Origin of the sequence: Pannonibacter indicus (assembly GCF_001418225.1) — a bacterium.
GTDB lineage: Bacteria > Pseudomonadota > Alphaproteobacteria > Rhizobiales > Stappiaceae > Pannonibacter > Pannonibacter indicus.
This window is the reverse complement of record NZ_LIPT01000003.1, coordinates 337,734-394,296: the sequence shown is the minus strand read 5'-3', so window position 1 is coordinate 394,296 and position 56,563 is coordinate 337,734. Positions and strand designations below refer to the sequence as shown.

Here is a 56,563-nt window from a genome sequence, read left to right as displayed (position 1 = left end):
TCCGCCGAAATTGAGGCCATTGCCGATGGACTGGCCTTCGCCGACGACGATATCAGCGCCCTGCGTACCAGCCGGCTCGATAAGCCCCAGCGACACCACTTCGGTGAAGACGGCGATCAGCAGCGCGCCATGGGCGTGAGCCTTCTCGGCAATCGGCTTCAGGTCGATGATCTGGCCGTAGAAGGACGGCGACTGCACAACGACGCAGGACGTCTCGCCGTCGATGGCCGCCAGAATGTCCTCGGTGCCCATCGGATCGGCGGGAAGTACTTCAACCTTGTCGCCGGAGAGGTTCGACAGGCCCTCAACCACGGCGCGGTACTGCGGATGCAGCCCGCCGGAGAGAACCGCTTTGTTGCGTCGGGTGACGCGGTGGGCCATCAGCACGGCTTCGCCGGTACCGGTGGAGCCGTCATACATGGAGGCGTTGGCCACTTCCATGCCGGTGAGGCGGGCGACCTGCGTCTGGAACTCGAACAGATACTGCAGGGTGCCTTGCGTGATTTCCGGCTGATACGGCGTGTAGGAGGTGAGGAATTCGGAGCGCTGGATCAGGTGATCCACCGTTGCCGGAACGTGATGGCGGTAGGCGCCTGCCCCCACAAAGAAGGGCACGGAACCGGCAGCGACATTCTTGCCGGCCATTCGGTTCAGGTGGCGCTCCACCTCGATCTCGGACTTGCGCCTGGGCAGGTCGACGAGGCCCTTGAGGCGGGCGGCTTCCGGGATATCGGCGAACAGCTCATCGATGGATGACACGCCGACGCGCGCCAGCATGTCGGCGCGGTCAGTGTCGGAAAGCGGCAGATAACGCATCGGGTTTACGTCCCTTCATGCGGTTGCGGAGCAACGAGGCGCACCGGGCCGGGCGCCACGACGATTTCACATTTCACCGAGTTGGCGATGAAGCACATCTCATGCGCCTTCTCGTGCAGTTCGGCGAGCCGGGCCGGGTCTGGCTGGCTGTCCGCGATGATGGCCATCACGGGGCGCAGGGTGACACGGGTGATGCCCATGCGCCCCGGCGCAGTGCGGCTCATTTCCGCCTCTGCCCTGTCCTCGTAGGCCTCGATCAGCAGCCCGTCACGGCGGGCCAGATCAAGGAAGGTCATCATGTGGCAGGAGGAGATGGCGGCCGCGAAGGCCTCTTCCGGATCCACGGCTTCGGGCACCGAATGGGGCAGCGGCACGACGGTGGGCGAGGCAGAGGCTGGCACCTCCACACCGCCGTCAAAGCGCCAGGTATGGCCGCGGGAGTAGCGTCCAGTGCGGAACTCACCCTCGCGGCGCCAGATCACTTCGGCGGTGTAAAGATGGCCGGGCATGGATCAGAGCGTTTCCACGTAGGCCTTGTAGGCCGCCTCGTCCATCAGCTCTGCCAGCTCGCCCTCGTTGGAGATACGCAGCTTCATGAACCAGGCCGCCCCTTCCGGATCTTCGTTCACCAAGGCCGGGCTGTCCGTGAGGGCATTGTTGACCTCGGTTACCTCACCGCTGACCGGGGCATAGACCTCGCTGGCGGCCTTCACCGATTCCACCACGGCGGCGTCATCGCCCTGCGAGACGGTGCGGCCAACATCCGGCAGTTCCACATAGACCACATCGCCAAGCTGGCTCTGGGCATAGGTGGTGATGCCGACGGTGGCGATGCCACCGGACACGGCAACCCATTCATGATCCTTGGAGTAATAGGTCGTCATTCTCTGGTCTCCAGACTGGATGATCTTCTGTTTCTGAACGGTTCACACCTTGGCGGCGCGCACGTAACGGTGCTCCACGAAAGGCATCGTGGTGACGGTGGCTTCCAGCTCCTTGCCGCGCACGATGAGTGCGAGCTTCGTGCCTGGGGCGGAATGGGCAGCGGCAACATAGCCCATGGCGATGGGCTGGCCGAGGGTCGGGGCAAAGCCGCCGGAGGTGACGGTGCCGATGGCCTCGCTGCCGCCGGGCACGCGGATTTCCGCGCCCTCACGTGCTGGCGCACGGCCTTCCAGCTTCAGGCCGACGCGCTTGCGGGCCGGACCTGCGGCGAGTTCGCCCTGAACACGGGCGGCGCCGGGGAAGCCGCCTTCGTCGCGGCGGCGCTTCTGCAGGATGAAGGTGATGCCGGCCTCAACCGGCGAGGTGGTCTCATCAAGATCATGGCCATAAAGGCACAGCCCGGCTTCAAGGCGCAGGCTGTCGCGCGCGCCAAGACCAATCGGCTTCACCCGCTCATCCGCCAGCAGCGCCTTGACGATGGCTTCCGCAGCGTCTGCGGGGACGGACATTTCCACCCCGTCCTCGCCGGTATAACCGGAGCGCGACACGTGGCAGCGAATACCGTCGAAGTCCATCCAGGCCGCACTCATGAAGCCGAGGTCCGCCGCCTCCGGCGCATGCTGGGCAACAGCGGCAACAGCTTCCGGCCCCTGCACGGCGATCAGCGCGCGGTCCTCGATGATTTCAAGGCGGACACCTTCGGGAAGCGCGGCATCGATCAGCGGATAGTCCACATCCTTGCGCGAGGCATTGACCACCAGGAACAGGCGGCCATCGTCTTCTTCAGCCACCGGGCGGGTGACCATCAGGTCATCAACAATGCCGCCTTCTGCGTTGAGCAGAACCGTGTAGCGCTGCTTGCCGCGGCCCAGTTCCACCATGTTGGAGGGCACAAGAGCCTCCAGCGCACGGGCGGTGGTGGCGTGGTCCGGGCCGATGAGCCAGGCCTGGCCCATATGGGACACGTCGAACAGTCCGGCAGCGGCGCGGGTGTGGAGATGTTCGGCCAGGATACCGGCAGGATATTGCACGGGCATCTCATAGCCCGCGAAAGGCACCATGCGGGCGCCAAGCGCCACATGCAGGTCATGAAGGGGGGTACGCTTCAGGTCCGCCTCAGGGGCGGCCGCAGAATCAGTCGTGGCCATCAAGGGTCCTCGTCGTCAGTGGCGCAAGGACAGACCTGTGACGGCCCATCCGCACCCCCTCTGTCCGAGTACCTGAGAGATTTCCCGCCCGGCGCACGGAGGCAGCCGGAAGGTTACTCCTTCGGTGAGGCCTCACGCATCAGCATGCGAGGCCTGCTTTCCAGAGCGTCAAAGCGAAGCGGTCCTTTTGCCTGAGAGTTTCCGGGGCGGTTGCTCCTTCGGCGCTGTCTCAGATCCCTGCATTGCTGCAGGGCACCTCTCCAGCCTCTCCCGCTGTCGCCTTTTTGAACCGGCGGCACCTGCCAGATGAAATGCCGGCACCACCGTTCCGCCCACCTGTCACGACCCAGATGAGCAGTGTGATTGTCTATTCCCGCCCTGCCCTTGTCAATATCCGCCATCCTGAGACGGATAGGTATTCCCATCCCGTTTGATGGCAAGGGTTAAGAACGTCTGCAATGCCTCAGCGGCGCTTCGTCCGCTGCGGTGCGCCTTCGTCAAAGCCGAAGACGATCTTGAGCGAGGCATCGCGCGGCACCACGAAGGAGTCTTCGACCAGCGACCAGGTTATGGCCGGAGCCCCTGCCGCCGCCGTCACGGACACGGACAGAAGCTGAGAAACCACCGGGGCGGCGTCCGAAACGCCCTGCGGGATAATGGCAACGCGCACCGGCAGCTTGATTTCACCGCCCGGCCAGGCGGGCCCCGGCGTCACGCGCCCGGCAAGGCCGACCTTGATGCGGGTCTGGTCGCCTTCGCGGCGGCATTCGCGGGCCCAGTCTTCAAGATTGGCCTGATAGAGCAGCGCCCGTGCGTCATGCTCCTTGCCGCGCTCATATTTGGTGATGAGGAACGTGTCCGACTGCAACTCGATCGGCGGGCAGTAGGGCTGCTTTTCGAAGGCCTGCGGGTCCACCTGGATCGGCCCCTGCCCGCCGCTGACGATCTTCTGCGTCAGGCTGGGGCCTGCCGGCGCACCGCCCGTATCAGCGGAATCACCGCCGCCGAATGACATGCAGCCGGAAAGGAGTCCCGCCAGCGCGGCAAAGGTGGCCACGCGGCCTGCGGCAGAACGGGCGGAAATGCGTTCGACTTGCAGCATTCAGAAGTTCCACTTCACTCGAAACCTGTTCGCCGGTCTATAACAGGCCATATCCGTTTTGGCGAGACGCAGCCTGCCTCTATGGATTCACGGCGCAGAATGCAGGGCTTGCCCGGCAGCAATGCGCATGCTTCCCCTTGACATGCCATGGGGTGATCACTCTATTGCCCCCATGAGCCACGCTCAAGGACCTGACATGACCGGCAATCATGGCGCTCTTCCGGCGCTGGACGTGAAATTGTGTGCACCGCGCGGCTTCTGCGCAGGGGTGGACCGTGCCATCCAGATCGTCGAACTGGCGCTGGAGAAGTTCGGACGTCCGGTCTATGTGCGCCACGAGATCGTGCATAACCGGTTTGTGGTTGACGGGCTGAAGGCCAAGGGCGCCGTTTTCGTCGAGGAGCTTGACGAGATCCCGGCAGACCAGCGCGGCCGCCCGGTGATCTTCTCCGCCCATGGCGTGCCGAAATCCGTGCCGGAAGATGCGCGCGGGCGGAACATGTTCTTCCTCGACGCCACCTGCCCGCTCGTGTCCAAGGTGCACAAGGAAGCCGAGATCCACGACCGGCGCGACCGCGAGATCCTGCTGATCGGCCACGCCGGCCACCCGGAAGTGATCGGCACCATGGGACAGCTGCCGGAGGGCACGGTGTTCCTGATCGAGACGGAAGAGGATGCGCGCAACTATCAGCCGCGCACCGGCCGTCAGCTTGCCTTCATCACCCAGACAACCCTTTCGGTGGATGACACCAAGGGCATTGTCGAGGTGCTGAAGCAGCGCTTTCCCGATATCGTCGCCCCGCACAAGGAAGACATCTGCTACGCCACGACCAACCGTCAGGATGCGGTGAAGGTAGTGGCGCCGCAGGTGGATGCAATGATCGTGGTGGGCGCGCCCAACTCGTCCAACTCGCAGCGCCTGCGCGAAGTGGCAGAGCGTGCCGGATGCCGCAAGGCCGTTCTGGTGCAGCGGGCCTCGGACATCGACTGGACCGATTTCGAGAGCATTTCCAGCCTCGGCCTGACGGCAGGCGCCTCTGCCCCCGAAACGCTGGTCGAGGAAATCATCGCCGCCTTTGCAGAGCGCTTCACCGTAACGGTGAACGAGGTGCGCACGGCGGAAGAAACCATCGCCTTCAACCTGCCGCGCGAGCTTCGCACCATGGCAGACGTTCCCAGCGCAGCCGAGTAGCCCCCAATGGCCGTTTATACCGAAGTTGCCGACGAAGACCTTGCCGCCTTTGTCGCCCGATACGGCATTGGCCGTCTCCTGTCCTACAAGGGCATCGCCGAGGGCGTGGAGAACTCCAACTTTCTGGTGCGCACGGATCAGGCCAATTTCATCCTCACCCTCTATGAAAAGCGGGTGAACCCGGACGATCTGCCCTTCTTCCTCAACCTGATGCAGCATCTGGCGAAGAAGGGCATCAACTGCCCGCAGCCGCTGGTGGCAGAAGACGGCACCATGCTGGGCACTCTGTCGGGCCGCCCCGCTGCCATGGTTACCTTCCTGGAAGGCATGTGGGTGCGCCGCCCGCGCCTTGAGCATTGCGCCGCCCTTGGCGAGGCGCTTGCCCGGCTGCATCTGGCCGGCGCCGATTTCCCGATGAAGCGGCACAATGCGCTGGATGTCAGCGGCTGGCGCCCCCTCTTCAACCGCTCGGGGGAGCGCGCCGATACAGTGGTGCCAGGCCTTGCCGAAGAGCTTGCCGGCGAACTCGACTATCTGGAAGCCAACTGGCCCAAAGACCTGCCGGGCGGAGTGATCCATGCGGATCTCTTCCCCGACAACGTGTTCTTCCTTGGCAGCGAGTTGTCCGGCCTCATCGACTTCTACTTCGCCTGCACCGACAGCTTTGCCTATGACGCGGTCATCTGCATCAACGCCTGGTGCTTCGAGGCCGACGGCGCCTTCAATGTCACCAAGGCGCGTGCCTTCCTTAATGGCTACCGAAAGATCCGCCCCTTCACGCGGCAAGAATTCGCGGCCCTGCCCCTGCTGGCGCGCGGCGCATCCATCCGCTTCCTGCTGACGCGGCTTTACGACTGGCTCAACGTGCCTCCCGGCGCGCTGGTGACGCCGAAGGACCCCACCGAATATCTGCGCAAGCTGCGCTTCCACCGGGGCGCCATCTCCGCTCATGATTACGGGCTGGACGCATGAGCGAGGACGCAAAGGTCGTCATCTACACGGACGGTGCCTGCTCGGGAAATCCGGGACCGGGCGGCTGGGGCGCGATCCTGCGTTTCGGCCCGCACGAGAAAGAGCTCAACGGCGGCGAAGCGGAAACCACCAACAACCGCATGGAGCTGACGGCGGCCATCGAGGCTTTGAGGGCCCTCAAGCGCCCCTGCTCCGTCGATCTGTACACCGACAGCGTTTATGTGCGTGATGGCATCACCAAATGGCTGTTCAACTGGAAGCGCAATGACTGGCGCACGGCAGACAAGAAGCCGGTGAAGAATGCCGACCTCTGGCAGGCTCTCGACGCCGCGCAGCGCCAGCATCAGATTTCCTGGCACTGGGTGAAAGGTCACGCCGGACACCCGGAGAATGAACGGGCCGACGAACTGGCCCGGCTCGGCATGAAGCCCTTTCAGAAAGGCCGCAATGCAGCTGGAGGCAGCAACGGATGAAGCCCCTGCGCAAGGCAGATTTCATGGCGGGAGATGACAGCTCCGGGCCGGAAGAGACTCGGGCCGCCGCTCATTCACAGGAAGGCGGATCCGGCGCGCATGACAGCGCCGCCGCCCTTGCCCGCAGCGTGTTGATCCTCGCCAATCCCGTTTCCGGCGGCTACCGCCCGCGCCTTTTGCAGGACATTGCCGCAAGGCTTGAATCACAGGGCTGCACGGTGACCATCCGCCTGACACGCCGGGCCGGAGAAATTGGTGAGATCTGCGCCGATCCGGCCCTGCGGACCGGCATTCTGGCGGTGGCCGGCGGCGATGGATCGGTCAATGAGGCAATCCGCGGCTTTCAGCAGAACACGGCAGCGGCCGCTCCCGAACTGGCGGTCATTCCCTGCGGTACCGCCAATGTTCTGGCCGCCGAATTGAAGCTTCCGCGCAGCGCCGAAGGCATCGCCCGCATGATGCTGCAACGGCGCAGTGTGCCGCTGCATTACGGCCTCGCCAATGGCCGTCCATTCGTGCTGATGGCCTCTGCCGGGTTTGATGCGGAAGTCGTTCACGCGGTGCCGCTGGCGCTGAAGCGCCGCCTCGGCAAGCTCGCCTATGTGCTCACGGCGCTCGACATCGCCTTCTCGCGCCATGGGGAAGACCTCTTCGTGCGGATCGGCGATGAGCCGGAGAACGGCGACCATGCGGGCCGGACGCTGACCTGCCGCCTCGCCGTCGTCACCAAGGCCCGCCACTATGGCGGTCCTTTCGTCATCTGCCCGGATGGCGGCGTGACAAGGCCCGGCCTGCATCTTCTGGCGCTGGAAAAGGACACGCCGCTGGCCGCCTTGCGCTTCGGCCTTGCACTGCTGACAGGCCGCCTGCACAAGACGAAGGGTGCCACGCTGGTGCCGGTGAACAGCCTCACCCTCACCAGCCGCCGCGCCGTGCCCGCCCAGATCGACGGCGATCCCTTCGGCGTCACGCCGCTGACCCTGACGGACGGCAACCGTCCGCTGGCCCTGCTGGTGGGGTGACGCTTACTGGAAAAGCGTTCCGAGCCTGGCCAGCCAGTTCAGCACAAACTCCAGGTTAAACCTCTCCGTCGTCGTCCCGGACGCAGCGAAGCGGAGATCCGGGACCGGTGAGTCTCGGCTTATGCTTTGGATTTCATGTGATTAAGCTGCACCCCGGCTCTCCGGTCCCGGATCGCGCGGGGCGCGTCCGGATGACGATGGAGAGATCGGAGCGTCGCCTGCACCCGGGCGCGAAAAACCGCCGTTTCTGCTGCCTCAAGCCTCGTGCTGCTCACGCAGATACACGGTGGCCTCTTCTGCGGTCATGGCTTCGCCGAAGAAATAGCCCTGCGCATATTCGCAGCCGAGCTGGAACAGTTCGAGCGCATCGGACTCGCTTTCCGCCCCTTCCGCGACGATGGACATGCCCAGATCATGGCCGAGGGCGATGATGGAACGCAGGATGACAGGGCGGGCCGACTGGCCGTTGTGCCGCACGAAGGACTGGTCGATCTTGATCGTGTCGAAGGGGAAGCGCTGCAGATAGGCCAGCGAGGAATAGCCCGTGCCGAAATCATCCAGCGACAGCCCTGCCCCTAGACCGCGCAGGCGCTCCAGCACCTTGGCGGCATATTCCGGGTTGGACATGACCATGGATTCGGTCAGCTCCAGCTTCAGCGTGCCCGGAACAATGCGCGAGCGCGACAGGATGGCCTTCACTTCGTTGATGAGGTCATGACGCAGCAGCTGGCGGGAGGAGATGTTGACCGAGAGGAACAGCGGCACCGGCGTGCGGATCTTGTCCTGCCATTCGGCCAGCTGGCGCGCGCCCTTGTCGAGCACATAGACGCCCAGTTCGTTGATCAGACCGGACTGTTCGGCAATCGGAATGAACTCGCTCGGAGCAATCGGCCCGCGCTTGGCATGTTTCCAGCGGGACAGAACCTCGAACCCGGCGACGGACTGATCCGAAAGGCGCACGATGGGCTGGAAATGGACGGCGAGTTCGCCTTCCTTGATCGCCTTGCGCAGGTCGCCTTCCAGATCGATGACATTGCGGCCCAGCGGGCGCAGGATCGGGCGGAAGACCTCCTGACGGTCGCCGCCGAGGCGCTTGGCGTGGTTCAGCGCGATTTCCGCATCCGTCACCAGCTCTTCCGCCGTCTGGCGCCCGCCTTCGAACAGGGCAAAACCGATGGAGCAGGTGAGGAAGACTTCGCGGTCGCCATAGGTCACGGGCGCGCGCACGGCCTTGCGGAAGGCGTCGGCCACCTGAGCAATGCGTCCGGCCTCCTGCTCCGACAGCAGGATCATGCCATACTGGTCGCCGTTGAGCCGGGCGAGGGAATCCTGCGGCTGCAGCATGCGGTCGAGGCGGCGGGCGATGGTCAGCAGGATCGAATCCCCTGCCGACAGGCCGATGCCGTCATTCACCTGCTTGAACCGGTCGAGATTAAGCAGAAGCACCGTCGGCTTGGCGATGCTGCTGTCCGCCTTGCAGCGGGCAAGAGCTGCCTCCAGCCGGTCCATGAACAGTTCGCGGTTGGCAAGGCCCGTCAGGTTGTCATGCACAGCATCATGCAGCAGCCGCTCTTCGGCGGTCTTCTGCTCGGTGATGTCCAGCAGCGTGCCGACGCAGCGGATGACTTCGGCATCCGAGCCCAGAATGGGGCGGGCACGCAGGCGGAACCAGCGGAAATGGCCATCCTCGGAGCGCAGGCGGAAATCCTGCTGCACCTTGCCGCGCCGCTGATCCACCACTGCATCCAGCGTGGCGCGGAAGCGGTCTCGGTCCTGCGGGTGCAGCACGTCCAGCCAGTCACGTGCCGGGCCATCCAGCGTGCCATGGCGAAGGTTCAGCAAATCCTCGACTTCGTGGCCGGTGTAGATGCGGTCACGGTCGATATCCCAGTCCCAGATGATGTCCCCTGCCCCGGTGAGGGCCAGAGCGCGCCGCTCCACATCCGAAATCAGGCCCTGAACGATGGCGCCGCCTGCAAAGGCGTGCTGCATCACCGTGAAGCCGATCAGCAGAACGATCAGGACCAGTCCGCCGCCCAGCGCCGGCTGGACGATGTCGTTGTTGAGCACCCCCAGGACGGTCATCGCCGAGCCAATGAGCCAGACGATCAGCAGAAACCAGGTGGGGATCAGCATGATCGCCCGGTCATAGCCCTGAAGCGCCAGAACCAGAACCGTGGCAAAACCGGCAAAGCCGATAAAGCCGAGCGACAGACGCGCGATGCCGGCCGCAATCGAGGGGTCCCATACCGCGACGCCCAGGAGCCCCAGCAGCAGGCTGAGCGTGCCCAGCGCGAGGTGACTGTAGCGGATGTGCCAGCGGTTCAGGTTGAGATAGGCATAGAGAAAGATGATCAGGCTGGCCGCCAGCATCACTTCGGCGCTCGCCCGGTAGAGCTGGTCTTCGCCCTGTGTGAGGTTGAACACCCGGCTCCAGAAGCCGAAGTCAATGCACAGATAGGCCAGAACCGCCCAGGCCAGCGAGGCCGTTGCCGGGAACATCACCGTGCCCTTGACCACGAACAGAATGGTCAGGAACAGCGCCAGCAAACCGGAAATGCCGAGAATGATACCGCGGTACAGCGTGTAAGCGTTGACCGTTTCCTTGTAGGCATCGGGCTCCCACAGGCGGATCTGCGGCAGCTCGGGCGTGCGCAGTTCGGCCACATAGGTGACGATGGCGCCCGGATCGAGCGTGATCAGGAAGACATCGGCCTCAAGGCTTTTCTGCCGCTCCGGGGCAATGCCCTGGCTGGGCGTGATCGAAGCCACACGGGAAGTGCCCAGATCCGGCCAGATCATGCGTGAACCGGCGAGCTGATAGAACGGCGCGACGATGAGCCGGTCGACCTGCTCATCGGAGGTGTTGGTCAGCGAGAAAACCGCCCAGTTGGTGTTCTGCCCGTCACGCGAGGCCACTTCGATGCGCCGGACGATGCCATCGGCACCGGGCGCGGTGGAGACCTGCAGGCGTGGTCCGGCATCGCGGTAAAGATCGATTGCGCCGGTGAGTTCCAGCGCCTCCACATCCAGCGGCACCGGGATCGGCTCAAGCGCAAGGGCGCGGCCTGCGAACAGGGTCGCAGTCAGCAACAGCAATACGGCAGCCAGGAACCGGAGAAATGTCACCGGCAGTTGAAGCGGAGTGGCGAGCATGGCTCGAACAGTTAAAGGGTTGTCGGCCATGTCACAAGATTTCTTTCGAGGCGCCACTGGTCCATTGTGGAGAGGCGGCCGCAGCGGCCGGCACCGGATCATCGGCAAGGCGCGCGAAGAGGATATGGTCCTGCCACTGACCGTTGATATTGAGGTAGCGGCGCGCATAACCTTCGCGTATGAACCCGTTCTTGCGTAGAAGCTGGATCGACGGCCCGTTGCTGGGAAGGCAGGCCGCCTCGATCCGGTGCAGGCGCAACACATCGAAACAGAATGGCGCGATCAAGGCGACCGCGCTGGACATGTAACCTTTTCCAGCGTGCCGTGCGCCCATCCAGTAGCCGAGCGAGCAGCATTGGGCGACACCGCGCCGGATATTGGACAAGGTCGCCCCGCCCAGAAGCGTTCCATCCTGTGAAAAGAGGAAGAAGGGATAGCTGCGCCCCTCCTTGCGGTCATTGGCATAACGGCGAAGGCGGCGGCGGAAGGCGGGCTTGGTCAGATCATCCACCGGCCACAGCGGCTCCCAAGGGGTCAGAAAGCTGCGGCTTTCTTCCCGCAGCACAGACCACTGCGGGAAATCCGCCATCAGGGGCGGGCGCAGATAGAAGCCCTGCCCCCGCAATGTGGGCTCTGTCTCCGACGCTCCGAAGGACAGAAGCAAGGCCACCTGACGCCCCCTTATCCCGGCCCGGTTCAGGCGAAGGCACGCCGCGGCATGGGGCCGCTGAGGCGCAGCTGCACCTCGTCCAGTGTCATCATCTTGCCGATGGGGCCAAGGCCCGTCAGCGTCGGCCGGCTGGAGGTGAAGATGTCCGATGCCACACGGCGCACACTCTCGGCGGTCACCGCATTGATGCGCTGCGACACTTCCTCAAGGCTCAGCGTACGGCCATGGATCAGCATTTGCCGGGCGATCTGGCCGGCGCGGGCGGCCGGGCTTTCCAGTGCCATCATCAGTCCGGCGCGGATCTGCGCACGGGCACGGGCCACCTCATCCTCGGAAATGTCGCTGCCTGCGCGCTCCAGTTCGCCCAGGATCACCGGCATCAGCTCTTCGAGGTTTTCCTCGCCCGTCGCGGCATGCAGGCCGAAAAGGCCCGTGTCGTTGAAGGCCCAGTGGAAGGCATAGATCGCGTAGCACAGGCCGCGCGTTTCCCGCACTTCCTGAAAGAGGCGCGAGGACATGCCACCGCCCAGCACCGAGGCCAGGATCTGCGACGCATAATAATCCGGCGAGGCATAGGACTGGCCCTTGAAGCCCAGCAGGATCTGCGCCTCCATCAGCTCCTTTTCCAGACGGCCCTCACCACCGGCATAGGTGGCTTCGCCCACAGGCGCCGCCGGTTCGGCGCTGAAGCTGGAGAACTGATCCTCCGCAATACGCACCAGCTCGTCGTGATCCACGGCCCCTGCCGCCGAAAGAACCATGTCCGGCGCCCGGTAGCGGTTGGCCAGATACTGGGTCAGCGAATCCCGGTCGAAGCTCATCAGGGTTTCGGGCGTGCCAAGGATCGGCCGGCCCAGCGGCTGCCCCGGCCAGGCGGTGGACTGGAACAGGTCAAAGGCCTGATCGTCCGGGCTGTCGAGCGAGGCACCGATTTCCTGCAGGATCACATGCTGCTCGCGCGCCAGCTCTTCCGCATCGAAGACCGAGTTCTTGAGGATATCGGCCAGAAGATTAGCCGCCAGCGGCACATCCTCGGCCAGCACGCGGGCATAGTAATTGGTGTGTTCGACGCTGGTGGAGGCATTCAGCTCGCCGCCGACAGCCTCGATTTCTTCAGCAATCTGGCGGGCGCTGCGGGTGGCGGTGCCCTTGAAGGCCATGTGCTCCAGCAGATGGGTGATGCCATTCTGCTCTGGTGCCTCCGCCCGTGACCCGGTCCTCACCCACACCCCGAGCGCCGCAGTCCTGAGGCTCGGCATCCGGTCCGTGATGACGGTCAGCCCATTGGCCAACCGGGTCGTCCTTACTTCCATGCGGTCCTCCCGGCCTCACAGGGGAGCGGGCGGCGTGTCACGCCTGCCCTCGTTTCAGCCCTCCTGCCCTCAGGCATTCCGGCGCTCCGGCTGCGGCACTACTGTTTCACGGCTTGCGGGCCTTTGCCAGCCCTTGTCATTGTTGTGACACATAGCCTAGGGCACGGCCAGATGGCAGCTCAAGCAGAAAGGGGCGCAAGCATTCTGCCCCCCTCCCCGCGTCAGTTTCAGGCCGCACCCTTCACGGCGCGGGCATTTGCCTCGACATGGCGCTCGATGGCGCCAAGATCCGCCGGCAGCACGCTCTGGCGCTCCGGTGCGGTCATCATCGGCTCCAGCTGTTCGGGGAGCGCCGGATAGACACCGCTGGCGGCCTTGACGGCGGCGGGGAACTTGGCCGGATGGGCCGTGCCCAGCACAACCATCGGCGCTTCGCCCGCCCCCAGCTCTTCCGCCACATGCACGCCGATGGCGGTATGCGGGTCGAGCAGGTAGCCGGTTTCCGCATGGGTGCGGGCGATGGTGGCAGCCGTCTGATCCTCGCCGCAGCGCCCGGCTGCGAAGAGCTTGCGCATCTCTGCGAGCGGGCCATCAGAGATGGTGAAGCTGCCAGACTGGGAAAGGCTGCCCATCATGGCCTTCACGGCGGCGCCATCGCGGCCATGCATTTCCGCCAGAAGCCGCTCGAAGTTCGACGAGATCTGAATGTCCATGGACGGGGAGATGGTCGCCGAGACGCCGCGCATCTCGTAGCGGCCCGTTTCCAGCGTGCGCACCAGAATGTCGTTGCGGTTGGTGGCGATCACCAGCCTGTCCACCGGCAGGCCCATGCGCATGGCTGCATAGCCTGCAAAGATATCGCCGAAATTGCCGGTCGGCACAGTGAAAGACACCGGGCGGTGCGGTGCGCCAACGGCAACGCCTGCCACGAAGTAGTAGACGATCTGCGCCAGAATGCGCGCCCAGTTGATGGAGTTCACACCCGACAGGCCCACCCTGTCGCGGAACTCGAAATGGTTGAACATGCCCTTCACGATGGCCTGGCAATCATCGAAATTGCCTTCCACCGCCAGTGCATGAACATTGGCTTCCGTGGGCGTCGTCATCTGGCGGCGCTGCACGCCGGACACGCGGCCTTCGGGAAAGAGGATGAACACATCCGTGCGCTCACGGCCGCGGAAGGCCTCGATGGCCGCACCGCCCGTGTCGCCGGACGTGGCGCCAACGATGGTGGCGCGCTGGTTGCGCTCGCTCAGCACATGGTCCATCAGCCGGCCCAGCAGCTGCATGGCCACATCCTTGAAGGCCAGCGTCGGGCCGTGGAACAGCTCCAGCACGAAGCGGTTCGGCGCGATCTGCACCAGCGGCGTCACCGCCGGATGGCGGAACGTAGCATAGGCCTCGTCGATCATGCGCTTGAGATCGGCGTCATTGATGGTGCCGCCGGTGAAGGGGCGGATCACCTCGAAGGCGGCGTCCTGATAGGACTTGCCGGCAAAGCCTGCGATGGTTTTGGCGTCAAACTGCGGCCAGGTCTCGGGCAGGTAAAGCCCGCCGTCACGGGCAAGACCCTGAAGAAGAACATCTGCGAAATCGAGAACAGGTGCGTCACCACGCGTACTGACATATCTCACCGCGCCGGATCCCTTTATGTCTGGCTACAGTCCTGCGCCCTGGCCAATTTGCGGCGGGCGCAGTCAACAGGCGTTTGATCTTCGGCGGGACGGGCGTCCCGGGACCATGACCCATAAGACAGTTTGCCAAGGCGCGCAAACTGCATTTGAGAACACCTGCCCGCCCGGTTCAGCATGGCTTGCAGGTGCCCCGCCCCGCATCAGGCATGGCCTGAGTCGCTGGAGAGCATGGAAGGATCAACACCGATCTGCCACAAGGCTCTCTGCCACTTGGTGCCGATTTCGGCGTCAAACAGGATCGACGGATCGGCCGGGCCGGTCAGCCAGCCGTTGGACTGGATCTCCTGCTCCAGCTGGCCGGGCGCCCAGCCGGCATAGCCAAGCGCCAGCATGGCCTGCGACGGTCCGCGCCCCTCGGCCAGAGCCTTCAGAATGTCCATCGTTGCCGTCAGGCAGATGCCATCCTGAATGGGCAAGGTGGAGCTTTCCAGCTGGAAGTCATCGGAATGAAGCACAAAGCCGCGTTCGGTTTCCACCGGGCCGCCGCGATAGACACTCATTCCACGCAGCGCGTTAGGCAGGCGGATCGACTGGCCTTCCGGCACGATGTTGAGCTGCACCAGAAGATCAGCCACGGACAAGCTGTTGGATGGCTGATTGATGATCAGCCCCATCGCCCCATCAGAAGAGTGAGCACAGAGATAGATGACAGTGTGGGCAAACCGGCTGTCAGGCATGTTCGGCATGGCAATCAGAAACTGCCCGTCGAGCCAGCCTGTGTCCGAACCTTGTGTCATGCAGCCTCCCTTTTGCATCGCACCCCCGCAGAGATTACCTGCTGCCAGGCGATTTGTTAACTTGCTTCACGCTGGGGCGGGTTGCAATTTTTGCTGCGTTCACAGAGTTATGAGCATTCCCCGGCCACAGAAGGGGAGGACGCCGCGCAGGCTTTGCGCTATCACCTATCGCATGTCTTCACGTCAGCCCCACGATCAGACGGCAACGCCCCTTCGCTCTGCAGCACAGCGCCTTGCAGCGGCCTGCTCCGCCCTGCTGCTGGCCGGAACATCGCCCGCCGATGCCGTCATTACCGAGTGGCAGGTTGTTGAGGGCGGTGCCGTGCGGCTGGTGGTGGCCGGCAAGGCGCCCGATGGCAGCTACGAGGCCGGCCTTGAAATCGCCCTGGACCCGGAGTGGCACACTTACTGGCGCTATCCGGGCGAAACCGGCATTCCGCCAGAACTCAGCTTCGAGGGAAGCACGAATCTGGCGGATGGAAGCCTCTCCTTTCCGGCGCCGGAGCGCTATGACGATGGCTTCAGCCAGTCCATTGTCTATACGGACAGCGTTCTGCTGCCCCTCCGCCTGACGCCCGAAGCGGCAGACACGCCGCTCAAGCTGCAGGCCAATGCCTTCTTCGGCGTCTGCAACAAGATCTGTGTGCCCGCTGAAGCGCGTTTCACGCTGGATCTGGCCGCTGACCCGCAGCCGGACCGCATTGCCGCACGGCTCATCAGCACGGCCCGGGCTGCCCTGCCTGTTGCCATGCAGGAGACCGAAGGCCCGCGCCTTGTCGGCTTCAGTTTCCGGGAAGGCAAAAGCGCGCTGAAACTCGACATCACCGCAGATGTGGGAGACGCCACTTCGGCCGATCTCTTTGCCGAAGGCGCAGCAGAAGCCACCACCGGCCTGCCCAAACCGGGCGCGCGGGACGGCAGCAAAGTCCGCTGGAGCCTGTCGCTCAAGGGCTTGAGCGGGCCGGAAGAGGCCCTGCCCCTGCACCTCGTGCTGGTGACGGACGGACGGGCGGTGGAGGCTACCTACGAGATCGACAGCAGGACCCGCAGCATCCGGCGGACGGACGGCCCGGCGCAGTAGCATCCGGCCCGGCGGCACGCCTCCTTCCGCTGAATAGGGCTCGACGGCGCCGCCATATGACCCTATGTCGAAGGGCGGACCGCCCTTGCGTGCAACGCCTGCGGCAGTCCTGGAGCGTTTTTCTTTGGACGTGGAGAGATCCGGATGAGCATCAAGATTGGCGACCGTCTGCCGGACGGCGTTTTCAAGGTCATCGGCGGCGACGGCCCGGTGGAGATGAAGGCCAGCGACATCTTCAACGGCAAGACCGTTGTCCTGTTCGGTGTGCCGGGCGCCTTCACCCCGACCTGCCACATGAATCACCTGCCGGGCTTCGTCGAGCATTTCGATGCCTTCAAGGCCAAGGGCGTGGACACCATCGCCGTGGTTTCCGTGAATGACATGTTCGTCATGGATGCCTGGAAGAAGGCCACCAGCGCCGGCGACAAGATCCTTTTCCTCGCCGATGGCAGCGCGTCCTACGTGAAGGAACTGGGCCTTGAGCTGGACGCCTCAGGTTTCGGCATGGGCATCCGCTCCAAGCGCTTCGCCCTCATCGCCAAGGACGGCGTTGTCACCGCCCTCAACGTGGAAGACGCCCCCGGCCAGGCCACCGTTTCCGGTGCCGCCGCGATGCTGGAAGCGCTCTGATCCAGTTGGGGAAACCGGAACGGGAACACATAAGGCCGGAGGCGCATGTCTCCGGCTTTTTCTTTGTGGGTGAGTCATTTTCCCCTGAGCGCACACCGGTCTCCGGGGCGGCGCAGAATGTGCGGCTTTATCCGGAATTGCGGCACAAACGGCATGACCGTTCCGCCAAAGGGCGGCTATCTATTTGGTTTTGCGGAAGAAAACTGGATGGTCGGAGTGGAGTGATTCGAACACTCGACCCCCTCGTCCCGAACGAGGTGCGCTACCAGGCTGCGCTACACTCCGATCCAGTCGAGCACCGGGAGACCCGGGCCGGGAACCGCCGGGGCGCTGCCCCGTCGATGTGGCGGGTATTAGCACCGCTTTTTTGACCCCGCAAGCCCCCTCTCGCACATCGGCAAAGAAAGTTTGCCAGTGCTCCACAATCGGCCCTCCGGCAGTGGATAAGTCCCTGCACCGCCTCTCCTGTTTCACGAAATGCGGCCCTGCGCATCATGTGGATGTGTAGAAGGTGTTTGACTGGAAGGCTTGCGCCCGCGCCGGGCTTGAGGCATACAGCGCGCCTGAGGCGCGGTCACACACCGCTTGTTCCTCATTCTGGGGCGTCGCCAAGTGGTAAGGCATCGGTTTTTGGTACCGACATTCGGAGGTTCGAATCCTCCCGCCCCAGCCATCCCTCTTCGCTAATTTTGCCGAAGCCCGCCGGAAGACGGCGTCTACAAGCACCTGAAAATCATCGCAAATCCTGGTCACACTGTTCCGGCCAGACTCAAATCCCTGCCCCGCTCCGCCCCACCGCCTGCCTGATTGCACTGCGCTGCCTGCCAGCGTCACGCTGCCGGCGGCTTATCCCCGCCTCCCGCGGCAGCCCTATTCTGTCCTCCTCGCAGGCGCGGCCTGCTGCAAGGAGACAGATACGATGACGGACCGCTTCGACAGCCATGGCGCCGGCCTGACAGCCCCCGCCAGTCACGGTTTTTCCATTACCCCCAGCGACAGCGCCGCCTTGAGCGAAGTGGTGCGCGCAATCTATGTGGGCACGGGCGGCTCGCTCGCCCTGACCCTGCGCAGCGGCGCGGCAATCACCCTCACCAACGTGCCCGATGGCAGCCTGCTGCCGCTGCGCACCACGGCGGTGAAAGCCACCGGCACCACCGCCTCCGGCCTGGTTGGCCTGCTGTGAGCGCCGCCGTTCCCTCGCTCGCGGCGCCCAGCCTCTGTCTGGGGCCGGTGCTGGGTCTTGGCCTTGCGGCCCCGATGCAGGGCGGCGGCTGGTGGCCGCGCGGGGCGCATTATGCCGCCGACTTCCGCAAGCACCGCTATATGACAGGCGGGCGCAGCATCACACCGGCCGCCGCCTTCAGCCTGACGCGCGCCGGCGAAGCCCTCGCCCCTGACAGTACCGGCAGCTATCAGGGTTTTGCCGCCCATGTGCCTGCCCGCACGGACCTTGGCCTGTTTCTCTCTCCGGTGGTCAGCAATGCCATCGCGGACAGCACCGGAACCGGGGCAAGCCTTTCCACCACCGATACATTGAACGGACTGCCCGGCAGCTGGGGGCAATCCCGGGTGGATGGCTCCACCATCCGGGCCCGGATTACCGCCAAAGGCAGCTTTGGCGGCCTGCCTTACGTGGATGTCCGCTTCTGGGGCAATTCCACTGCCACGGACCTGCAGCTTTACTTTTCCAATGCCGAAGACCAGCACCTCGGCATCACAGCGGGGAGCAGCGCGGCAGTTCTCAGCAACCTGAACCTGGTGCTTGCGGCCGGCAGCCTCGGCAACGTCACCTGCCGCTTGCGCCTGACAGAACTGGCCGCAGGCAACATCTATCTCACAAAGCAACTCGAAACCGTCGTCCCGTCCGCCGCCGCCCTGGAGCTTGCGCACTTCAGCAAGAGCTGGACGGTCCAGAACAGCGGGACGTCGCGCCTCAGATTCGGGCTGGAACTGACCCTTTCCGGCGCTTTCGACCTGACCTTGCGGATCGCCGGTGCGCATCTGGAGCTTTCGCCCGCTGCGAACCTGTCCGCGCGGGGGCTGGCCGCCCCGGTGCCGACGCGCGGGAGCCCTGTCCTGCGGCCGGCGGATACGCTCACCCTGCATCTGCCGCAAGGCACCAGCAATGTGACGCTGGCTGCCGCATCCGGTGCAACGCTGTCATTGGACACAAGCGCCGCCACAGCCGCAGGCCCGGCCGGCCTGTCCGTGCCGGAAAGCCCGTTTGGCGCAGCACCTCTGGTGACGGCTGTGGGCTGGCGGTGACCCGGCCTGTGGCGGCAGCGGCCCGTTTATACCACCTCCCGGTGAGCCCGGCTCACCGGGAGGTGCTCAAGCCCCTGCGGCGCATGAGCCATTTCAAGCGTGATGCCTCAGCATCGAAAGCCTTGGCATAATGCGCCAGCACCGGAAGCCTGATGCGGTCCCGCCGCCTCCCGTCACCCCTCTTGTACCGAATTGACCCGGCGAGCCTTCAGCGTCTCCTCCCAGGCGAAAGCATGGCGGACGATCAGCTCGAGATCATTGTATTTCGGCTGCCAGCCCAGTTCCTGCCGGGCGCGGGCGCTGTCCGCCACCACCTTTGGCGAATCGCCCGCCCGGCGCGGGGCTTCCTCCACCTTGAAATCTATGCCCGAAACGGCTTTCACCGTTTCAATGACCTGGCGCACGGAATAGCCCTCGCCATAGCCGCAGTTCATCACCGCGCTGGCCCCGCCTTCGCGCAGGCGCAAAAGCGCCAGCCGGTGCGCCTCCACAAGATCGCTCACATGGATATAGTCGCGCACCGCCGTGCCATCCACGGTGTCATAATCGCTGCCGAACAGGCTCATCTGCGGCCGCTGGCCAAGTGCCGTCTCGCAGGCCACCTTGATGAGATGGGTTGCTTGCGGCGTGCTCTGCCCCGTCGCGCCCTCCGGATCAGCCCCGGCCACATTGAAATAGCGCAGCGCCGTGTATCGGAAGTCATGCGCGGCGCTGACATCCTTCAGCATCAGCTCCGTCATCAGCTTGGACATGCCATAGGGCGACAGCGGCACCAGCGGCGCATCCTCCGGCACCGGCACGCTGAGCGGATCGCCATAGACGGCGGCCGTGGAGGAAAAGATGAACTTGTCCACCCCGGCCGTGACGCAGGCCTCGATGAGGCTGCGCGAGGCGGAGGTGTTGTTGCGGTAATATTTCAGCGGATCGGAGACCGACTCCGGCACGATGACGGATCCGGCGAAATGGATCACCGCCTCGATGCCATGATCCGCCAGCAGGCGGCCCACCAGCGCGGCATCGGCCACATCGCCCACCACCAGCTGTGCCTCAGCAGGCAGCGCCCAGCCGAAGCCGGTGGTGAGATTGTCGAGCACAACAACCTTCTCCCCCGCCCGCACCAGGCAATGGGCCATGTGGCTGCCGATATAGCCGGCGCCGCCGGTGATGAGTGTCGTCATGGCAAATGTCTTTCCTTCGAAACGAAGCCTGCACCGGCGGCAGCCCGCCACCGCAAACATGGCAGCTTTGCCCCATGCGGCAGCAGACTGCAAGCGCGGCTTCAGCAGATCCATCCAGCCCGCCGGCCAGCACACAGACCAGCTCACAGGCCAGTCCGCCGGCCGATTTCGTTTCCGGCAAGCGCATGTTTTTCTTCGGGAAAGCAGCTCCGCAGACATCAGGTTGCGGCAATTGCATTGCTCGCCCGTATTCGCGTGACCGGTTTCAACGCCCTCCGGGCGGCGGAGGCCGCAGCCAGCGGACAGTCCCCCGTCTGACGATGCCCCGTCTTCTGGAAATCCGCTCCTGGCCTGCAGGGTCATGGGCCCGTGGCATCCGGTCAGGACGGGTATGACGCCGTTCAATATCAAGGCGCCGCAATGCTGCCGCATGACGCCCCGAAAATACGCGGATGCCGCTCAGGCTGTACCGGATCCCGATGCGTCAAGCTTATCGGGAGCTGGCATCACCTGCCCGCCCCGGCAACAAACCGTAAGACTTGCTGTTTTATTTATCACCCGGCACGAACATTGACGCGGTAAAAAATCCCAACAAATAAAGCGCGAACACTATATTCGGGAAACGCACAGAAATACATAAACAGCCGTCAAATCAAATGACAAAGGTTGACATGTCTGTTTAAAATTTTAATGATCACGATCATTTTCATACATGATTTTCGCCTGCATTCCGGAGGCAATTTGCCATGCCAATACAATACCTGAACCTTGATCTAAATCTTGACCTAAAGAGTGGAAAGACCAGTTCTTTTTGGCGCTGCGCCGCTCTGCCCCGTTTCGGCAGGATGGCCGCTGCCTATCTTTTGCTCTCGTCAGCAATAGTCCTGCCGGGAGTCTCTGACAGTTACGCACAGACCGCGCCGGAGACGCCGAGCATACAGGACCTGCGCGAGATCGTGCGGCAGGGCACGGACGAAGCCGCTCTACAGACCGCAGTACAGCACCTGGAAGACGCGGCCTCGGCGGACGACAAGGATGCCCTCCACGCCCTTGGTGATCTCTATTCGCGCGGCGGCCTGGTGCCGGTGGATGGCGCCAGGGCCGTTGACTATCTGACCCGCGCCGCCGAAGCCGGAAATGCCTCCAGCTATGTCCGCCTGGGCGAAATTTACCGGGACGGCATTGGCGTGGACAAGGATCAGGCCAGGGCAGCCGCCTTCTTCAAATCGGCCGCAGACAATGGCAATGCCGCCGGCAGGCGCGCCTATGCCCGTGCCCTCATCAGTGGCGAGGGCGTTGCAGCCAATCCGGAAGAGGGCCTTGCCCTGCTGACAGAAGTCGCAGAGACCGGTGACCGCGGGGCGCTTCACAATCTGGGTGACCTTTATTCGCGCGGCGGCCCCATTCCGGTGGATGGGGCCAGGGCCGTTGACTATCTGACCCGTGCCGCAGAAGCCGGAAATGCCGCCAGTTCTCTCCGTCTGGGGGAAATTTACCGGGACGGCATTGGCGTGGACAAGGATCGGGCCAGGGCAGCCGCCTTTTTCAAGTCCGCCGCAGACAACGGCAATACCGGTGGCAAGCGTGCTTATGCTCTAGCTCTCATCAACGGCGAGGGCGTTGAAGCCAGCCCGGAAGAGGGCCTTGCCCTGCTGAGCGAAGTGGCGGAGACCGGCGACCGCTGGGCGCTTCACACCCTGGGCGATCTTTATTCGCGCGGCGGCCCCATTCCGGTGGATGGCGCCAGGGCCGTTGACTACCTGACCCAGGCCGCCGAAGCCGGAAACGCCGCCAGCTCTCTCCGCCTTGGGGAAATCTACCGCGACGGCATCGGCGTGCCGGCCGATGCGGCGAAGGCGCTGGCCGCCTTCGAGGCGGCCCAGTCGGCCGGTGCATCAAACGCAGCACTCCGGCTGGCCGAGGCCGCGCTTTGGGGCCAGGGCGAGCCGCAGGACACGGAGAAGGGCATCAGCCTGCTGCGGGAGCAGGCCGAGGCCGGAAATGCCTCCGCGATGCTGGCCCTCGCGGATGTGCTGCTGCGCGGCGAACTCGTTGCGGCAGACAGAGGCGAAGGAATCCGGCTGCTTGAAGAGGCCGCAGCACAGGGCAATGCCACGGCCCTGCTGCGCCTTGGCAATGCCTACCGGACCGGCCAGTTGGCCGGGCAGAACCCGGGCAAGGCCCTCTCCCACCTGGAGCGCGCAGCAGCGGAAGGCAATAGCACCGCGCTGCTTGATCTTGCCCGGGGGCATATGGACGGCCAGTTCGGCCGCCAGTCGAGCCAGGCAAAGGCCGCGGCCTATCTGAAGGAAGCGGAGGCGCGGAACATTCCGGCCGCCGCCGTGCTGGCCGCCGAGTGGATGCTGCGCGGCAAGGGCACCAGGGCCAATCCTGCCGGTGCGCTGGCCAGGCTGGAAAAAGCGGCAGCTTCCGGCAACGCGGATGCGGCGCGGCGGCTCGTCAGCCTCCACCGCAGCGGAACCGGCAAACTGCTGAAGCCGAATCCGGCCAAGGCGCGGGCCGCACTGGCCGCCCATGCCGCCCTCTTGGGGCCGAATTTTGTGGCGCGCGAGGAACTGATGATCCGCGGCGTTGCGGCCAGTTCCCGCGCCGATTTTACGGCGCTGGCCGAGGCTTTCAGGCAGGCCCCGCAGCAGACGCGCCTCAACCTGCTCATCACTTTGCGCTGGTCCAATGCCAATGCCTTTGTCTATCTCGTGCAGGACGAGATGCAGGCACGCGGGCTGTACAAGGGGCCGCTCAACGGCCTGCTCACCCGGGACACCATCCGCGCCATCAGCGCGCTGTGTGATGCAGGCCCTTCCGGCGAGCGCTGCCGCCAGGGGCCGCTGACCGGTGACGCCGCCCGGCTCATCGCCGTCCGCCTCGCCGCCGGCGCCTGATACCAACTCCCGATGCGCCTCACCGCATCGGGAGCAGTTCAACCCGTGTACCGCTTCAGCAAGTTCAAGGCGTGATGCTTCGGCACCTCAGCGCTGGGGTCGGAGCCTTGATATGAGACAAGACCCCGGTGAGCCCGTCTCACCGGGGTCTTGTGTTCCCGCGCACAGCGCCTGAGCCTCGCGGGGCTGATGCCTCCCCGATCCAGAACCCCGGGACGGGCGCAAATGAGGCAAGCGCAGATAAGGCAAGGGCACGTGAGACTGAGGCAAGTGGCCACCACTGAAAGGTGCATACCAGCACTTACCAACGCCCTTACCAATTGAGCCCACCGTAACCCGCTGAATTCAGGAACAAAAAAATAACCCTTGAAAACTTATCCTCACTCCCCGGACCTGTAGGAATATCTTCCTGTTGTTGCTGAGTGGTTGCAAGCAGCGGCGCCCTGCCAGGCAATGGCGGGACGCCAGCGGCCAAGACATCGACCCGATGAGTTTCGACCATCGGCAGCAAGGCAACCGGATGCGGCGCGGGGCTTCTTCAGGGCGGGCGGCGCCTCCATCACAAGGAACACAGAAGAGGAAGGCGCAGACATGGAAGACCGGATCGAAAGCAGCATGGACAGCATGCAATCGGCAGATCTTTACGGTGCAAACTTCAAGGAGGGCAGCTTTCTGGCGCCCCGTGCCGGGCTTGAATACAAGGCCTATGGCATCGAGCCGCGGCAGCATCAGGAAACGGCTGTAACCGCTGCGCTGGAGCAGCAGTTCGAGGAACACCTGCGCGTGTTTGAGGATTTCAAGGCGGTGAATGACGAGCGCCTGCGCGAGATCACCACGCAGAAGGGGGCGGACCCGCTGACCGAGCAAAAGCTCATGCGGATCGAGAACCGCCTTGACGAGATGACCCGCAACCTGCTGCGGGCACAGCGGCCCCATCTTGGGCAGGATCTGCCTCAGGGGCCGAACGAGCAGAAGTCAGCCTTTGACACCTATATCCGCAAGGGCAAGACGGACGGCTTCGACAGCCTGGAAATCAAGGGGCTTTCGGTGGGGTCGGAAGCCGATGGCGGCTTCATCGTGCATCCGGAAATGGACGAACAGTTGCACACGTCGCTGAAGGCCGAGTCCCCTATCCGCTCGATTGCCTCGGTGATGACCATTTCCACGGCGGTTTACAAGCGCCCCTTTTCCATCTCCGGGCCGGGCACCGGCTGGGTGGCGGAAACAGCAGAGCGCCCGGCCACCAGCACACCGCAGATTGCAGAACTCTCCTTCCCGGCCATGGAGCTTTATGCCATGCCGGTGACGACCAAGCAGTTGCTGGATGATGCCATCATCGATGTGGAAAGCTGGCTGGTGCAGGAACTGGCCGATGCCTTCAGCGCACAGGAGACGGAGGCCTTCATCTCCGGCAGCGGCAGCGCCAGCCCGCGCGGCATTCTCTCCTATCCGCAGCAGGTGAGCAGCACGCCTGCCTTCGGCAGCGTCGGCACCAGCCTGACCGGGACCGCCGGAGGCTTCGATGCGAAGAACGGGGCCGATAGCTTGATCGAGCTAGTCCACGCCCTGCCCGCCCGCTACCGCAAGAACGGTGGTTTCCTGATGAACCGGATGACCTTGAGCGCAGTGCGGCGATTGAAGACCGGGGATGGCAGCTACCTGTTCCAGACCAGCATTGCAGACGGGTTCCGCATGTCGCTGATGGGCTTTCCCATCACCGAATGCGACGAGATGCCCGTGATCAGCGCCGGCAGCAGCTCCATTGCCTTTGGCGACTTTCGGCGAGCCTACCTGATCGTGGACCGCCAAGGCGTGCAGATCCTGCGTGACCCCTATTCCGCCAAGCCCTATATCCTGTTCTATGCAACCAAGCGCGTCGGCGGCGGCATCTCCGACTTCAATGCCCTTCGCCTGCTGAAATTTGCGGCAAGCTGACGAAGCGCATCAACCCAAGCGCCGATCCAGCCTGCTTACCGTTAGGCTGGATCGGATTGGTCGGCGTTAATCTTAATCAAACGTTAAGCGGCTAGCAGCTGTCACCGTCTCTGCTCCGAATTGAAACTGACATTAAAATCAGTTAGTAATGCGCGAAGTGACGTACTTGTAGATCTGAAAACTAGATCTTGGGACACTTTGGATATTTGAGAAGGCACAGTCGGCTATTTACGGTCTGCTTTTTGGGCCGCACGGAGCCGACATAGGTCATTGGCATGATAATTGCTTGAGCTTCAACTCAATTCGCTTGTTCAGGAATTTGACATGAATATTGCTTTAACCGGCATTGGTTACGACGCCTCACACCTTCCGACTGACGCGCTCATTCGCACTGAGAACGCTCGCAACCAAGAGGGCCAGCAGCGCCTGATTGAGGCAACGAACGGCCCAAGCAAACATTGCAAGCAATCCATGAGCGGCGAACTGCGCAGCACTTTCATAGCGCTGAAGGTTCGCACCGGCACGGGCTTGTATATTCCGGTGTGAGACGGGGCTGAACCCCACTCTCATTCAGCAGAACAAGATTCTGATGTTGAGATCCAAAGCTTCAGTGAGCGAAATAGGATCAAGACCACTATCATTACTAGGGGTTGCGCTTATGGAAATACACGAGATCGAGTCAACTACGGCACGCCACTCCAGATCTCAAACGAGTTCGATTTGGGTAGCGCTTGAGACTGTCGAGATTGGAGGGCATCGGATCGTGCGTGCATCACGTCAACAATTAACAGATGCAATGTTGACGGATTGCAAAGCCGCTAAATCGACCATGCAAGGAAATCGAGCTCGTCTCGTTTTCGATGCAAATGGACATGGCATTGCCCTGGCATCCAGCGACAAAAATTATAAAGAATGCATAGAGTCAGCAGATATTATTCATGCAGATGGGGGTTTTATTGTAACACTTTCAAGATTTATTTGCAAAAAACGCATCTTAGAACGAAGCGCTACTACCGATTTATTTCATGATTTTGCAAAGGCATGTGAGGAAAATGGGCTTTCATTTTATCTGCTCGGCGGAACTGAGGATGTAAACAGGCTATGCAGTGAAACGCTGGCGCGGATGTACCCGAGTTTACGCATAGTCGGTCGCAGAAATGGCTATTTCTCGGAAGAGGAAGAGCCCCAGGTCGTCGACGATATAAACTCAACTTCTCCAGATGTTCTATGGATCGGATTAGGAAAGCCGAAAGAGCAAGCATTTGCCTTACGTTGGCGAAATTCTCTGAATGCGCGATGGGCAGTGACGTGCGGCGGATGCTACAACTACATAACGGGCCACTATCCTCGCGCGCCTAAATGGATGCAGAGAATGAACATAGAGTGGCTGCACCGCGCCGCCAGCAATCCGAAGCACTTGCTTTGGCGCTATCTCACAACATCACCATACGCGTTGTGGATAATAGCATACTACGCGGTCAGGAAAAATCGTACTTAGTTCGCATTTACTCCCTCGATTTATTTCATTCGAAAGAGACGCTCGTGCACCGGCCTGCCCAAAATGGAACACCTGAGAAACGGATATTTAGCGCTATCGCGCTAAATGGGAGTTCACGCCTTATCAGAATAATCACACAGATCGGCATGATAACAGCAATGGGGATGCTATTGCCAACCCAAGACCTTGCCGTTTCTCTTTTCTTTCTTCTTATAATTGAAATTGGAACAACGCTAACTACAAAAACATTTACTCAGTCACTGATGAACAAATGCGATAAATTCGATCAATATGAGTCTTCTGCATTTTATCTCAATTTCTCCCTATCAGTAATCGCATCAATTGTAACATTTTTGCTTTCTTACTTTTATTTAAATAATTCCACAGAAATCGATCATATTTTTGGGTCATTATTCTCAGTCATGGCCATCTCAATTGGCCCTATTATTTCTTCTATGACTATTATTCCTCAAGCACGTTTTTCGGCAAGCGTTAATTTTGGTCCAATCGCATTGTCAGAGAGTATATCTGTATTTACAAGTTCTATTTTTGCTATTATCTTTGCTTTCTTTTTCCATTCTTATGAGGCTATAATAGTCTACTTAATTTTTCAGAGGATTTTTGAGTTTTGTATTCTATCTTTTTTCTGTTATCCGCTCCCTAGATCCTTACCGGATCGCGTCACAGCAGTTGAACATTTGCGGTTCTCTGCGCCACTTATAGCCACATTCCTAATCACTTCGGCTGTAGTGACAGCAGATCAGTTCTTCGTGAGTTTATTTTTTGGTGCAGATGTATTTGCGCTTTACGCATTTGCGCGACGTTTGACAGATCAACCTGTTAGAATACTAATGCATGCACTTGAACGCTCGATGATTCCTACTCTCGTTTCGATAAAATCAAATATTGATCAATATAAAAAATTCTGTTTGCATGCTTTTTTTCTGTGCTCTCTTATATCTGGCTCGTTCTTTCTGCCATTTATTGCCGGCTCTAAGCCCTTTGTCGATTTTCTTTTTCCAGAAAATCTGCATGATAGCTATAAGTTCATCTCAATATTTTCCGCTCAGTCTGCATTTATTCCGATAGGGTCGCTTTTGTTTTCGATCCTGGTATCGTTCGGAAGGACAAAGTGGATCTTTTTCTTTACCTTTACTCGTCTTTTTGTTGCATTTTCTATTATTCTCATTTTAGCCCTCTCCCTATCATTAAATTCAGTTCAATTTGCGATCACCGTTGCTTTTATGAATGTCGCAATGCTGATTCCAAATTTTGCACTTGCGAATCGTGATCTAAATATTCCAACCACCAAGGTGCTGAAGGCAATCTTACGTGGCCATGTTCCCGGGCTTATTGGACTTTCAGTATGTTTAGCAACTCCATTATTCGTACACGGGAGTAGCTATTTTCTCTTTTTAGTACAGATAGTTCTCACTATCTCTTCCGTGATAATCTCGACTTTGTTAATCGCAAAAGACGAAATTTCTTCAATTAAGATTTCTCGATGGAGGAAGAAATGAAAAAGAAAATTTTGGTGTATCGGTCACGTTTGCTGCCTATTTCAGAGACGTTTGTTTACGATCATATACAGTCTTTGAAAAATTTTGATGTAATTGTAGCCGGCATTAGGAGGGTAGAGGGTATCGACCTCTCTAAAACAAATTTACATACGCAGTTCAAAGACCGTCCCTCAATTGGAGATCTCGTTAAACATTTGATGTTTCCCTCAAAATCTACGTTAATCAAGAATCTTATTGAGCAAAAGCCTGATCTTATACATGCTCACTTCGCCGTTGATGCGATTGAAATTATGCCCCTAGCGATGATGGCCAATATACCCTTAATTGTAACCCTCCATGGTTACGATGCAACGACTAAGCTAAGTTCTCATTTAATGTCACGAAATCCATATCAATTGAACTATGCCCTTCGCAGATACAAACTGTTTGAGAGGGCAAGTCGATTTTTAGCTGTGTCCGAACACATACGTGATGCCGCTTTGAATAATGGATTCCCAGAAGATAAAGTCGGTATTCATTACCTTGGAATAGACCTAGAGCGCTTCGCAGCACCAGCCACAGCACCCGCATGTGACCAGGTCGATATCCTCTTTGTTGGGCGACTCGTCGAAAAGAAAGGCGTGCGCTATCTGATCGAGGCAGCCTCACTCCTTGCGAAGGATGGATTCTCGCCGACGATTAAAATCATTGGCGATGGCCCCCTTAGAAAGACCCTACAGAATCAACCGAGGCACCCTCAGGCGAAGATCGAATTTTTGGGTGCTCAGCCAAGAGACGTTGTAAAGAGCCATCTAGATAGGGCAAAAGTTCTGTGCATGCCCTCAGTTCAAGCTCAAAACGGCGACACTGAAGGTTTGCCCATAGTTGCGTTGGAAGCACAATGTGCGAAAGTGCCCGTTGTCGCTTTCAACCAAAGCCCAATAAATGAAGCTATTCTTGACCGAGTAACCGGCTGGCTTGCTGAACCAAATAGCTCAGCTAGTTTAGCCTCGGCTTTAAAGACAGTACTATTGAATGATGACTTGGCCAGAAGTCTAGGTGAAGCAGGAAGAGATTTTGTCACGCAACGGTTTGATATAAAATTAAGATCAAATATTTTATCTGATATTTACTTAAGAGAAATAGATAAAAACAAAAAGAAAGCCTAGAATATGAGCCAACACTCAATAGAACAGAACATATATGTCGATTATCATCATGATAAGTCAAGAAATAGCATCTTGATAAGTATATCATTTTTGTTTTGTCTCATGAAGTTTGTTAATTTAGGCCTATGGGGGCACCATTATCTATATAATTACGAGGACGTTTTTCAGACAGAGCAGATGCTGAATCCGTTTTCGGGAATATATACGGCGATTTGGCTACTCCTTTCTGCAGCTTCTTTTTCTTTAAACTGGGGTTTAATTTATAGATCTTTGTTAAAAAAGCCTTTAATTTTCTCATTTTTTATATATATAATTTTTCACTCTGCAATTTTCTCAAGCAATAAATTCTCATCAATTCAATTATCCATGTACTATATTATTATATACTTTAATGTATATCTTTATATATATAAATTTAATGCTGAAGATCTTATTGGAAAGATAACTCTATTTTGTTTATTTTTCTCTTTGTTTAATTTTATTTCTTTCTTCGCTCCAGAGTATTCAATAATGCGAGGGTCGCATCAAGGACTATTTCGGGGTTTCTCCGCTCACAAAAATGATCTTGGCTACTTCGCATTCTTCTTCATGACATCTGCATTATTCAGCTCAAAATCATCTCGATCTCTCAGGTTATTTGTTATTTTTTCCTCATCTATACTCGTTTTTCTGAGCTTTTCAGGCCAGGCGATTATTCTTTCCATCTCATCTTTTACTTTTTTTATGTACTCAAAATTTTCTAGACTATTTCATCGAGAGCAAAAGCAAGCTCTTACTTTTTCACTTATTCTTATTTCCTTATCAATAATTGTATATATTACTTCATCAAATATAGCGTTTGACGCCCTTGGAAAGGATGTTACTTTAACTGGCCGTGATAAAATTTGGGAATTCTTCGTTCTAGATATATTAAACAACAATTTTCTTGGCTATGGTGCACAGTCATTTAACGATGTCTTGGATTTGCGCACGCAGATGTACTCCTTTGGAATTTGGTGGCCTATAGCCACCGCGCACTCTTCATATATTGAGGCATATGTGAGATATGGCTACGTTGGCGGAACCTTGTTCCTAATTATTGTCAGTGGGGCGATCATCCGCTCGTTGATCTCGTTAAATTCAAATAAAAGCTCGAATTTATTTGCAAGTATTCTGTTGATTCTCAGTGCAATTGGCGGTATTACCGCATCCGAAAAATTATTTCTTCCAGATTTTGGTTGGCTTACATTTGTTATTGGAATGATGATCATTAACAAAGATCGAAGCAGTCATGTTCATATGTTTGGAGGTAAAAATGGTGAGCTTCACCGTCGTAATCCCTGTTTTTAACCGCTCCTCTACTGTTTGGCCAACTCTAAGATCGGTCCAGGAACAAACTTTCGAGGACTTCGAATGCCTCGTGGTCGACGACGGCTCTGAAGACTGCGATGAATTGAAGATGATAGTCTCGAAATTAGACGACCATCGCTTCAGGTATATTTATCAATCGAATGGGGGGGGGGGTGCAGCACGAAATACAGGAATTCTAGCTGCGAAAGGCGAATGGATCTCGCTTCTCGATTCCGATGATCGATTTCACACTTCAAAGTTGGCGGTTATAGCGTCGAGCGCACATAAAGATCCATCTGTACAGATATGGTCTCATAGGGCTCTTGTTGATAGAGGGGATGGTGTAAGCTTTATCCGTCCAACTAAACTTCCAAAAGATTCCGATTCAATCGCTGATTTGATGTTTTGTTATCGTGAGTTCCTACAGACATCGACGCTTTCTGTCCGTACCGATTGGGCTCGCCGTATTCTCTTTGACGCAAGCCTTCGAAAGGCGCAGGATGTTGACTTTATGATACGGTTAGAGAGGGCTGGTGCGAAATATAGATGTCTACCTGACGTTCTTTCGCTGTGGAACGACCGACCTGCAGAAAACAGAGTTGGCGCTCCCCGTCGGCCCAGCGATGTTAAACGCTGGTATGCTCAACAGCGTCCTTTTCTTTCTCCAAAGCTACGTCGTGCCTTTGAAGCGACATATCTCTCTTATGAGGTGGCAAAGGAGACGCCTTTTCGTGCCTTTTTTATGATACTGCGTTCGCTTGCTTTTGGTTCTATCGGAGCAAGGATGGCAATCTTATCACTTCTGAGGGCTTTTCTTAACCAAAGAATCTACCGCCATATTCTGAATTATTTGGTGAAAGGAAGATCTGCCAAGATGCCCACTTTCGACGTGCAAGAGTTTGAGTATTCTACGTCGCCTGAAATCTCGAAGAGTAAGTAATATTTTTATAATTAATTGAATTAGGAATATATCTTAAACTTAGCACAGTGGAGATTCTCGAGATGACTACACTAATTACAGGCGGTGCCGGCTATATCGGTAGCCATATGGTCTATTGTCTCTTAGAGGCTGGGGAACACGTAGTGGTGCTTGATAGTCTCGTGACGGGATTTGGCTGGCTGCTGCCCACTGGTGTTAAGCTGATTATCGGAGATGTGTCCGACAAAATACTCATTCGACGGATCATCGAAGAACACAAAGTAGAGGCAGTAGTTCACTTTGCCGGATCGATCGTCGTTCCTGAATCCGTTTCAGATCCTCTCAAGTACTATCGTAACAACACTGCCGCATCACGCGATCTGATCGAAGCATGTATCGAAGGTGGTATTAGAAAGTTCATTTTTTCATCAACGGCTGCCGTTTATGGTGATCCTGCGAGTGTCCCAGTGGAAGAGGATGCGCAACTTTCTCCGCTGTCGCCCTATGGAATGTCGAAGTTAATGACCGAGCAAATGCTGTGCGATGTAAGCGCGGCCCATGACTTCCGGTATACAGCCTTGCGGTATTTCAATGTGGCTGGTGCGGACCCTAAGGGTATGACGGGACAATCGACACCAGAAGCAACACATCTTATCAAGGTGGCCTGCCAGACGGCACTTGGCCAGCGCCCTCAGATGAGCCTTTTCGGCAGTGATTATGACACTACGGATGGCACGGCCGTACGTGACTACATCCATGTCAGTGATCTAGTCGAGGCCCACAGATTGGCACTGTTACGGTTGCATGCGGGAGGGACAAGCTCCGTAATGAACTGCGGTTATGGCGAAGGCTTTTCTGTTCGACAGGTCATCGAAACCGTAAAACGCGTATCCGGCGTTGATTTCAAAGTGGTTGAGGCTGATCGACGCCCCGGAGACTCACCAAAAGTGGTTGCTAGCAACGAACGGATCCGCAAAGAGCTCGGTTGGACACCAAAATATAACGATCTAGAATTGATTGTTCGGCACGCGTTTGAATGGGAACAGAAGCTAATCGCGCGGCGCGCGAATGGTGTTGTATAACGCCCTTCCCCTCGACCACACCTATCAAAGCGACTAAGACTTCTCCTGGGGCTTGGACGGATCTGCTGCGACCAAGTGCAGATGTCGGGTATTGAGGCTTTCATGATCACTCCCCTTCTCCTCGTCGGCGGTTCGGGCACCCGGCTCTGGCCTTTGTCGCGCAAGAGCTATCCGAAGCAGTTTGCGCCGCTGATCGGCGGGGAAAGCCTGTTCCAGGGCTCGGCGAGGCGGCTTTCGGCGGAGGGCTTCGCCGCGCCTGTCGTCATTACGGGGTCGGATTACCGCTTTATCGTCACCGAACAGCTCGCCTCCGCGGGCATTGATCCGGGCGCGATCCTGATCGAGCCGGAGGCACGCAACACGGCCCCGGCCGTGCTCGCCGCCGCGCTCTATGTTGCCCGGTCAGATCCGGACGGCTTGATGCTGGTCGCCCCTTCCGACCATGTGGTGCCCAACCCGGCTGCCTTCCGCGCCGCCGTGGCCGCCGGTGTGCCTGCCGCAGAGGCCGGGCAGATCGTCACCTTCGGCATCCGGCCCACCCATGCGGAGACCGGCTATGGCTGGCTGGAGCTTTCCGCCGCCGCCGCAGAGGGTGAGCCGGTGGCACTGAAGCGTTTTGTCGAAAAGCCGGACCGCGAGAAGGCCGAAGCGATGCTCGCCGCCGGGTCCTACTTGTGGAACGCCGGCATCTTCCTGTTCAAGGTCTCCACCATTCTTGAAGCCTTCAATGCACTGGCGCCCGATCTGATGGAGCCCGTCACCCGCGCGGTTGACGATGCAAAGTCCGATCTCGGCTTCCTGCGCCTCGACCCGGCGGCCTTTGCCCGCGCTCCGTCGATTTCCATCGACTATGCGGTGATGGAACGCGCCTCCAATCTCACGGCCGTGCCCTTTGGCGCCGGCTGGTCGGATCTCGGCGGCTGGGACATGGTGGCCAAGGAAATGGGCCCGGACAGCCGCGGCAACAGCCTCGGCGGCGAGGCCATCGCCATCGACTGCGACGGCACGCTGCTGCGCTCCGACAGCGACGGGCTGCAAATCGTCGGAATCGGCCTCAAGGATGTGATCGCCGTGGCCATGAATGACGCGGTGCTGGTGGCCGCCAAGTCCCGCGCCCAGGACGTGAAGCTCGCCGTCGAGGCGCTGAAGACAAAAGGCGCGCGCCAGGCCGAGACCTTCCCGCGCGATCACCGGCCGTGGGGCTGGTTCGAAACGCTGGCGCTTGCCGACCGGTTCCAGGTCAAGCGCATCGTCGTGCACCCGGGTGCAGCCCTGTCGCTGCAGAGCCACGTGCACCGCTCCGAACACTGGATCGTGGTGTCGGGCACCGCACGGGTGACGGTGAATGAGGAGGTGCAGCTGCTCACCGAGAACCAGTCCGTCTATATCCCGCTCGGCGCCATCCACCGGCTGGAAAACCCCGGCAAGGTGCCGATGGTGCTGATCGAGGTGCAGACCGGAGCCTATCTTGGCGAAGACGACATCACGCGCTACGACGACATCTACTCCCGCGGGCAAGGCGCCAAGGGCTAGGTCACTCCCCTTGACGCGTGATGGCGCTGTCCAGGTGCGCGCGCCGGGGCTCCCATTGCACCGGCGCCGTCACGGGAGATCCCGTTCCAGCTCCTCCGCAAGCCAGCCGAGCAAACTCCGCACGGCTTTGCGGGCAGCGGTCCTGTCCGTTATCCTGGCGTGGAACCCGCCTGGAACCGCCACAAAGCCCAGTGGCGCCACAAGCCTGCCCGTCGCAAGATCACGCTCGACCAGCCGGCGCTCCGAAAGGGCCACCCCCAGCCCGGCGGCCGCGGCCTCAATTGCCAGCATATGGTGGGGATGCTCCAGGTCTTGCGCTGCCTTGAACGTGACGCCGGCGCGGCGCGCCCATTCCTGCCAGCTTCCGGCCGCCTCCATATGCGTCAGGCTCACCGGTGCGGTCCATATGCCGTCCTGCACGCCGAAGGGATAGTCCGGTGAACAGACCGGCCCGTAGGAGGTGTCCCCGATCGGCGTGACACCGGGCTCCACAGCGGGCGTGCGAAGGCGGTCATAGCTCAGCATCAGATCAAATTCGTGATCGGGCACCCGGCTGGGCCCGGCCATCAGCAGGCGGATCTCGATTTCCGGATGGGTCCGGTAGAGACGCGGCAATCTGGGGGTCAGCCAGCGGGTGGCCAGGGTGGCGCTGAGCAGCAGGGTGATATGGTTCCCGTCCACCTCGCCCCTGAGGCCGCGCGACACCCCGTCCAGCTGGTCCAGAACGGCCGTGACCGCCACCCGCAGCCGTTCGCCGCGCGGTGTCAGCTTCAGCCCCGTGCCGGCCTTCTCGAACAGGCTGCCGCCAAGGTCTTCCGACAAATGGGCGATCTGCTTGCTTATGGCGCTGTGGGTGCGCCCAAGCTCCCCTGCGGCGGCCGTGACGGAGCCGAGCCGTGCCGCCGCCTCAAAGGCCGGCAGGGCTGTCAGCGGAGGGAGACGGCGCATCTTTGTTCCTTCCGGTTACATTACCCCGAAAAATATTCAATTTTTTGGGGCATGTCACCTCGGCTACATCAAGAAAAAAGAACAGAAAGCAAGATCATGCCCAGCGTCATCTACCTTTTCCCGAACCCATCCCTCCATGTGCAGGACCGCGCCCGCGCCGGAGACCACGGCTTGCACCGCATTGCAGGCGTGTGGACCCGCATCTGGCTGGAGCGGATCAGCTACCGGCGCATGCTGCGCAAGGAGCTGCTGCCGCAGCCCGACAGCGTTCTGGCCGACGCCGGCCTCGAGCGGTCCGCCGTTCTTCTCGAAGTGTCCAAGCCCTTCTGGCGGGCCTGAAACGGAAGAGGGTCAGGCATCAACACTTCTGCCCCTTGAGCTGCCACCTTCACGCATCGTGCGGAAAGACAGCCGCGGCTTAGGGCAAGCCTGCGGTCCGGCCACCCCGGCACGGCCTTTCAGCCCCCTCCCCCTCAAGGGCTGCCGGATTCACACATCAGGTTCGGACATCACCCGCAGTAAGGCGTTTGCTTTTCGGGAGGACGCCTGCCGCCCCCCTCCCCCTGGTGGGGCAGTGTTTACATTGGACGCACGGAAGAAGAATGCACCGGCATGATGGCAGGGCCCCTCCGCCCCCCTCCCCCTCGTGGGGAGGGGGGCTGAAACGCCGCGCCAGAGTAACCAGACTGCAGCCTTTCCCCAATCTTTCTCCGGCTTCAGGCACGATGTGTGCATGCGGTGGGTACCAGGGGGAAAGGGACGCTGCGGCAGAAGGAGAGTGCATTCCTTTGCCTTGTGCCTGCTGTAAACATGCCCCACGAGGGGGCTGAGAAGCCGTGCCGGAACGGGCTCCCAACTGCGGCCATCTTCCCTGTGCAGAACTCCCCCCGGAAACCGGCGTTTCCTTCAAATTGCAACCTCAATGTTTAACAGTTGTTAACGATTGACGGGCCTACTCAGGTGGCATACGGCTAGTCAGGAGTTTAGAGTTGATGCGACCGGCAGCAGGCGAAACCCGCAAGTCATCCGGCACACCGGAGCACAGGCCCTCCGGCCCATCCGCGCCTGCCGATGCGGCCTGGGCGGAGGATCTGCAGGATGAGGCCTGGGAAGACGCAGGGCGATCGGCCCGCGCAGAGGGAGATGGCATGACCACCTCTTTCCTCCTGTTCAAGAATATGTTGTTCTGGGGCTCGATGGCCCTGGTTCTGACAGCGGCCGGTATTGCGGCCTCCATTCTTTTCTGACTTTTTTCACGCGGTTTTTTAAGTGGTGATCTGGACTTTTGCCGCATTGCGATTGCATGCTGCGTGGGGGTGGCAAGCAAACATAAGGAGCGGGATATGTCCGCGCTTGGCTTTGTTGGCGGCCTTGCCGGTGCCGTGGCTATTGGCATCTACGGCCTGATTGCTTTTGTTTTTCTGACTGCCGCCATGCTGGAACTGGCGGAACGCGGGCGCACAAGCCGCCTGGAGCTTTTCCTCGCTCTGGCGGGCGCCCTTCTGTGGCCAGTCTCTCTTGTGGTTGCTTCGGCTGCCGCGGTCCATGCTGTCCGGCGTGCCCGGCGGCGGCGGCAGGCCAATACGGCACGCATGCCCTCCGGCGGCCGCGAAGAGCCGGAAAGGCCCGTCTCAGGCAAGCCCGCGATTGCGCTGGTCGAACGGGACACGGCCAGCCGCGGGGCACACAGCGAAGCGCCGCCTCACCCGAAGCACTCCGCCCAAGCCGGTGGGCGGGATGCAGAGCCTGGCCCTGCCGCTTCCGTTTCCACCTCTGCCAGTTCCACACCTTCCGTCCAGCCATCTGCCATAGGCGGTCCCGTGGTGCGTACGCTTGCGCCCCTGCAGATGCAGCCGCAGCCGCCCTTCGGCATGCCGGGGCCCGACAGCCGCAGCCGCATCATCCTGTCCCCGCGGCAGCTTCTGGGGGCTGTCCGGCTGGGCGAGCCCAGGAGCAGCGCAAGCCGTCTCCGTCTGCGGCAGACCAGCCTCAGCAAGCCGCCGAAAGGCAAGCCAGGCTGAAGATGGGGCTGGGCGGCTGCCGTCTGTCCGGGCGCACAGAAGCCCATACCTGTAGAAGCCCATACCTGCAGGCTCACATATCTACAGAGGCCGGAGGCATTGCGCCTTGAGCCGTTCAGGCTTTCCGGCGGAATATCTGCACCGCATAGGCAATGAAAACCCCGGCGAGCGTGGCGGCAAGGCCGAACCACGTCAGGGCATAGCCGAGGTGATCGTTCTTGAACTTCACCACCGTTTCACCCGCCCTGGGTAATCCGTCCGTCCCGGTGAAGGCGGCATCGAGATCGATGCTGTAGGGCGCGAGGCTGCCGGTGGCGCCCAGAACCTCCGCCATATGGTCCGTGTCACGGGCAAACCAGATGCGCTTTCCGGTGTCCACGGCGGGGGTTGTCCAGTTCGGCTCCTCCCGGCGGCGCAAAAGGCCCGTCAGCTGCTGCCCGCCCAGCGGCGGGGTTTCCAGTGCCGCCATCAGATCCGCTGCCAGCCCTTGCGGCACGAAGCCCCGGTTGATCATCACCAGCCAGCCTTCCTCCGTGACGAGCGGGCTGTAGATCATGTAGCCGGGGCCGGACGGTGCGCCCGGCCTTGACGGCAGGGATGTGTAGTAATAGGCCGCGCCCGGCAGATAGCGGCCGCTGACGGCCACATGGCGGTAGTCCGTCAAGGGATCGGCGGTCACCTGCGGCCAGTCCTGCGGCCCGGGCGCGGGAACAGCCGGCCGTGCCACATCTGCGCTCACCCGTTCGATCAAGGCTTCTTTCCAGGCCAGCCGCTGCATCTGCCACAGGCCAAGATTGAGGAGAATGGCAAGGCCGATGGCTGCCGCCACTCCCGGAACAAGCAGGCAGCGGACAGCAGATTGGCCGGAGGAACGGGAGGGATGGTTTGGGGCGGACACGTGTTTCGATCCTGTTCGGCTTGCGGATTGGCTGAGACCATTGCTCAATGAGCTTGACTCATCGAGCGCCGGATCAGCCCCTGCGGCGCTTGAGCATTTTCAAGGCGTGATGCGTCAGCATCGAAAGCCTTGGCATGAGACGGCCGGTTCAGGCTTCGTCCTGTCCATCCGCGTCAAGCCTGCCTTCGGCGGCATCATTGCGGTATTGCATGGCGATCATCAGCCCCTTCAACGGGCGCAGCACGCCAAGGCCGAGGATGACGGTCAGCGGCAGCCAGAGCAGCAGATGCAGCCATATGGGCGGCGCATAGGCCAGTTCCACCGCCAGCACCAGCCCCACCACGATGAAGCCGACGATCATGATGACGAAAACGGCCGGGCCATCGCCGCTTTCCGCGGCAAAGGCAAGGTCGAGGCCGCAGGCCGTGCAGGCCGGGCGCGGCGTCAGGAAGCCGCGGAACAACCGCCCTTCCCCGCAGCGCGGGCAGCGGCATTTCAGACCGGCGGACACCGGATTCTGCGGCGGATAAAGCGCCCTGTCCTGGAAGCTGTCCTGCAAGCTGTTCTGCATCGAAACCTCTCTGGCCCCGCCTGAAAGCGAAAGGCCCGGCCAGATGGCATGCATGCCACCCGTCCGGGCCCATTCTGTTTACACCGGTTTCGGCGCCGCGTCAGTGCGTCGGCACGCCCCATGCGCCCCAGATGTAGATGGTGGCGAAGAGGAACAGCCAAACCACGTCGACGAAGTGCCAGTACCAGGCCGCCGCCTCGAAGCCGAAATGCTTCTGCGGGGTGAACTGGCCGGCCGAAGCACGGATGAGGCAGACCGCCAGGAAAATGGTGCCGACGATCACGTGGAAGCCGTGGAAGCCGGTGGCCATGTAGAAGGTGGCGCCATAGATGTTGCCCGAGAAGGCAAAGCTTGCATGGGCATATTCATAGGCCTGGCAGATCGAGAAGATCACGCCCAGGATCACGGTGAGGGTCAGACCCCACTTCAGGCCCTGACGGTCGTTCTCGAGCAGCGCATGATGTGCCCAGGTCACGGTGGTGCCGGAGGTGAGCAGGATCAGCGTGTTCAGCAGCGGCAGGTGCCAGGGATCAAACGGGGTGATGCCCTCCGGCGGCCAGACGCCGCCGGTTGCCTCGACGCGGGCATACTGGATGGCTTCGCTGGTGAAGAGCGAGGCATCGAAGAAGGCCCAGAACCAGGCGACGAAGAACATCACTTCCGAGGCGATGAACAGGATCATGCCGTAGCGCAGATGCAGGCTGACCACGCGGGTGTGATGGCCTTCCAGCGATTCGCGCACGGTGTCGCGCCACCAGGCGTACATGACGTAGAGCACGATCACGAGGCCAACGGCGAAGAGGCCCCAGCCGGTGAGATCGGCACCGAAGATGGTGAAGTCGGCACCCTTGGCAGAGCGCATCAGGCCGATCCCGCCCAGGGCGAGAATGAAGGCGCCCATCGAGGCCAGGAACGGCCAGGGGCTTGGGTCCACAAGGTGGTAATCGTGGTTCTTGGTATGTGCCTCAGCCATGGGCATGCTCCCCGAAGTTCCAAATGCGTTCCGGACGGACCGGCCGTTCAGCGGCCTGACCCATCACAAATTGCTCTCCGCTGCCGGATCCGCAGGTCTGGCAGCGACTGGTTTGACCGGATGTTGCACCGGGTAGAAAGTATAAGACAGGGTGATTTCCTTGACGTGCTTCAGGTCAGGATCTTCATCCATCGCCGGGTCGACAAAGAACACCACCGGCATTTCAACGCCCTCACCGGCGGCCAGCGCCTGTTCGGTGAAGCAGAAGCACTGCATCTTGTTGAAATAGGCCCCTGCCTCAAACGGCGTGACGTTGAACACGGACGTGCCCGTGGTCACGTCAGAGCTGGTGTTATGGGCCTCATAGGCCACCTGCATGGTCTCGCCCATGCGCAGGGTCACGCTGCGCTGCTGCGGCTTGAAACTCCAGGGCAGCGCGCCATTGATGTTGCCATCAAAGCGGACGGTGATCTTCCGGTCGATGACGCTGCCGCTCTCGCTTTCGGCACGCTGTGTCGTGCCGGCGAAACCGGTGACCTGGCAGAACAGCTCATACAGCGGCACGGCAGCGTAGGAGGCGCCCACCATCGCAAAGAAGATGGACGCACAGACAAAGGCCACCTTTCGGTTGCTTGCGTCGCGGCGGTGCGTGTCAGTTCCGTTCGGGTCGCTGATCATGGGACCTCACAAAGGCCGCTGCAGGACGGCAGCGCCCAGCTTCAACCAGGTAACGAGGTAGAACAGAACCACGAGACCGGCCAGGGACAGGCCGATCGCGAGCGAGCGGGCCTTGCGCCGCTTCAGCTGTTCATCGGTGAGCTTGATACCGTCTTCCGTCATGGCTCAAAGCATCCGCCCGGCAAGGCTCTCACCCAGCATCAGGGCATAGAGCAGGAAAAGATAGAGGATGGAGAAGCTGAAGAGCCGCACGGCCGCCTTGCGGGCCGCTTCACCCTCGCGCTTGCGGTAGACGGCGACCGCCAGTCCCAGGAACACGGCGCCCAGCACGGTGGCGGCCACACCATAGACCACACCGGCGAAGCCGAGCGCATAGGGGGCCACCGCCAGCGGTGCCAGAATGATGGAATAGATCAGGATCTGGCGGCGTGTTGCCGTTTCACCGGCGACGACCGGCAGCATCGGGATACCGGCGGCACGGTAATCGCCGCTCTTGAACAGGGCCAGGGCCCAGAAATGTGGCGGCGTCCACATGAAGATGATCAGGAACAGCACGACGCTTTCGAGGCTGATGCTGCCCGTGACGGAGGCCCAGCCGATCATCGGAGGAAAAGCACCGGCCGCGCCACCGATAACGATATTCTGCGGCGTCGAGCGCTTCAGCCACATGGTGTAGACAACCGCGTAGAAGAAGATCGTGAAGGCGAGGAAGGCCCCGGCGAACCAGTTGACCAGAAGCCCGAGCACGAGCACCGAGCCGATCGAAAGCACCATGCCGAAGGCCAGGGCCTCGTCCGGCGTGATCTTGCCAGCCGGGATCGGCCGCTTTGCGGTGCGGCTCATCACGGCGTCGATGTCCGCGTCATACCACATGTTCAGGGCACCGGAGGCGCCAGCGCCGACGGCAATGCACAGAAGGGCCACCCCGGCGAAAAGCGGATGGATCGAACCGGGCGCCAGCATCATGCCGACAAAGGCGGTGAAGATCACGAGCGACATGACCCGCGGCTTCAGCAGGGCGATGTAGTCGCCAACCGAACCCATGCCACCGTTCCAGACGGCGGGGCCGGCAGTCATCCTGTCATTGCTCTCTGCGAGAGACATCGGCTCTTCCTCATACCTGTGCGTCCTGGGCTCCGCGGCGGGCGCGGAGATGAGGGCTTTGCATCCGCGGCCCTGCGGCCAGGCGCTGCCCTTTCTCTTCGGTTGCCCTGCCGCAGCAAGGCGCAGACAGCTGACCTGCCTGCTGGATCCGCCAAGAATACGGCTTTTCCCGTATGAAGGATCCGGGCGAAATGCCGCGCCCATGCGGCGCGGCATTTCTGTTTCCTGCAGGAGCGCTGCTTACTTGATGCGCGGCAGCGTCTCGAACTGGTGGAACGGCGGCGGCGAGGACAGGGTCCACTCCAGCGTGGTCGCGCCTTCACCCCAGGGGTTGTTGCCGGCAACGCGCTTCTTCATGAAGGCTTCCAGAATGCCGGACAGGAAGACGAACACTGCAAAGGCCGAGATGTAAGACCCGATGGAGGACACAAAGTTCCAGCCGGCCAGCGCATCCGGGTAATCGGCATAGCGGCGCGGCATGCCGTTGAGGCCGAGGAAGTGCTGCGGGAAGAACACCAGGTTCACGCCGATGAAGGTGATCCAGAAATGTGCCTTGCCGATTGTCTCATTGTACATGTAGCCGGAGATCTTCGGGAACCAGTAGTACCAGGCTGCGAAGATGCCGAACACGGCGCCGAGTGACAGCACGTAGTGGAAGTGGGCAACCACGTAATAGGTGTCATGCAGCGCGCGGTCGAGGCCGGCGTTGGCCAGCTGCACACCCGTCACACCGCCAACGGTGAACAGGAAGATGAAGCCGATGGCCCAGACCATCGGAGTGCGGAACTCGATGGAGCCGCCCCACATGGTGGCGATCCAGGAGAAGATCTTCACACCCGTCGGCACCGCAATCACCATGGTGGCGGCGACGAAGTATGCCTGCGTCTCGACCGACATGCCGACGGTGTACATGTGGTGCGCCCACACGATGAAGCCGACGACGCCGATGGCGACCATGGCATAGGCCATGCCGAGGTAGCCGAAGATCGGCTTGCGGGAGAAGGTGGAGACGATGTGGCTGATGATGCCGAAGGCCGGCAGGATCAGGATGTACACTTCCGGGTGGCCGAAGAACCAGAACAGGTGCTGGAACAGGATCGGATCACCGCCGCCGGCCGGGTTGAAGAAGGCCGTGTCGAAGTTGCGGTCCGTCAGCAGCATGGTGATGGCGCCGGCAAGAACCGGCAGCGACAGCAGCAGCAGGAAGGCCGTGATCAGCACCGACCAGGCGAACAGCGGCATCTTGTGCAGGGTCATGCCCGGCGCGCGCATGTTGAAGATGGTCGTGATGAAGTTGATCGCACCCAGGATCGACGAGGCGCCGGAAATGTGCAGCGCCAGAATCGCCAGATCCACCGCCGGGCCGGGCTGGCCGGAGGAGGAGTAAGGCGGATACATGGTCCAGCCGCCGCTCACACCGGTCGCGCCCGGAGCCCCTTCCACGAACAGCGACAGCAGCAGCAGCGCGAAGGACGGCGGCAGCAGCCAGAAGGAAATGTTGTTCATGCGCGGGAAGGCCATGTCCGGCGCACCGATCATGATCGGCACGAAGTAGTTGGCATAGCCGCCGATCAGCGCCGGCATGACCATGAAGAAGATCATGATCAGGCCATGGGCCGTCGTGAAGACGTTGAACATGTCCGGGTTGGAGAAGATCTGCATCCCCGGCTCCTGCAGCTCCATGCGGATGCCGACCGAGAGCGCGCCGCCAATGATGCCGGCGATGATTGCGAAGATGAGATAGAGAATGCCGATGTCCTTGTGGTTGGTCGAATAGACCCACCGGCGGAAACCAGTCGGATGGTCATGAGCGCCATGCGCAGCAGCCGCAGCCATGATCGAGCTCCCTCTTGAATTTCACGACAGGGCGGGCGGCTCCTCTGCCCTCCGCGCCCCTCTGGATTGAGCGGAAGCGGCGAGAACCCCGCCGCACCCGTTTCAGCTTGAGCAGGTGCGGTGGCCGTGCCGCCGCCCCGGATTTTTCCGCCTCAGCGAGCGGCGACAGCCGTGTTGCGCTCAGCTGCGATGGCCGCCATCAGCTGCTTGTGTGCGCCGTCGATGTCGGTCTTGGCAGTCTCGGCCCAGGCATCGAACTGCTCCTGCGTGACCACCCGGATGGCGATCGGCATGAAGGCATGATCCTTGCCGCAAAGCTCGGAGCACTGGCCGTAATAGACGCCGGTCTCACGGGCGTTGAACCAGGTCTCGTTCAGGCGGCCCGGGATCGCGTCGATCTTGATGCCGAAGGCCGGCATGGCGAAGGCATGGATCACGTCACCCGCCGTTACCTGAACACGGACGGTCTTGTTGACCGGCACGACCACTTCATAGTCGGTGGCCAGGAGGCGCGGCACGTCGCTCAGGGGAACGCCGCGTTCCTGCGCCGCCTGCTGGCGCTCGCCGTCCTTGAGCATGATCGCTTCGAAAGCGATGCCTTCCAGCGCCTCATCCGTATATTCGTAGCCCCAGTACCACTGAAAACCGGTGGCCTTGATGGTCATGTCATAGGCCGGGATCTCGACCTGCTTGTACAGCAGGCGGAAAGACGGCACGGCGATGACGACCAGAATGAGGATCGGCACAACCGTCCAGACCACCTCAATCATCGTGTTGTGTGAGGTGCGCGAGGGCGACGGGTTGGCCTTGCGGCGGAACCGCACCATCACGTAGATCAGCAGCGCCAGCACGAACAGCGTGATGATGGTGATGATGCCAAGCGTGAAGTTCTTGAACCAGTGAATGTCGTCCATCACCTCGGTGACCGAGTTCTGCAGGCCAAGCTGCCAGCTGGACATACCGCCTGAGACTTCGGCCATTGCCGCACCGGCGGTTCCCGCCAGCAAGACAGCCGCTGCACCTGCCGCAATGAGACGCTTGAAGTTTGCCTTCACGTCCGCGCTCCCTTCCCTTGCCCGCCCCCCGGGCGGATCATGCTCAATTCGCCCGCCTTGCGGCGGTTTTCCTTGTGTCCGCCCCGGTGCGGCCTGCGCGGCCTGCCCTTGCGGCGGAGCTGCCCCATCCCCACCTTGCGGGTTGGGACGGCTTCCGGTTCTGCCTGCAGCACACCCCGTACGGAGACAATCCGGTCATCGGCCGGTTTCCGGCGGGTGCCCTGCTGCCTCGTCGTCAAGGCAGAACCTTCAAATTCTTGCGGGACAGCCAAACCTCCCGCCCGAGGCCGGCGCCCTTTTGGCGCCCTGCATCAGACCGGAGTGTCTCGCGTCCATTTCGCGTATGATAATACGCATATAACCGCATGCTGCACGATGCGGCCAAGGGAGGAGCGACGTTCTGCCGCAGCCTTTTCACTTCTCCCTCTTCGGGCACAAAAACCACAAGAGAACGGCCTTAGCAATGGGTTTGTCGTGATTTCGCCAGAGCTTGCCCATTTCCCTGCCTTGATCCTTGTCAATATTTTACAGCTTGGCTGAAACCTCCGGCCAGCGGCCAGTTCCATGCACAGGTTGATCAGGATCAACGCAGCCAGCGGCAGGCTGGCATTTTTCCCGCCTCTTGCAGCGTTTCCGCCTTGCTTCTGCCATGGAGCCTATTGAAATGTGGATCACGCTGCCCGCTTGCGGCATTGTGCGTTGAGTTTTAAGAACCTGATTCGCCCTTGCGGCGTTGAATGACCCAGTCGGAGAAAAGTCCTTGCTGACCCGTATCCCGCGCCTTGCCGCTTTTGCCGCCCCGGTTTTTGGCCTCCTGTTGGGCCTGGGAGCACAGGCCATCACCAGCCCCGCCCTTGCCCAGGGCGAGGTGAAGGCTGTTCACGGTGACTGGCAGATGCGCTGTGACACCCCTCCGGGTGCCGAAAGCGAGCAGTGCGCCCTTATCCAGAACGTGACGGCGGAAGACCGGGACAATGTGGGCCTTTCGGTCATCGTGCTGAAGACCGCCGACAAGCAGGCGCGCATCCTGCGCGTTCTGGCGCCGCTCGGCGTGTTGCTGCCCTCCGGCCTTGGCCTGCGTGTTGATGACGCCGACATCGGCCGCGCCGCCTTCGTCCGCTGCCTGCCGAATGGCTGCATTGCCGAAGTGATCCTGCAGGATGATGTGGTGGGCAAGCTGCGCGGCGGCAAGCAGGCCACTTTCATCATCTTCCAGACCCCGGAAGAAGGCATCGGCATTCCGATCTCGCTCACCGGCTTCTCCGCCGGTTTTGACGCGCTGCCGTAACGCGCCCGCAAGACTCTGCGCCTTCAGGACCCGCCTGCTGCAACAGCCGGCGGGTCTTTTCATGCCGTTTTCACACCTCGAAGCCGAAGCCGCGCAGGGCAGCGCGCAAGCCCTCCGGCGTCTCATAGAGATGCCCCTTGAGGCCCGCAGCCTCCGCGCCCTCGATATTCTCCGGCAGGTCGTCCACCATCAGCGTTGCCGCCGGATCATGGCCGTAACGCTCGCACAGGCGCAGGTAGACCGCCGGGTCAGGCTTGCGGGCGCCGAATTCTGCCGAGACATGCGCCTGCTCGCCGAAGATATCGATCACCTCCGGCGCGCAGTGGCCCAGCACCTTGCCGAGCAGCATGCCATTGTTGGTCAGAAGCGCCGTATCGGCCTGCTCGCTCACCGCATTGGCCAGCGCCAGAACGGACGGGCGCGGGCGCATGACGGACTTGCGGATACGCGCCCAGTCGGCTTCGGAAATGGGATGGCCCAGCCCTTGCGAGAAGCCGGCAAGGTAGCCCTCTGCCGTTGCCGGATCGCCCGCTTCTGCACGTGCCTCCCAGCCCGAGCCCCAGATGGCGGGCTCAAACAGGCTGCGCGGGCGGCCGGTCAGCCGCTCCAGCGCGTCGCGCCGGGCTTCCCGGTCAAAATCATAGAGCACATCGTCCATGTCGAAGATGACGAAGCTGATGGTCATGGAAAGTCCCGCAATACGAGCAAAGGCAAAGAATCAGACCGCCGTGCCGCCGACAGTCAGCCCGTCGAGCCGCAGGGATGGCTGGCCGACGCCCACCGGCACCCCCTGCCCCTGCTTGCCGCAGGTGCCCATGCCCGGGTCCAGCGCCATGTCATTGCCGATCATGCTGACGCGGGTCAGCGCATCCGGGCCGTTGCCGATCAGCATCGCCCCCTTCAGCGGCGCGCCGGCCTTGCCGTTCTCGATGCGGTAGGCTTCCGTGCAGGAGAAGACGAACTTGCCGCTGGTGATATCCACCTGCCCGCCGCCGAAGGACACGGCATAGATGCCGTTCTTCACCGAGGCGAGGATTTCCTGCGGGTCCTTGTCGCCGCCCATCATGATGGTGTTGGTCATGCGCGGCATGGGAATATGCGCAAAGGACTGGCGGCGGCCATTGCCGGTGGGCTTCATGCCCATCAGCCGGGCATTCTGCCGGTCCTGCATGTAGCCCACCAGAATGCCGTCCTCGATCAGCGGCGTTGAGGCCGAGGGTGTGCCTTCGTCATCCACGGTGATGGAGCCGCGCCGGCCGGCAATCGTGCCGTCATCGACGATAGTAACACCGGGGGCCGCCACGCGCTGGCCCATCAGCCCGGCGAAGGCGGACGTCTTCTTGCGGTTGAAATCCCCTTCCAGCCCGTGGCCCACTGCCTCATGCAGCAGGATGCCCGGCCAGCCGGGGCCCATCACCACGTCAAACGTACCGGCAGGCGCAGGCACCGCCTCAAGATTGACCAGCGCCCGGCGCAGCGCCTCATCCACACCTGCCTGCCAGGCCTCCGGCGTGATGAAACGGTCAAAGCCCTCGCGCCCGCCGCAGCCGAAGGAGCCGGTTTCCATGCGCTCGCCCGAAGCCGCCACCACGGAGATGGACAGGCTCACCATCGGCCGCACATCGCGCACCCGGTGCCCATCGGCGCGCAGAATGTCCACCACCTGCCAGGAGCCGCCGATGGAAGCCGTGACCTGCCGCACGCGCGGATCACGCGCACGCGCAAAGGCGTCAATCTCCTGCAGCAGCTTCACTTTTTCCTCAAAGCTTGGCCCCGCCAGAGGGTTGAGGTCCGGATAAAGCTGCACATTGGTGCGGGCGGGCGCACCGGCATAGCTGCCCGCGTGGCCGGAGCGCACAGCAGACACGGCATCCGCCGCCCGCTTCAGCGCCGCTTCCGAAATCTCGCCCGAATGGGCATAACCAGCCGCCTCGCCGCAGACAGCCCGCAGGCCAAAGCCCTGCGACGTATCGTAGTTGGCGCCCTTCAGACGGCCATTGTCGAACACCAGCCCTTCCGACTGCCGGTATTCCACAAACAGCTCCCCGTCATCCGCCCCCGCCAGCGCCTCCCCCACAATCCGCCGCGCCGCCTCCATCCCGAGCCCCGAGGCTTCGATCAGATCCGGAATTGCGGCGGCAGAAGGGGACTGGCTCATCGGTGTCTTTCAGCTGACTTGCGGAACAGGGAACCGGCGCACAGGCGGCACCGGTTTTGAGGTAACATAGCGGGTCGGGTGGGGGAATTCATCCCCTGTGGGGGAGCTTGCACGATTTGACTTCCATCAGACTAAACATCCCCCAGCATTGACCATCCCCTGGCTTCCGGCCATAACCGGCGCAAGAGTTGGGGCTTGCCTCAGGGGTGGGCCGGATGCAGGAGAGAGATGTGATGAACCGCATGGAAACCCCGCGCATGCCGGGTGAGGCGCGTTTGCGCTATCTGGATGGTGATTTCCAGATCGAGTCTCCCGGCACCTTCGTGCGCTGTGCCGTGACCGGGCAGGCCATTCCGCTGGATGAGCTGAAATACTGGTGCGTGGAGCGTCAGGAGGCCTATGTGGACCCCGCCGCCGCCCACACCCGCTTCGTGCAGTTCGAGGGCAAGGACCTCTGAGGTTTTTGCTGTCCGGGGCGGATTTGCCGGGAAGCGGCGCCGGCACTGCACCTTTCCCGCTTGAGGGGGAGATGTCTGCGCCAGCAGACAGAGGGGGGTAGCAGCGCTTCAACACAGCACCACCCCTCATATGAGCGGACAGTCCGTTACCCCCCCCCTCTGCCCCCTGCCGGGGGCATCTCCCCCTCAAGGGGGGGAGAGGAGTTGGAGCCTGCCTGGCAGGCCAAACAGCACAGTGCCGCCCTTACGCCCGCCCATTGACACCCCGGTTCACCGGTCCCGGATCCCCGCCGCTTCTCTCCAGGAACGCCTCCCCTCACCGGCTGCGGAAGGGGCGGTGGCGGAGGGTTTCGGCGATGAGGTCCATAAGGCGGGATTGCGGCTCGATGCGCATGTCCACCTCCAGCACGGCGGAGCGCTTGGCAAGCCAGCGGTAGATCCCGCCCTCGGCGCTTTCGATGCGGGCCATGTCCTTGGCGGTGGTCACCAGTTGCAGGTTGTCCGTTTCGGCGCGGGTGAGAAGGCTCTGGGCTTCGGCTTCCGAATAGGGGTGATGATCGCCGAAGGCGCGGGTCTCCACCACTTCGGCCCCCGTGGCGGCAAGGCTTGCGAAGAATTTCTGCGGCCGTCCGATGCCCGCATAGGCCAGCACCTTCTGCCCCTCGAATTCCGCGCCATTGGTGGGGGTGATCTTCGCCTCGATGATCGGCAGGCCGCGCCGGGCGGCCAGGTGCACGGCCTTGGCGGCGCGGCTGCCTTCGCCCACCACCACCAGCGCATCGGCCTTGCGGATCTGGGCGGAAAGCGGCGCGCGCAAGGGACCGGCGGGCAGGCACAACCCGTTGCCGGTGCCGACTTCAGCATCCACCAGGGCCAGCGTCAGATCTTTGGCCAGCGCCGGGTTCTGGAAGCCGTCGTCCATGAGAATGAGGCTTGCCTCCAGCGTGGCGGCGAAGGCCGCACCCTCCGGCCTGTTGGCGGCGACGATCGTGGGCGCAGCGGCGGCCAGCAGAAAGGCCTCGTCGCCCACATCGGCGCCGCTGTGCTTTTCCGGATCCACCAGCATCGGGCCCTTCAGCCGCCCGCCATAGCCGCGCAGCAGGAACACCGGCTTGTGCCCCTCGGCCTGCAGCAGGGCGCAGAGCTTCAGGGCAAAGGGCGTCTTGCCCGCCCCGCCGACGACGAAATTGCCGATGCAGATGACCGGCAGGCTGGCATGGGCGGAAGGCGCCTGATGCATGCGGCGGCCGGAGACCGCGCCGTAAATGAAGGAGAGAGGCGAAAGCAGCGCGGCCTTCAGGCTGATCCTGTCATGCCACCAGAAGGCTGGAGCCGTTCTCATTCCCCGGAAATCCCGTCCCTTGCACCGCTGTCAGCGTAGAGCAAAGGCCGCAGATGTTCCAGCGTGCGATCCAGCGCGCCTGCACCCGCCTCCGCCACCGCGAAGGCACGCGCGGCCATGGCCTTGCGCCCCGGCTCATCGGCCAGAAGCCGGGCGATGGCGGGGCCAAGTTCTGCCGGATCATCGACGCGCACGGCCGCCTGCGCATCCCACAGGTCGCGGTAGACGGCCCGCGCATTGGCAACGAGCGGCCCGGTGACCAGCGGCACGTTCAACTGTGCCGGTTCCACCGGATTATGTCCACCCACGGGTGCAAAGGACCCGCCGAGGAAGACAGCCGGCGCCAACCGCAAAAACAGTCCCATCTCGCCCAGCGTGTCGGCGATATAGACATCAAGATCCGCCGCCGGAAACGCCCCGCAGGAGCGCTGCGCCGCCTTGAGGCCCGCGCCTGAAGCCAGCGCTGCGATATCGCTGCCGCGCACCGGATGGCGCGGCATCAGCAGCGTCAGCAGGCCGGGAAACCGCTCCGCCAGGTGCTTGTGGGCGGCGAGGACGATCTCATCCTCGCCCGGATGGGTGGAGGCAGCCAGCCACAGCGGGCGGCCTGCCATCTGCGCCGAAAGGGCGGCAACGGCGGCAGGATCGGCCAGCGGCGCTGCGGCGTCGAATTTCAGGTTGCCGGGGGAGCGCACATCGGCAACGCCCAGCTTGCGGTAGCGCGCGGCATCCGCCTCGCTCTGGGCCAGGCACAGGCTGACGCAGCCGAAGACGGCCCGGCCAAAGGCGCGGCTTTTCTCCCACTTGGCGCCGGAGCGGGCAGACATGCGCCCGTTGATGATGGCAAGCGGAATGCCCGTCCGCGCCAGCCGGGCGAAGGTGCCGGGCCAGATCTCCGATTCCACCACCAGCGCCAGATCCGGCTGCCAGTGCGTGAGAAACCGGCGGACAAGCTGCGGCGCGTCAAAGGGAGCATATTGATGGAAGGCCCCATGCGGCAGGCGCTGCGCGGCAATTTCCGCAGAGGTGCGCGTCACCGTGGTCAGGAGCAAGTTGACACCCTCACCCGTCAGCCGTTCGATCAGTGGCAGTACCGAGTTGGTTTCGCCAACACTGGCGGCATGCAGCCAGACCAGCCGGCCTTGAGGGCGCGGGCGGGAGGCCATGCCGAAACGCTCGCCGCGACGCGCCGGATCTTCCTTGCCCGCCCGCACGCGGGAGGCATGCAGCAGCTTCAGGACCGGCAGGGCCAGCCCTGCCACGGCTCCATAAGCGCGCAAGGGAAAGGAAGCGGCGGCAGCGGCGCGCGCGTCAGCCATGGCGCTTCCCGGTCAGGGCATAGGCGCGGGCCGTCACCTCGTTGAGGCCGGCTTCGACGGCAAGGCGGGCCACCTCCAGCGCCTCGTCATCGGCGTCATTCGCCACATAGATGGGCTCGCCGATGGCGATGGCAGCGCGGCCGAACGGCAGGTTCAGACACGCCTTGTCCCAGCTGTTGAAGGTCAGAAAGCGGCTGGTGGCGATGGCAAAGGGCACAATGGGGCGGCCGGAGTGGCGGGCCATCTGCACGATGCCCTGCCCGGCAACACGGGCTGGCCCCTTCGGCACATCCGCCGTCAAGGCCATGATGCCGCCCTCCTTCAGCGCGCGCAGGCCCTCGATGAAGCCGCGCATGCCGCCGCGCTTGGTGATCTGGTAGGACTTCTGGCTGCCCGAAGCGCGGATCAGCTTCAGGCCCAGCTTTTCAGCCGCCGTAGCGTTGATCTCGCCATCCGCAGAGCGGGAGATCATAACATGCACGTCCCAGTCATCAGGCCGGGTGAAGGGCATCATGAAATGCTGGCCATGCCACATGGCGCAGATGAAGGGCCGGTGCGGCTGCAGCCGGTCATAGGCATCCGGCGGATCAATGACCATGCTGTTCGTCTTGCGCACCAGACGCAGGTAAGCCGCCAGCAGCAAGCCAGCGGCCTTCAACAGCGCGGGATTCCGGCCGAGTTTCTTAAGCATTCTGTTCCTGACGTCGCGCCCGAGGGCTCAAGAGGCTCTCAGGCGGCGGTTTCCGGGTCCAGCAGGCGGTGCATGTGGACGATGAAATAGCGCATGTGAGCGTTGTCGACGGTGGCCTGCGCCTTGCTCTTCCAGGCGGTGTAGGCCGTCGCGTAATTCGGGTAGATACCGACGATATCGAGCTTTTCGAGATCACGGAAGGTCAGGCCCTCCGGGCTCTCCAGCTCGCCGCCGAAAACCAGATGCAGCAGTTGCTTGGGCTCGTTTCCGGTGCTGTTCGTCACGATGTGCTCCTTGCGTCTTGTCTTCTAGCAGTCGGCGGCAGTTCAGCGGCGGACGGCCTCAGCGCAGCTTCAATCCGCGCAGAAAGGCCGAGGCCTTTGCCGACAATACCTCACCGGCAGCCACCAGTTCCGGGTGCTGCAGTGTCTTACGGTTATAAAGGCATGCAGCGCCGGACCAGTCCGTCAGCCTTCCACCCGCTTCCTGCACCAAAAGATCGGCAGCCGCAAGATCCCAATCATGGGCATTGGCCCGCGCGGCGGCGAGGTCCACATCTCCGGCGGCCACCTTGGCGATGCGGTAGGCCAGCGAGCCAATGGTGCCGGAAGGCACGATGCCGCCCTCTTCGGCCGCCCGGTTGAGCAGGCCCTGCGGCCCCAGCAGCGTTGCCCCCGTCAGATCCTCGCGCACCCGCGCCGTCACCAGCCGCCCGTTGAGGCGGGTGCCGCAGCCCGTAACGGCGCTGAAAAGCTCGCCCCGCACCGGGTTGAGCAGCACCGCCACCACGGGCCGCCCATCTTCAACCACCGCCAGCGAAATCGTCCACTCATCCTTGCCGGCAAGAAAGGCCCGCGTGCCGTCGATCGGGTCCACCACGAAGACACGCGCCTTGCCGAGCCGGTCGGGCGTATCCGCCGTTTCCTCCGACAGCCAGCCATAATCCGGCCGGGCGGCCAGCAGCGTCTCGCGCAGACAGGCATCGGCCGCCATATCGGCTTCGGAGACGGGCGAACTGCCCGCCTTCATCCAGGTCTGCGGATCGCGCCCGAAGAAGCCGAGGGTGATTTCCCCGGCCTTGCGGGCGGCCGCTTCCAGAAGCGCAAGATCCGCCAGAAGGCCAGCGTCAGTTTCCGGCAATGGTCAGATCCTCGATGACGACAGAGGGCGTGGCGGTGGAATAGCGCGCATCCAGGTCATTGGCCGGGCGCAGGCGGGCGAACATGTCCTTGAGGTTGCCCGCGATGGTAATCTCGCTGACCGCCTCGACAAGTTCGCCGTTTTCGAACCAGAAGCCGGAGGCCCCGCGTGAATAATCCCCCGTCACGCCATTGGCGCCGTGGCCGATCAGATCCGTCACCAGCAGGCCGGAGCCGAGGGCACGCATCATCTCCTCCGGGCTTTCCGTGCCCGGATGCAGCGTCAGGTTGGTAGCCCCGGGCGACGTGCCGGAGCCGCTCCGGTGGGCACGGCCATTGGCGGCAAGGCCCAGCTCGCGCGCGGTTGCTCCATCCAGGAACCAGTGCCGCAGGACACCATCCTCGATCATGTCGAGCGGCAGCGCACCAGTACCCTCCCCGTCGAAGGGGCGGGTGGCTGCGCCGCGCGGCTTGTGCGGATTGTCGCTGATGCGGATGCCCGGCGCGAAGACACGTTCGTTCATCCGGTCCTTCAGGAAACTGGTGCCACGGGCAATGGCCGCGCCATTGATGGCTCCGGCCAGATGCCCCAGCAGGCTGCGCGCCGCACGCGCTTCATAAATCACATGCCCCTTGCGGGTGGAGAGCTTCTTCGGGTTGAGCCGGCGCACCGCCCTCTCGCCCGCGCGCTGGCCGATCAGCGCCGGGGCGTCCATATCGGCGAAGAATGTGCGGGAATCGAAGTCGAAATCCCGTTCCATGGCGGTGCCCTCACCGGCCACCGCCGTCATGGACAGGCCAAAGCGGGAGCTGGTGTAGGAACCCGTGAAGCCGTGGCTCGTCGCCAGCACCATGCCACCCAGCCGCCAGGAGGCGCTCGCCCCGCCGGAACGGCTGACACCGGAAACGGACAGGCCTGCGGCCTCGGCGGCAAGCGCCATCTCTTTCAGTTCATCGGCGGACGGCTGATGTGTGTCCAGAAGCTCCAGCTCCGGCAGCGTCTTCAGAAGGCGCTCCTCTTCTGCAAGACCGGCGTAGGGATCTTCCGGCGCAACACGGGCCATGGCGACGGCGCGGGCTGCAAGCCCGTCCAGGTCCTGCAGCGTGTTGGCAGAGACGGAGGCGGTGCGCCGGCCCACGAAGACGCGCAGGGTAATGTCATCGCCCTCGGCACGCTCGGTTTCCTCGACCTTGCCTTCCCGTACCTCGACGCTCAGGGAAACGCCCGTGATGGCGACCGCATCGCAGGCATCGGCGCCCGCACGGCGCGCAGCCTCCACAAGGCGCGCTGCCCGCTCTTCCAGTACCCGCTTGTCGACGAGATCGCTCATGGCTGGTCTTTTCTCCTAGTCATGCCCCTGTTTAAGGCGCGGGCGCACAGGCGGCAAGACCGGCGTGACCGCCAGGCCGGACAAGCAAAGTAAGTTTTTCCTTAAGTAACTGGTTAGTCTTTGATAACCCTGAATCAGATCATCTTTTCTTAACCACGCCTGTTAAGGCAATGCCCACCGGCTGCTGCGTAGATTGATGTCATTCACGAGGCCCACCGCAAAACAAGGGCCCGATGGAGAGGCAATTGGGACGTCAGACAGCTATCGACGGAGCATTGGAGGCCGGGGCGGGCCGCGCAGAGCGGCTCGACCCGGCTACCCTCCCCGTCAGATTCGACACCACCATGAGCGCGCCGCCTGCTGCCGGCAGCGCCCGTGTCGCTGCCAGGGTCTATCTGGACCGTGACACTGCCATCATCAAGCGCCCGCTGGCCGGACTGCCGCTGACGCTGGTGGTGCCGCTCAATGTCTTTGAGGGCATTGCCGTGGAAATCCGCCCGGCGGGACTTCTTGGCACGCTGGTGGCGCGGCTCTTCCTGCGCCATCCGGACCCCGCTCTGTGCCTCACGCTGCGCGAGGCGGACAATGCCGAGGATCTGGCCGAAGACTGGGCCGGCTGGGCCGAAGCGCTCAACCTGCCGCTCCAGATCGTGGAGCCGGACGGCAGCGTCTCGACTATTCAGGATGCCGCGCAGCCGCATTTTCCTGCAAGGCCCTGCCTGCGGCGCAAGGTTTATGCCCTCACGGGCCACCGCCCCCGCTTCCTGAACCGCCGCAAGACGGGCGGTGGCCTTGCCCTGCAGCCGGTGCACCGCGGCGAGCGCGAGATCATCGCGCGGCACTGAGTTCAGGTGCTCCGCAGAACTTGTGGCAGAAAGCAGTCAGGCGGCCTTGGGCCGCCTCTTCCGTTTATGATCTTCTGTTTTCAGATCACCGGCCGACTGTCACGGCGAAGAAAATTTTTCGCATACTACGCGTTTGACCTAACGGATATTTTAGCATTTTCTGCGCTAGATCTGTCACCTTCCGGACAGGAACAAAGTCATATGCATCTTGATGCCGTTACGCTTTCAACTGCAGTCGCGCTCATGCTTCTGATGGGCGCTGGCATGCTGATGCTTGTGTTCCGGTTCTCGGTCCGCAGACCAAGCGCCCACGCCGACAGCGTCCGCTGCTGGTCTGTTGCTCTCGGCCTCATGGGCGCTGGAATTTTCCTCGTCAGCCTGCGCGGACACATCCCGGACTTCCCAAGCATTGCGTTTGGCAATGGCATCATTCTGCTGGCGATGAGCTTGCGCCTCAAGGCCATCAAGATGTTCTGGAACCGGCATGAGAGCTGGATGATCACCGCAGCGCCTGCCACCCTTTGGATGTCCCTGTGCCTTATGCCTGTGTTCTACGAAAACTTCCTGGCGCGCGTGATTCTGGTCAATTCACTGGTCGTTTTGCTCCTGCTCGCTTCGATCCAGGTCACCCGCAAGTACAATCACGACCGGTTGAGATCAGCGAAATGGCTTCGCGACAGCATGATCTTCGAGATCCTGTCGAAGATGTCCATTGCTCTGGCCTTTTCGTTCACCGGTCTGGATAGTTTTGATGCTGCAGTCAAATCCAATCTAACCGCGATCTACCTTCTCACGCTCATCATCTCCACGCTCGCGACCATCATCTCTGCCTTTGCGATGATCATCGAAAGGGAAGAGCGGCTGCTGCGGGAACAGGCTTTACGCGATCCGCTGACAGAGCTGTCCAACCGGCGCGCCTTCTTCAATGATGCGGGCCGCTGGCTGGAGACGCATGCATTTGCCGGCCGGCTGTTTGCCGTTGCCCTGTTCGACCTGGACCACTTCAAGCAGGTGAATGACCTGCATGGCCATGCCGCCGGCGACGAGATGCTGATGATCTTTGCCGATGTTCTGCGCGAGAACACCCGTAAGGGCGACTTCGCGGCCCGGCTTGGCGGCGAGGAGTTTGCCGTTTTCCTCCCGGATACGGACCTGCGCACACTTGAAGCGGTGGCTGACCGGCTGCGCACTGACTTTGCCGAAAAGACCGTGCGCAAATCAGGCGGTGTCCTGCATGTTACCGTCAGTGCCGGGATCGCGGCGGGCAGAAGCGGCGTCAATGGCCTGGAGCAGACGCTGGCCATCGCTGACCGTGGGCTCTATTCGGCCAAACGTGCGGGCAGAAACATGGTTCGCAACGGCCATGACAAACCGGTAACGGGCCAGCAAGAAGAGATGGAGGCGGCCGCTTCCGTTATTCAGGTGGTGCATCTGCCCGTGGCATCCGCTGCCCAGTAGCTGTTACAGACGGCTGACCAGCGCCTCCAGGCAGAAGCCTGCGAAGACGATCCAGCCATAGCGGTCATTGGAGCGGAAGAGCTTCAGGCACTGATCGCCATCATCGATATCCAGCACCACGATCTGCCAGAACAGATGCAGTGCGCCCAGCGCAATGCCGGCAAAGGCAAAGGGCCCCGCGTCCGCAAG

General features: G+C 61.5%; 54 protein-coding genes, 2 tRNA genes and 2 riboswitches (2 of these 58 only partly in view). Of the genes, 26 read left to right on the top strand and 30 right to left on the bottom strand.

Annotation, left to right across the window (positions count from 1 at the left end; translation table 11 throughout):
* From gcvPA to ASC48_RS07610, 5 genes are all read right to left on the bottom strand, one after another.
* On the bottom strand, positions 1-816 hold the 5' portion of the coding sequence (gcvPA, locus tag ASC48_RS07630; RefSeq protein ID WP_055455137.1) for an aminomethyl-transferring glycine dehydrogenase subunit GcvPA. 531 nt of this gene lie to the left of the window's left edge; only the first 816 of its 1,347 coding nucleotides appear in the window; it begins with the start codon at positions 814-816; its stop codon lies off the left edge, out of view.
* Positions 817-821: 5 nt separating this feature from the next.
* Complete coding sequence (locus ASC48_RS07625; protein ID WP_055455136.1) at positions 822-1,325, bottom strand: OsmC family protein; 504 nt, start codon at positions 1,323-1,325, stop codon at positions 822-824.
* Between the two features lie 3 nt (positions 1,326-1,328).
* The gene (gcvH, locus tag ASC48_RS07620) at positions 1,329-1,700 is read right to left on the bottom strand and encodes a glycine cleavage system protein GcvH (protein ID WP_055455135.1); all 372 of its coding nucleotides are present in this window, start codon (positions 1,698-1,700) and stop codon (positions 1,329-1,331) included.
* A 42-nt stretch (positions 1,701-1,742) separates the two neighbouring features.
* Positions 1,743-2,909 carry a glycine cleavage system aminomethyltransferase GcvT gene (gcvT, locus tag ASC48_RS07615; RefSeq protein WP_055455134.1) on the bottom strand — a complete coding sequence of 389 codons (1,167 nt, stop codon included), beginning with the start codon at positions 2,907-2,909 and terminating at the stop codon, positions 1,743-1,745.
* Positions 2,910-2,967: 58 nt separating this feature from the next.
* Positions 2,968-3,075: riboswitch (glycine riboswitch) on the bottom strand.
* A gap of 3 nt (positions 3,076-3,078) precedes the next feature.
* Positions 3,079-3,192, bottom strand: a riboswitch (glycine riboswitch).
* A gap of 180 nt (positions 3,193-3,372) precedes the next feature.
* The gene (locus ASC48_RS07610; protein WP_055455133.1) at positions 3,373-4,011 is read right to left on the bottom strand and encodes a hypothetical protein; all 639 of its coding nucleotides are present in this window, start codon (positions 4,009-4,011) and stop codon (positions 3,373-3,375) included.
* Between the two features lie 196 nt (positions 4,012-4,207).
* Between ASC48_RS07610 and ispH the strand changes: the two genes are divergently transcribed.
* Genes ispH through ASC48_RS07590 form a run of 4 tightly spaced genes read left to right on the top strand, consistent with a single transcriptional unit; the run spans position 4,208 to position 7,670 of the window.
* The gene (ispH, locus tag ASC48_RS07605) at positions 4,208-5,203 is read left to right on the top strand and encodes a 4-hydroxy-3-methylbut-2-enyl diphosphate reductase (RefSeq protein WP_055455132.1); all 996 of its coding nucleotides are present in this window, start codon (positions 4,208-4,210) and stop codon (positions 5,201-5,203) included.
* 6 nt (positions 5,204-5,209) lie between these two features.
* Positions 5,210-6,175, top strand: a complete 966-nt coding sequence (locus ASC48_RS07600) for a homoserine kinase (RefSeq protein WP_055455131.1) — start codon at positions 5,210-5,212, stop codon at positions 6,173-6,175.
* On the top strand, positions 6,172-6,648 hold the full coding sequence (gene rnhA / locus ASC48_RS07595) for a ribonuclease HI (RefSeq protein WP_055455130.1): 477 nt from the start codon (positions 6,172-6,174) through the stop codon (positions 6,646-6,648). The genes ASC48_RS07600 and rnhA overlap by 4 nt, the downstream gene beginning before the upstream one ends.
* Entirely contained in the window at positions 6,645-7,670 is a 1,026-nt protein-coding gene (locus tag ASC48_RS07590) for a diacylglycerol/lipid kinase family protein (RefSeq protein ID WP_055455129.1), read from the top strand. Before rnhA ends, ASC48_RS07590 begins: the two co-directional genes overlap by 4 nt.
* Before the next feature lie 255 nt (positions 7,671-7,925).
* Here the strand turns inward: ASC48_RS07590 and ASC48_RS07585 are convergent, their stop codons facing one another.
* The 5 genes from ASC48_RS07585 to ASC48_RS07565 form a co-directional block, all read right to left on the bottom strand.
* Positions 7,926-10,799: an EAL domain-containing protein gene (locus tag ASC48_RS07585; RefSeq protein WP_409841046.1), complete on the bottom strand. Its 2,874-nt coding sequence runs from the start codon at positions 10,797-10,799 to the stop codon at positions 7,926-7,928.
* 58 nt (positions 10,800-10,857) lie between these two features.
* Positions 10,858-11,496 (bottom strand): GNAT family N-acetyltransferase, encoded by a 639-nt coding sequence (locus ASC48_RS07580; protein ID WP_072242555.1) that lies wholly within the window; start codon positions 11,494-11,496, stop codon positions 10,858-10,860.
* A gap of 26 nt (positions 11,497-11,522) precedes the next feature.
* Positions 11,523-12,809, bottom strand: coding sequence for a M16 family metallopeptidase (locus ASC48_RS07575; RefSeq protein WP_055455127.1), 1,287 nt, complete (start codon positions 12,807-12,809; stop codon positions 11,523-11,525).
* Between the two features lie 227 nt (positions 12,810-13,036).
* On the bottom strand, positions 13,037-14,443 hold the full coding sequence (gene thrC, locus ASC48_RS07570; protein WP_055455126.1) for a threonine synthase: 1,407 nt from the start codon (positions 14,441-14,443) through the stop codon (positions 13,037-13,039).
* A gap of 200 nt (positions 14,444-14,643) precedes the next feature.
* On the bottom strand, positions 14,644-15,240 hold the full coding sequence (locus ASC48_RS07565) for a YqgE/AlgH family protein (protein ID WP_244270017.1): 597 nt from the start codon (positions 15,238-15,240) through the stop codon (positions 14,644-14,646).
* A gap of 172 nt (positions 15,241-15,412) precedes the next feature.
* Between ASC48_RS07565 and ASC48_RS07560 the strand changes: the two genes are divergently transcribed.
* Both ASC48_RS07560 and ASC48_RS07555 read left to right on the top strand, forming a co-directional pair.
* The gene (locus tag ASC48_RS07560; protein WP_055455124.1) at positions 15,413-16,321 is read left to right on the top strand and encodes a protein-disulfide reductase DsbD domain-containing protein; all 909 of its coding nucleotides are present in this window, start codon (positions 15,413-15,415) and stop codon (positions 16,319-16,321) included.
* Positions 16,322-16,465: 144 nt separating this feature from the next.
* Complete coding sequence (locus tag ASC48_RS07555; protein ID WP_055455123.1) at positions 16,466-16,951, top strand: peroxiredoxin; 486 nt, start codon at positions 16,466-16,468, stop codon at positions 16,949-16,951.
* 208 nt (positions 16,952-17,159) lie between these two features.
* Here ASC48_RS07555 and ASC48_RS07550 read toward each other — a convergent pair.
* Positions 17,160-17,236, bottom strand: a tRNA-Pro gene (locus ASC48_RS07550).
* A gap of 313 nt (positions 17,237-17,549) precedes the next feature.
* Between ASC48_RS07550 and ASC48_RS07545 the strand changes: the two genes are divergently transcribed.
* The 3 genes from ASC48_RS07545 to ASC48_RS07535 all read left to right on the top strand — a co-directional run bounded on the left by ASC48_RS07545 (position 17,550) and on the right by ASC48_RS07535 (position 19,216).
* Positions 17,550-17,624: transfer RNA gene (locus tag ASC48_RS07545), tRNA-Gln, on the top strand.
* 246 nt (positions 17,625-17,870) lie between these two features.
* The gene (locus ASC48_RS07540) at positions 17,871-18,134 is read left to right on the top strand and encodes a spike base protein, RCAP_Rcc01079 family (protein ID WP_055455122.1); all 264 of its coding nucleotides are present in this window, start codon (positions 17,871-17,873) and stop codon (positions 18,132-18,134) included.
* Positions 18,131-19,216: a hypothetical protein gene (locus tag ASC48_RS07535; protein ID WP_055455121.1), complete on the top strand. Its 1,086-nt coding sequence runs from the start codon at positions 18,131-18,133 to the stop codon at positions 19,214-19,216. The genes ASC48_RS07540 and ASC48_RS07535 overlap by 4 nt, the downstream gene beginning before the upstream one ends.
* A gap of 173 nt (positions 19,217-19,389) precedes the next feature.
* Here ASC48_RS07535 and galE (ASC48_RS07530) read toward each other — a convergent pair whose 3' ends face one another.
* A complete protein-coding gene (gene galE, locus ASC48_RS07530; RefSeq protein WP_072242564.1) occupies positions 19,390-20,394 on the bottom strand; it encodes a UDP-glucose 4-epimerase GalE in 1,005 nt (334 codons plus the stop codon).
* Positions 20,395-21,350: 956 nt separating this feature from the next.
* On the opposite strand from galE (ASC48_RS07530), the gene ASC48_RS07525 reads away from it, so the two are divergent.
* From ASC48_RS07525 to ASC48_RS07495, 10 genes are all read left to right on the top strand, one after another.
* Positions 21,351-23,297, top strand: a complete 1,947-nt coding sequence (locus tag ASC48_RS07525; RefSeq protein WP_055455120.1) for a tetratricopeptide repeat protein — start codon at positions 21,351-21,353, stop codon at positions 23,295-23,297.
* A gap of 591 nt (positions 23,298-23,888) precedes the next feature.
* Positions 23,889-25,232 (top strand): phage major capsid protein, encoded by a 1,344-nt coding sequence (locus tag ASC48_RS07520; protein WP_197717579.1) that lies wholly within the window; start codon positions 23,889-23,891, stop codon positions 25,230-25,232.
* 324 nt (positions 25,233-25,556) lie between these two features.
* Entirely contained in the window at positions 25,557-25,778 is a 222-nt protein-coding gene (locus tag ASC48_RS07515; RefSeq protein WP_055455119.1) for a hypothetical protein, read from the top strand.
* A gap of 217 nt (positions 25,779-25,995) precedes the next feature.
* Positions 25,996-26,730: a WecB/TagA/CpsF family glycosyltransferase gene (locus ASC48_RS07510; protein ID WP_208975590.1), complete on the top strand. Its 735-nt coding sequence runs from the start codon at positions 25,996-25,998 to the stop codon at positions 26,728-26,730.
* The gene (locus tag ASC48_RS19285) at positions 26,616-28,250 is read left to right on the top strand and encodes an oligosaccharide flippase family protein (RefSeq protein WP_167345119.1); all 1,635 of its coding nucleotides are present in this window, start codon (positions 26,616-26,618) and stop codon (positions 28,248-28,250) included. Before ASC48_RS07510 ends, ASC48_RS19285 begins: the two co-directional genes overlap by 115 nt.
* Positions 28,247-29,398: a glycosyltransferase gene (locus tag ASC48_RS19280; RefSeq protein ID WP_072242553.1), complete on the top strand. Its 1,152-nt coding sequence runs from the start codon at positions 28,247-28,249 to the stop codon at positions 29,396-29,398. The genes ASC48_RS19285 and ASC48_RS19280 overlap by 4 nt, the downstream gene beginning before the upstream one ends.
* Before the next feature lie 177 nt (positions 29,399-29,575).
* On the top strand, positions 29,576-30,727 hold the full coding sequence (locus ASC48_RS19495; RefSeq protein WP_167345118.1) for an O-antigen ligase family protein: 1,152 nt from the start codon (positions 29,576-29,578) through the stop codon (positions 30,725-30,727).
* Complete coding sequence (locus tag ASC48_RS19275) at positions 30,693-31,667, top strand: glycosyltransferase family 2 protein (protein WP_072242551.1); 975 nt, start codon at positions 30,693-30,695, stop codon at positions 31,665-31,667. Before ASC48_RS19495 ends, ASC48_RS19275 begins: the two co-directional genes overlap by 35 nt.
* A 62-nt stretch (positions 31,668-31,729) precedes the next feature.
* Positions 31,730-32,728, top strand: a complete 999-nt coding sequence (gene galE, locus ASC48_RS07500; RefSeq protein WP_072242563.1) for a UDP-glucose 4-epimerase GalE — start codon at positions 31,730-31,732, stop codon at positions 32,726-32,728.
* A 102-nt stretch (positions 32,729-32,830) separates the two neighbouring features.
* On the top strand, positions 32,831-34,261 hold the full coding sequence (locus ASC48_RS07495; protein ID WP_055455307.1) for a mannose-1-phosphate guanylyltransferase/mannose-6-phosphate isomerase: 1,431 nt from the start codon (positions 32,831-32,833) through the stop codon (positions 34,259-34,261).
* Positions 34,262-34,330: 69 nt separating this feature from the next.
* On the opposite strand, the gene ASC48_RS07490 is transcribed toward ASC48_RS07495, so the two are convergent.
* Positions 34,331-35,209, bottom strand: a complete 879-nt coding sequence (locus ASC48_RS07490) for a LysR substrate-binding domain-containing protein (RefSeq protein ID WP_055455116.1) — start codon at positions 35,207-35,209, stop codon at positions 34,331-34,333.
* Positions 35,210-35,305: 96 nt separating this feature from the next.
* On the opposite strand from ASC48_RS07490, the gene ASC48_RS07485 reads away from it, so the two are divergent.
* The 3 genes from ASC48_RS07485 to ASC48_RS07475 all read left to right on the top strand — a co-directional run bounded on the left by ASC48_RS07485 (position 35,306) and on the right by ASC48_RS07475 (position 37,230).
* The gene (locus ASC48_RS07485) at positions 35,306-35,548 is read left to right on the top strand and encodes a DUF1127 domain-containing protein (RefSeq protein WP_055455115.1); all 243 of its coding nucleotides are present in this window, start codon (positions 35,306-35,308) and stop codon (positions 35,546-35,548) included.
* Positions 35,549-36,201: 653 nt separating this feature from the next.
* Positions 36,202-36,456, top strand: a complete 255-nt coding sequence (locus ASC48_RS07480) for a hypothetical protein (RefSeq protein ID WP_055455114.1) — start codon at positions 36,202-36,204, stop codon at positions 36,454-36,456.
* Positions 36,457-36,552: 96 nt separating this feature from the next.
* The gene (locus ASC48_RS07475; RefSeq protein ID WP_055455113.1) at positions 36,553-37,230 is read left to right on the top strand and encodes a hypothetical protein; all 678 of its coding nucleotides are present in this window, start codon (positions 36,553-36,555) and stop codon (positions 37,228-37,230) included.
* A gap of 115 nt (positions 37,231-37,345) precedes the next feature.
* Here ASC48_RS07475 and ASC48_RS07470 read toward each other — a convergent pair whose 3' ends face one another.
* The 8 genes from ASC48_RS07470 to coxB all read right to left on the bottom strand — a co-directional run bounded on the left by ASC48_RS07470 (position 37,346) and on the right by coxB (position 44,345).
* On the bottom strand, positions 37,346-38,128 hold the full coding sequence (locus ASC48_RS07470) for an SURF1 family protein (protein ID WP_072242550.1): 783 nt from the start codon (positions 38,126-38,128) through the stop codon (positions 37,346-37,348).
* Between the two features lie 148 nt (positions 38,129-38,276).
* Positions 38,277-38,699, bottom strand: coding sequence for a DUF983 domain-containing protein (locus ASC48_RS07465; protein WP_055455306.1), 423 nt, complete (start codon positions 38,697-38,699; stop codon positions 38,277-38,279).
* Positions 38,700-38,799: 100 nt separating this feature from the next.
* Entirely contained in the window at positions 38,800-39,672 is an 873-nt protein-coding gene (locus tag ASC48_RS07460) for a cytochrome c oxidase subunit 3 (RefSeq protein WP_050472237.1), read from the bottom strand.
* A 63-nt stretch (positions 39,673-39,735) separates the two neighbouring features.
* Entirely contained in the window at positions 39,736-40,350 is a 615-nt protein-coding gene (locus tag ASC48_RS07455; RefSeq protein WP_055455111.1) for a cytochrome c oxidase assembly protein, read from the bottom strand.
* A gap of 6 nt (positions 40,351-40,356) precedes the next feature.
* Complete coding sequence (locus tag ASC48_RS19660; RefSeq protein WP_019966588.1) at positions 40,357-40,512, bottom strand: hypothetical protein; 156 nt, start codon at positions 40,510-40,512, stop codon at positions 40,357-40,359.
* 3 nt (positions 40,513-40,515) lie between these two features.
* A complete protein-coding gene (locus ASC48_RS07450) occupies positions 40,516-41,454 on the bottom strand; it encodes a heme o synthase (RefSeq protein WP_208975589.1) in 939 nt (312 codons plus the stop codon).
* A gap of 240 nt (positions 41,455-41,694) precedes the next feature.
* Positions 41,695-43,290 carry a cytochrome c oxidase subunit I gene (gene ctaD / locus ASC48_RS07445; protein ID WP_055455110.1) on the bottom strand — a complete coding sequence of 532 codons (1,596 nt, stop codon included), beginning with the start codon at positions 43,288-43,290 and terminating at the stop codon, positions 41,695-41,697.
* Between the two features lie 152 nt (positions 43,291-43,442).
* Positions 43,443-44,345, bottom strand: a complete 903-nt coding sequence (gene coxB, locus ASC48_RS07440) for a cytochrome c oxidase subunit II (RefSeq protein ID WP_055455109.1) — start codon at positions 44,343-44,345, stop codon at positions 43,443-43,445.
* 814 nt (positions 44,346-45,159) lie between these two features.
* On the opposite strand from coxB, the gene ASC48_RS07430 reads away from it, so the two are divergent.
* Positions 45,160-45,633, top strand: a complete 474-nt coding sequence (locus ASC48_RS07430) for an invasion associated locus B family protein (protein ID WP_050472239.1) — start codon at positions 45,160-45,162, stop codon at positions 45,631-45,633.
* Between the two features lie 70 nt (positions 45,634-45,703).
* Here ASC48_RS07430 and ASC48_RS07425 read toward each other — a convergent pair whose 3' ends face one another.
* Positions 45,704-46,318, bottom strand: a complete 615-nt coding sequence (locus ASC48_RS07425) for an HAD family hydrolase (RefSeq protein WP_055455107.1) — start codon at positions 46,316-46,318, stop codon at positions 45,704-45,706.
* A 33-nt stretch (positions 46,319-46,351) separates the two neighbouring features.
* Positions 46,352-47,791, bottom strand: coding sequence for a metalloprotease TldD (tldD, locus tag ASC48_RS07420; protein ID WP_208975588.1), 1,440 nt, complete (start codon positions 47,789-47,791; stop codon positions 46,352-46,354).
* 233 nt (positions 47,792-48,024) lie between these two features.
* Between tldD and ASC48_RS07415 the strand changes: the two genes are divergently transcribed.
* Positions 48,025-48,249 (top strand): DUF2093 domain-containing protein, encoded by a 225-nt coding sequence (locus ASC48_RS07415; protein WP_055455302.1) that lies wholly within the window; start codon positions 48,025-48,027, stop codon positions 48,247-48,249.
* A gap of 316 nt (positions 48,250-48,565) precedes the next feature.
* Here the strand turns inward: ASC48_RS07415 and lpxK are convergent, their stop codons facing one another.
* The 6 genes from lpxK to ASC48_RS07385 are packed head-to-tail and all read right to left on the bottom strand — an operon-like array spanning position 48,566 to position 54,071.
* Positions 48,566-49,591: a tetraacyldisaccharide 4'-kinase gene (gene lpxK, locus ASC48_RS07410; protein ID WP_055455106.1), complete on the bottom strand. Its 1,026-nt coding sequence runs from the start codon at positions 49,589-49,591 to the stop codon at positions 48,566-48,568.
* Positions 49,588-50,910: a 3-deoxy-D-manno-octulosonic acid transferase gene (locus tag ASC48_RS07405; RefSeq protein WP_055455105.1), complete on the bottom strand. Its 1,323-nt coding sequence runs from the start codon at positions 50,908-50,910 to the stop codon at positions 49,588-49,590. Before ASC48_RS07405 ends, lpxK begins: the two co-directional genes overlap by 4 nt.
* The gene (locus tag ASC48_RS07400) at positions 50,903-51,601 is read right to left on the bottom strand and encodes a lysophospholipid acyltransferase family protein (protein WP_055455104.1); all 699 of its coding nucleotides are present in this window, start codon (positions 51,599-51,601) and stop codon (positions 50,903-50,905) included. Before ASC48_RS07400 ends, ASC48_RS07405 begins: the two co-directional genes overlap by 8 nt.
* 38 nt (positions 51,602-51,639) lie before the next feature.
* The gene (locus ASC48_RS07395; RefSeq protein WP_019963126.1) at positions 51,640-51,885 is read right to left on the bottom strand and encodes a DUF4170 domain-containing protein; all 246 of its coding nucleotides are present in this window, start codon (positions 51,883-51,885) and stop codon (positions 51,640-51,642) included.
* A 58-nt stretch (positions 51,886-51,943) separates the two neighbouring features.
* Positions 51,944-52,741: a 3'(2'),5'-bisphosphate nucleotidase CysQ gene (locus tag ASC48_RS07390; RefSeq protein ID WP_055455103.1), complete on the bottom strand. Its 798-nt coding sequence runs from the start codon at positions 52,739-52,741 to the stop codon at positions 51,944-51,946.
* Complete coding sequence (locus tag ASC48_RS07385; protein ID WP_055455102.1) at positions 52,728-54,071, bottom strand: TldD/PmbA family protein; 1,344 nt, start codon at positions 54,069-54,071, stop codon at positions 52,728-52,730. Before ASC48_RS07385 ends, ASC48_RS07390 begins: the two co-directional genes overlap by 14 nt.
* Positions 54,072-54,316: 245 nt before the next feature.
* Here ASC48_RS07385 and ASC48_RS07380 point away from each other — a divergent pair, with 245 nt between their 5' ends.
* Both ASC48_RS07380 and ASC48_RS07375 read left to right on the top strand, forming a co-directional pair.
* Entirely contained in the window at positions 54,317-54,916 is a 600-nt protein-coding gene (locus ASC48_RS07380; protein WP_208975587.1) for a DUF6101 family protein, read from the top strand.
* A 6-nt stretch (positions 54,917-54,922) separates the two neighbouring features.
* Positions 54,923-56,374, top strand: coding sequence for a GGDEF domain-containing protein (locus tag ASC48_RS07375; protein WP_141658895.1), 1,452 nt, complete (start codon positions 54,923-54,925; stop codon positions 56,372-56,374).
* A 3-nt stretch (positions 56,375-56,377) separates the two neighbouring features.
* Here the strand turns inward: ASC48_RS07375 and ubiA are convergent, their stop codons facing one another.
* A protein-coding gene (ubiA, locus tag ASC48_RS07370) for a 4-hydroxybenzoate octaprenyltransferase (RefSeq protein WP_055455100.1) crosses the window boundary here: on the bottom strand, positions 56,378-56,563 show its 3' portion. 768 nt of this gene lie beyond the right edge of the window; the window shows 186 of its 954 coding nt (coding positions 769-954); the start codon falls outside the window, past its right edge; the stop codon is at positions 56,378-56,380.

Excerpts from the sequence above, each read along its gene's own strand:
- ASC48_RS07625 (WP_055455136.1), bottom strand. The coding sequence starts at position 1,325 with ATGCCCGGCCATCTTTACACCGCCGAAGTGATCTGGCGCCGCGAGGGT.
- gcvH (WP_055455135.1), bottom strand. The coding sequence starts at position 1,700 with ATGACGACCTATTACTCCAAGGATCATGAATGGGTTGCCGTGTCCGGT.
- gcvT (WP_055455134.1), bottom strand. The coding sequence starts at position 2,909 with ATGGCCACGACTGATTCTGCGGCCGCCCCTGAGGCGGACCTGAAGCGT.
- ASC48_RS07610 (WP_055455133.1), bottom strand. The coding sequence starts at position 4,011 with ATGCTGCAAGTCGAACGCATTTCCGCCCGTTCTGCCGCAGGCCGCGTG.
- ispH (WP_055455132.1), top strand. The coding sequence starts at position 4,208 with ATGACCGGCAATCATGGCGCTCTTCCGGCGCTGGACGTGAAATTGTGT.
- ASC48_RS07600 (WP_055455131.1), top strand. The coding sequence starts at position 5,210 with ATGGCCGTTTATACCGAAGTTGCCGACGAAGACCTTGCCGCCTTTGTC.
- rnhA (WP_055455130.1), top strand. The coding sequence starts at position 6,172 with ATGAGCGAGGACGCAAAGGTCGTCATCTACACGGACGGTGCCTGCTCG.
- ASC48_RS07590 (WP_055455129.1), top strand. The coding sequence starts at position 6,645 with ATGAAGCCCCTGCGCAAGGCAGATTTCATGGCGGGAGATGACAGCTCC.
- ASC48_RS07575 (WP_055455127.1), bottom strand. The coding sequence starts at position 12,809 with ATGGAAGTAAGGACGACCCGGTTGGCCAATGGGCTGACCGTCATCACG.
- ASC48_RS07565 (WP_244270017.1), bottom strand. The coding sequence starts at position 15,240 with ATGACACAAGGTTCGGACACAGGCTGGCTCGACGGGCAGTTTCTGATT.
- ASC48_RS07560 (WP_055455124.1), top strand. The coding sequence starts at position 15,413 with ATGTCTTCACGTCAGCCCCACGATCAGACGGCAACGCCCCTTCGCTCT.
- ASC48_RS07555 (WP_055455123.1), top strand. The coding sequence starts at position 16,466 with ATGAGCATCAAGATTGGCGACCGTCTGCCGGACGGCGTTTTCAAGGTC.
- ASC48_RS07540 (WP_055455122.1), top strand. The coding sequence starts at position 17,871 with ATGACGGACCGCTTCGACAGCCATGGCGCCGGCCTGACAGCCCCCGCC.
- galE (WP_072242564.1), bottom strand. The coding sequence starts at position 20,394 with ATGACGACACTCATCACCGGCGGCGCCGGCTATATCGGCAGCCACATG.
- ASC48_RS07520 (WP_197717579.1), top strand. The coding sequence starts at position 23,889 with ATGGAAGACCGGATCGAAAGCAGCATGGACAGCATGCAATCGGCAGAT.
- ASC48_RS07515 (WP_055455119.1), top strand. The coding sequence starts at position 25,557 with ATGAATATTGCTTTAACCGGCATTGGTTACGACGCCTCACACCTTCCG.
- ASC48_RS19280 (WP_072242553.1), top strand. The coding sequence starts at position 28,247 with ATGAAAAAGAAAATTTTGGTGTATCGGTCACGTTTGCTGCCTATTTCA.
- ASC48_RS19495 (WP_167345118.1), top strand. The coding sequence starts at position 29,576 with ATGCTGAATCCGTTTTCGGGAATATATACGGCGATTTGGCTACTCCTT.
- ASC48_RS19275 (WP_072242551.1), top strand. The coding sequence starts at position 30,693 with ATGGTGAGCTTCACCGTCGTAATCCCTGTTTTTAACCGCTCCTCTACT.
- galE (WP_072242563.1), top strand. The coding sequence starts at position 31,730 with ATGACTACACTAATTACAGGCGGTGCCGGCTATATCGGTAGCCATATG.
- ASC48_RS07495 (WP_055455307.1), top strand. The coding sequence starts at position 32,831 with ATGATCACTCCCCTTCTCCTCGTCGGCGGTTCGGGCACCCGGCTCTGG.
- ASC48_RS07490 (WP_055455116.1), bottom strand. The coding sequence starts at position 35,209 with ATGCGCCGTCTCCCTCCGCTGACAGCCCTGCCGGCCTTTGAGGCGGCG.
- ASC48_RS07485 (WP_055455115.1), top strand. The coding sequence starts at position 35,306 with ATGCCCAGCGTCATCTACCTTTTCCCGAACCCATCCCTCCATGTGCAG.
- ASC48_RS07480 (WP_055455114.1), top strand. The coding sequence starts at position 36,202 with ATGCGACCGGCAGCAGGCGAAACCCGCAAGTCATCCGGCACACCGGAG.
- ASC48_RS07475 (WP_055455113.1), top strand. The coding sequence starts at position 36,553 with ATGTCCGCGCTTGGCTTTGTTGGCGGCCTTGCCGGTGCCGTGGCTATT.
- ASC48_RS07465 (WP_055455306.1), bottom strand. The coding sequence starts at position 38,699 with ATGCAGAACAGCTTGCAGGACAGCTTCCAGGACAGGGCGCTTTATCCG.
- ASC48_RS07460 (WP_050472237.1), bottom strand. The coding sequence starts at position 39,672 with ATGGCTGAGGCACATACCAAGAACCACGATTACCACCTTGTGGACCCA.
- ASC48_RS07455 (WP_055455111.1), bottom strand. The coding sequence starts at position 40,350 with ATGATCAGCGACCCGAACGGAACTGACACGCACCGCCGCGACGCAAGC.
- ASC48_RS19660 (WP_019966588.1), bottom strand. The coding sequence starts at position 40,512 with ATGACGGAAGACGGTATCAAGCTCACCGATGAACAGCTGAAGCGGCGC.
- ASC48_RS07450 (WP_208975589.1), bottom strand. The coding sequence starts at position 41,454 with ATGTCTCTCGCAGAGAGCAATGACAGGATGACTGCCGGCCCCGCCGTC.
- ctaD (WP_055455110.1), bottom strand. The coding sequence starts at position 43,290 with ATGGCTGCGGCTGCTGCGCATGGCGCTCATGACCATCCGACTGGTTTC.
- ASC48_RS07425 (WP_055455107.1), bottom strand. The coding sequence starts at position 46,318 with ATGACCATCAGCTTCGTCATCTTCGACATGGACGATGTGCTCTATGAT.
- tldD (WP_208975588.1), bottom strand. The coding sequence starts at position 47,791 with ATGAGCCAGTCCCCTTCTGCCGCCGCAATTCCGGATCTGATCGAAGCC.
- ASC48_RS07415 (WP_055455302.1), top strand. The coding sequence starts at position 48,025 with ATGAACCGCATGGAAACCCCGCGCATGCCGGGTGAGGCGCGTTTGCGC.
- lpxK (WP_055455106.1), bottom strand. The coding sequence starts at position 49,591 with ATGAGAACGGCTCCAGCCTTCTGGTGGCATGACAGGATCAGCCTGAAG.
- ASC48_RS07405 (WP_055455105.1), bottom strand. The coding sequence starts at position 50,910 with ATGGCTGACGCGCGCGCCGCTGCCGCCGCTTCCTTTCCCTTGCGCGCT.
- ASC48_RS07400 (WP_055455104.1), bottom strand. The coding sequence starts at position 51,601 with ATGCTTAAGAAACTCGGCCGGAATCCCGCGCTGTTGAAGGCCGCTGGC.
- ASC48_RS07385 (WP_055455102.1), bottom strand. The coding sequence starts at position 54,071 with ATGAGCGATCTCGTCGACAAGCGGGTACTGGAAGAGCGGGCAGCGCGC.